The sequence below is a fragment of the Sporosarcina thermotolerans genome (assembly GCF_030067815.1).
GTDB classification, from domain to species: domain Bacteria; phylum Bacillota; class Bacilli; order Bacillales_A; family Planococcaceae; genus Sporosarcina; species Sporosarcina thermotolerans.
Genome location: NZ_CP125968.1, coordinates 288,358 through 343,718, shown reverse-complemented (window position 1 = coordinate 343,718; position 55,361 = coordinate 288,358). Strand labels below are relative to the sequence as shown.

General features: G+C 41.5%; 69 protein-coding genes, 5 pseudogenes and 1 other annotated feature (2 of these 75 only partly in view). Of the genes and pseudogenes, 33 read left to right on the top strand and 41 right to left on the bottom strand.

Translation table 11 applies throughout. The annotated features are described in order from the left end of the window. The 3 genes from QNH10_RS01970 to QNH10_RS01960 form a co-directional block, all read right to left on the bottom strand. Positions 1-78 carry the start of a response regulator gene (locus QNH10_RS01970; protein ID WP_283733335.1) on the bottom strand. Its footprint begins 813 nt before the window's first position, so the window shows 78 of its 891 coding nt (coding positions 1-78); its start codon is at positions 76-78; its stop codon lies off the left edge, out of view. Positions 79-192: 114 nt separating this feature from the next. Further along, complete coding sequence (locus QNH10_RS01965) at positions 193-1,353, bottom strand: ATP-binding protein (RefSeq protein WP_283733334.1); 1,161 nt, start codon at positions 1,351-1,353, stop codon at positions 193-195. Between the two features lie 51 nt (positions 1,354-1,404). Then, positions 1,405-1,668, bottom strand: a complete 264-nt coding sequence (locus tag QNH10_RS01960; RefSeq protein WP_283733333.1) for a hypothetical protein — start codon at positions 1,666-1,668, stop codon at positions 1,405-1,407. A gap of 106 nt (positions 1,669-1,774) precedes the next feature. Here QNH10_RS01960 and QNH10_RS01955 point away from each other — a divergent pair, with 106 nt between their 5' ends. Continuing rightward, entirely contained in the window at positions 1,775-2,539 is a 765-nt protein-coding gene (locus QNH10_RS01955; protein ID WP_283733332.1) for an IclR family transcriptional regulator, read from the top strand. A 35-nt stretch (positions 2,540-2,574) separates the two neighbouring features. After that, positions 2,575-3,717, top strand: a complete 1,143-nt coding sequence (locus QNH10_RS01950; RefSeq protein ID WP_283734544.1) for an NADH-dependent flavin oxidoreductase — start codon at positions 2,575-2,577, stop codon at positions 3,715-3,717. Positions 3,718-3,791: 74 nt separating this feature from the next. Here QNH10_RS01950 and QNH10_RS01945 read toward each other — a convergent pair whose 3' ends face one another. Beyond that, positions 3,792-4,100: a winged helix-turn-helix transcriptional regulator gene (locus QNH10_RS01945; protein WP_283733331.1), complete on the bottom strand. Its 309-nt coding sequence runs from the start codon at positions 4,098-4,100 to the stop codon at positions 3,792-3,794. Positions 4,101-4,300: 200 nt separating this feature from the next. Here QNH10_RS01945 and QNH10_RS01940 point away from each other — a divergent pair, with 200 nt between their 5' ends. Beyond that, complete coding sequence (locus tag QNH10_RS01940) at positions 4,301-5,308, top strand: LLM class flavin-dependent oxidoreductase (RefSeq protein WP_283734543.1); 1,008 nt, start codon at positions 4,301-4,303, stop codon at positions 5,306-5,308. A gap of 52 nt (positions 5,309-5,360) precedes the next feature. Further along, positions 5,361-5,777 (top strand): DoxX family protein, encoded by a 417-nt coding sequence (locus QNH10_RS01935; protein WP_283733330.1) that lies wholly within the window; start codon positions 5,361-5,363, stop codon positions 5,775-5,777. Positions 5,778-5,833: 56 nt separating this feature from the next. Here the strand turns inward: QNH10_RS01935 and QNH10_RS01930 are convergent, their stop codons facing one another. Then, entirely contained in the window at positions 5,834-6,712 is an 879-nt protein-coding gene (locus QNH10_RS01930; protein WP_283733329.1) for a LysR family transcriptional regulator, read from the bottom strand. Between the two features lie 135 nt (positions 6,713-6,847). On the opposite strand from QNH10_RS01930, the gene QNH10_RS01925 reads away from it, so the two are divergent. Next, positions 6,848-7,825: a DMT family transporter gene (locus tag QNH10_RS01925; RefSeq protein WP_283733328.1), complete on the top strand. Its 978-nt coding sequence runs from the start codon at positions 6,848-6,850 to the stop codon at positions 7,823-7,825. Between the two features lie 250 nt (positions 7,826-8,075). Next, entirely contained in the window at positions 8,076-8,369 is a 294-nt protein-coding gene (locus tag QNH10_RS01915) for an RNA polymerase alpha subunit C-terminal domain-containing protein (protein ID WP_283733327.1), read from the top strand. 66 nt (positions 8,370-8,435) lie between these two features. Here the strand turns inward: QNH10_RS01915 and yiaA are convergent. Further along, positions 8,436-8,905 (bottom strand): annotated as a pseudogene (gene yiaA, locus QNH10_RS01910) (inner membrane protein YiaA). A 222-nt stretch (positions 8,906-9,127) separates the two neighbouring features. Here yiaA and QNH10_RS01905 point away from each other — a divergent pair. After that, entirely contained in the window at positions 9,128-10,120 is a 993-nt protein-coding gene (locus QNH10_RS01905; RefSeq protein ID WP_283733326.1) for an LLM class flavin-dependent oxidoreductase, read from the top strand. Between the two features lie 84 nt (positions 10,121-10,204). Here QNH10_RS01905 and cdaS read toward each other — a convergent pair whose 3' ends face one another. Further along, positions 10,205-10,819, bottom strand: a complete 615-nt coding sequence (cdaS, locus tag QNH10_RS01900) for a sporulation-specific diadenylate cyclase CdaS (protein ID WP_283734542.1) — start codon at positions 10,817-10,819, stop codon at positions 10,205-10,207. A 160-nt stretch (positions 10,820-10,979) separates the two neighbouring features. Beyond that, positions 10,980-11,324 carry a RidA family protein gene (locus QNH10_RS01895; RefSeq protein ID WP_283734541.1) on the bottom strand — a complete coding sequence of 115 codons (345 nt, stop codon included), beginning with the start codon at positions 11,322-11,324 and terminating at the stop codon, positions 10,980-10,982. A gap of 382 nt (positions 11,325-11,706) precedes the next feature. Between QNH10_RS01895 and allB the strand changes: the two genes are divergently transcribed. The 6 genes from allB (at position 11,707) to QNH10_RS01865 (ending at position 16,454) form a co-directional block, all read left to right on the top strand. Continuing rightward, complete coding sequence (gene allB / locus QNH10_RS01890) at positions 11,707-12,738, top strand: allantoinase AllB (protein ID WP_347177961.1); 1,032 nt, start codon at positions 11,707-11,709, stop codon at positions 12,736-12,738. A gap of 41 nt (positions 12,739-12,779) precedes the next feature. Beyond that, positions 12,780-13,034 carry an amidohydrolase family protein gene (locus QNH10_RS20365; RefSeq protein WP_347177960.1) on the top strand — a complete coding sequence of 85 codons (255 nt, stop codon included), beginning with the start codon at positions 12,780-12,782 and terminating at the stop codon, positions 13,032-13,034. 410 nt (positions 13,035-13,444) lie between these two features. Then, positions 13,445-13,774 carry a PadR family transcriptional regulator gene (locus QNH10_RS01885; protein ID WP_283733325.1) on the top strand — a complete coding sequence of 110 codons (330 nt, stop codon included), beginning with the start codon at positions 13,445-13,447 and terminating at the stop codon, positions 13,772-13,774. A 75-nt stretch (positions 13,775-13,849) separates the two neighbouring features. Then, positions 13,850-14,302, top strand: coding sequence for a DUF2812 domain-containing protein (locus QNH10_RS01875; RefSeq protein ID WP_488199564.1), 453 nt, complete (start codon positions 13,850-13,852; stop codon positions 14,300-14,302). 96 nt (positions 14,303-14,398) lie between these two features. After that, positions 14,399-15,235 carry an ABC transporter ATP-binding protein gene (locus QNH10_RS01870; protein WP_347177959.1) on the top strand — a complete coding sequence of 279 codons (837 nt, stop codon included), beginning with the start codon at positions 14,399-14,401 and terminating at the stop codon, positions 15,233-15,235. Then, complete coding sequence (locus tag QNH10_RS01865; protein ID WP_283733322.1) at positions 15,228-16,454, top strand: ABC transporter permease; 1,227 nt, start codon at positions 15,228-15,230, stop codon at positions 16,452-16,454. Before QNH10_RS01870 ends, QNH10_RS01865 begins: the two co-directional genes overlap by 8 nt. 254 nt (positions 16,455-16,708) lie before the next feature. Here the strand turns inward: QNH10_RS01865 and QNH10_RS01860 are convergent, their stop codons facing one another. From QNH10_RS01860 to QNH10_RS01850, 3 genes are read right to left on the bottom strand one after another with little or no spacing between them, the layout of a single operon-like run. Then, on the bottom strand, positions 16,709-17,446 hold the full coding sequence (locus QNH10_RS01860) for a pirin family protein (RefSeq protein WP_283733321.1): 738 nt from the start codon (positions 17,444-17,446) through the stop codon (positions 16,709-16,711). A gap of 15 nt (positions 17,447-17,461) precedes the next feature. Beyond that, positions 17,462-17,992, bottom strand: coding sequence for a methylated-DNA--[protein]-cysteine S-methyltransferase (locus QNH10_RS01855; protein ID WP_381426446.1), 531 nt, complete (start codon positions 17,990-17,992; stop codon positions 17,462-17,464). 22 nt (positions 17,993-18,014) lie between these two features. Next, on the bottom strand, positions 18,015-18,368 hold the full coding sequence (locus QNH10_RS01850; RefSeq protein ID WP_283733320.1) for a glyoxalase superfamily protein: 354 nt from the start codon (positions 18,366-18,368) through the stop codon (positions 18,015-18,017). Between the two features lie 309 nt (positions 18,369-18,677). Here QNH10_RS01850 and wrbA point away from each other — a divergent pair, with 309 nt between their 5' ends. Continuing rightward, a complete protein-coding gene (gene wrbA, locus QNH10_RS01845) occupies positions 18,678-19,289 on the top strand; it encodes an NAD(P)H:quinone oxidoreductase (RefSeq protein WP_283733319.1) in 612 nt (203 codons plus the stop codon). A 57-nt stretch (positions 19,290-19,346) separates the two neighbouring features. Here wrbA and QNH10_RS01840 read toward each other — a convergent pair whose 3' ends face one another. Then, the gene (locus QNH10_RS01840) at positions 19,347-20,285 is read right to left on the bottom strand and encodes a ring-cleaving dioxygenase (RefSeq protein WP_283733318.1); all 939 of its coding nucleotides are present in this window, start codon (positions 20,283-20,285) and stop codon (positions 19,347-19,349) included. 316 nt (positions 20,286-20,601) lie between these two features. Continuing rightward, positions 20,602-20,841 (top strand) — a binding site (T-box leader). 66 nt (positions 20,842-20,907) lie between these two features. Here QNH10_RS01840 and ileS point away from each other — a divergent pair. Further along, complete coding sequence (ileS, locus tag QNH10_RS01835) at positions 20,908-23,985, top strand: isoleucine--tRNA ligase (RefSeq protein ID WP_430541107.1); 3,078 nt, start codon at positions 20,908-20,910, stop codon at positions 23,983-23,985. Positions 23,986-24,112: 127 nt separating this feature from the next. On the opposite strand, the gene QNH10_RS01830 is transcribed toward ileS, so the two are convergent. The 5 genes from QNH10_RS01830 to QNH10_RS01810 all read right to left on the bottom strand — a co-directional run bounded on the left by QNH10_RS01830 (position 24,113) and on the right by QNH10_RS01810 (position 27,030). After that, a complete protein-coding gene (locus tag QNH10_RS01830) occupies positions 24,113-25,384 on the bottom strand; it encodes an alpha/beta hydrolase family protein (protein ID WP_283733316.1) in 1,272 nt (423 codons plus the stop codon). 144 nt (positions 25,385-25,528) lie between these two features. After that, positions 25,529-25,954 carry a GatB/YqeY domain-containing protein gene (locus tag QNH10_RS01825; protein ID WP_283733315.1) on the bottom strand — a complete coding sequence of 142 codons (426 nt, stop codon included), beginning with the start codon at positions 25,952-25,954 and terminating at the stop codon, positions 25,529-25,531. A gap of 172 nt (positions 25,955-26,126) precedes the next feature. After that, positions 26,127-26,396 (bottom strand): GyrI-like domain-containing protein, encoded by a 270-nt coding sequence (locus QNH10_RS01820; RefSeq protein ID WP_283733314.1) that lies wholly within the window; start codon positions 26,394-26,396, stop codon positions 26,127-26,129. Beyond that, entirely contained in the window at positions 26,387-26,623 is a 237-nt protein-coding gene (locus tag QNH10_RS01815; protein ID WP_283733313.1) for a hypothetical protein, read from the bottom strand. Before QNH10_RS01815 ends, QNH10_RS01820 begins: the two co-directional genes overlap by 10 nt. Positions 26,624-26,643: 20 nt before the next feature. Next, on the bottom strand, positions 26,644-27,030 hold the full coding sequence (locus tag QNH10_RS01810) for a VOC family protein (protein ID WP_283733312.1): 387 nt from the start codon (positions 27,028-27,030) through the stop codon (positions 26,644-26,646). Between the two features lie 131 nt (positions 27,031-27,161). On the opposite strand from QNH10_RS01810, the gene QNH10_RS01805 reads away from it, so the two are divergent. Then, positions 27,162-27,704: a hypothetical protein gene (locus QNH10_RS01805; RefSeq protein ID WP_283733311.1), complete on the top strand. Its 543-nt coding sequence runs from the start codon at positions 27,162-27,164 to the stop codon at positions 27,702-27,704. Between the two features lie 42 nt (positions 27,705-27,746). Here QNH10_RS01805 and QNH10_RS01800 read toward each other — a convergent pair whose 3' ends face one another. Further along, on the bottom strand, positions 27,747-28,085 hold the full coding sequence (locus QNH10_RS01800; protein WP_283733310.1) for a zinc ribbon domain-containing protein YjdM: 339 nt from the start codon (positions 28,083-28,085) through the stop codon (positions 27,747-27,749). Between the two features lie 394 nt (positions 28,086-28,479). On the opposite strand from QNH10_RS01800, the pseudogene proS reads away from it, so the two are divergent. After that, positions 28,480-29,914: pseudogene (gene proS / locus QNH10_RS01795) on the top strand (proline--tRNA ligase). Positions 29,915-30,189: 275 nt separating this feature from the next. Here the strand turns inward: proS and QNH10_RS20360 are convergent. The 5 genes from QNH10_RS20360 to QNH10_RS01775 all read right to left on the bottom strand — a co-directional run bounded on the left by QNH10_RS20360 (position 30,190) and on the right by QNH10_RS01775 (position 33,198). Then, positions 30,190-30,459, bottom strand: a complete 270-nt coding sequence (locus tag QNH10_RS20360; RefSeq protein WP_347177958.1) for a DHHA1 domain-containing protein — start codon at positions 30,457-30,459, stop codon at positions 30,190-30,192. After that, positions 30,360-31,382: an alanyl-tRNA editing protein gene (locus QNH10_RS01790; RefSeq protein WP_347177957.1), complete on the bottom strand. Its 1,023-nt coding sequence runs from the start codon at positions 31,380-31,382 to the stop codon at positions 30,360-30,362. Before QNH10_RS01790 ends, QNH10_RS20360 begins: the two co-directional genes overlap by 100 nt. 65 nt (positions 31,383-31,447) lie before the next feature. Next, a complete protein-coding gene (locus QNH10_RS01785) occupies positions 31,448-31,807 on the bottom strand; it encodes a hypothetical protein (RefSeq protein ID WP_283733309.1) in 360 nt (119 codons plus the stop codon). Between the two features lie 129 nt (positions 31,808-31,936). Then, positions 31,937-32,671 (bottom strand): hypothetical protein, encoded by a 735-nt coding sequence (locus QNH10_RS01780; RefSeq protein ID WP_283733308.1) that lies wholly within the window; start codon positions 32,669-32,671, stop codon positions 31,937-31,939. After that, complete coding sequence (locus tag QNH10_RS01775) at positions 32,668-33,198, bottom strand: RNA polymerase sigma factor (RefSeq protein ID WP_283733307.1); 531 nt, start codon at positions 33,196-33,198, stop codon at positions 32,668-32,670. The genes QNH10_RS01780 and QNH10_RS01775 overlap by 4 nt, the downstream gene beginning before the upstream one ends. Positions 33,199-33,522: 324 nt before the next feature. Between QNH10_RS01775 and QNH10_RS01770 the strand changes: the two genes are divergently transcribed. The 4 genes and pseudogenes from QNH10_RS01770 (at position 33,523) to QNH10_RS01760 (ending at position 35,400) form a co-directional block, all read left to right on the top strand. After that, positions 33,523-33,723: a PLD nuclease N-terminal domain-containing protein gene (locus tag QNH10_RS01770; protein WP_283733306.1), complete on the top strand. Its 201-nt coding sequence runs from the start codon at positions 33,523-33,525 to the stop codon at positions 33,721-33,723. Further along, positions 33,720-34,135 (top strand): annotated as a pseudogene (locus QNH10_RS20975) (ATP-binding cassette domain-containing protein); the annotation flags it as partial. The gene QNH10_RS01770 and the pseudogene QNH10_RS20975, both read left to right, overlap by 4 nt. Beyond that, positions 34,124-34,621, top strand: coding sequence for an ATP-binding protein DrrA1-3 family domain-containing protein (locus QNH10_RS01765; protein WP_430541106.1), 498 nt, complete (start codon positions 34,124-34,126; stop codon positions 34,619-34,621). The pseudogene QNH10_RS20975 and the gene QNH10_RS01765, both read left to right, overlap by 12 nt. After that, positions 34,618-35,400, top strand: a complete 783-nt coding sequence (locus QNH10_RS01760; protein ID WP_283733305.1) for an ABC transporter permease subunit — start codon at positions 34,618-34,620, stop codon at positions 35,398-35,400. The genes QNH10_RS01765 and QNH10_RS01760 overlap by 4 nt, the downstream gene beginning before the upstream one ends. A gap of 89 nt (positions 35,401-35,489) precedes the next feature. Here QNH10_RS01760 and QNH10_RS01755 read toward each other — a convergent pair whose 3' ends face one another. The 3 genes from QNH10_RS01755 to QNH10_RS01745 form a co-directional block, all read right to left on the bottom strand. Beyond that, the gene (locus QNH10_RS01755) at positions 35,490-35,717 is read right to left on the bottom strand and encodes a hypothetical protein (protein ID WP_283733304.1); all 228 of its coding nucleotides are present in this window, start codon (positions 35,715-35,717) and stop codon (positions 35,490-35,492) included. Positions 35,718-35,923: 206 nt separating this feature from the next. After that, positions 35,924-36,073, bottom strand: a complete 150-nt coding sequence (locus tag QNH10_RS01750) for a hypothetical protein (RefSeq protein WP_283733303.1) — start codon at positions 36,071-36,073, stop codon at positions 35,924-35,926. A gap of 369 nt (positions 36,074-36,442) precedes the next feature. Continuing rightward, the gene (locus tag QNH10_RS01745) at positions 36,443-36,577 is read right to left on the bottom strand and encodes a hypothetical protein (protein WP_283733302.1); all 135 of its coding nucleotides are present in this window, start codon (positions 36,575-36,577) and stop codon (positions 36,443-36,445) included. Positions 36,578-36,776: 199 nt separating this feature from the next. On the opposite strand from QNH10_RS01745, the gene QNH10_RS01740 reads away from it, so the two are divergent. The 3 genes from QNH10_RS01740 to QNH10_RS01730 all read left to right on the top strand — a co-directional run bounded on the left by QNH10_RS01740 (position 36,777) and on the right by QNH10_RS01730 (position 39,007). Next, entirely contained in the window at positions 36,777-37,826 is a 1,050-nt protein-coding gene (locus QNH10_RS01740; RefSeq protein ID WP_283733301.1) for an ATP synthase beta subunit C-terminal domain-containing protein, read from the top strand. A gap of 90 nt (positions 37,827-37,916) precedes the next feature. Continuing rightward, positions 37,917-38,498: a nucleotidyltransferase domain-containing protein gene (locus tag QNH10_RS01735; RefSeq protein WP_283733300.1), complete on the top strand. Its 582-nt coding sequence runs from the start codon at positions 37,917-37,919 to the stop codon at positions 38,496-38,498. Beyond that, positions 38,495-39,007 (top strand): P-loop NTPase family protein, encoded by a 513-nt coding sequence (locus QNH10_RS01730; RefSeq protein WP_283733299.1) that lies wholly within the window; start codon positions 38,495-38,497, stop codon positions 39,005-39,007. The genes QNH10_RS01735 and QNH10_RS01730 overlap by 4 nt, the downstream gene beginning before the upstream one ends. Positions 39,008-39,147: 140 nt before the next feature. Here QNH10_RS01730 and QNH10_RS01725 read toward each other — a convergent pair whose 3' ends face one another. The 9 genes from QNH10_RS01725 to QNH10_RS01685 form a co-directional block, all read right to left on the bottom strand. Then, positions 39,148-39,492, bottom strand: a complete 345-nt coding sequence (locus QNH10_RS01725) for a hypothetical protein (RefSeq protein ID WP_283733298.1) — start codon at positions 39,490-39,492, stop codon at positions 39,148-39,150. Next, complete coding sequence (locus QNH10_RS01720) at positions 39,489-39,896, bottom strand: hypothetical protein (RefSeq protein WP_283733297.1); 408 nt, start codon at positions 39,894-39,896, stop codon at positions 39,489-39,491. Before QNH10_RS01720 ends, QNH10_RS01725 begins: the two co-directional genes overlap by 4 nt. Continuing rightward, on the bottom strand, positions 39,868-40,101 hold the full coding sequence (locus tag QNH10_RS01715; protein WP_283733296.1) for a hypothetical protein: 234 nt from the start codon (positions 40,099-40,101) through the stop codon (positions 39,868-39,870). Before QNH10_RS01715 ends, QNH10_RS01720 begins: the two co-directional genes overlap by 29 nt. Positions 40,102-40,193: 92 nt before the next feature. Then, positions 40,194-40,766, bottom strand: coding sequence for an ATP-binding cassette domain-containing protein (locus tag QNH10_RS01710; protein WP_283733295.1), 573 nt, complete (start codon positions 40,764-40,766; stop codon positions 40,194-40,196). Positions 40,767-40,769: 3 nt separating this feature from the next. Continuing rightward, the gene (locus QNH10_RS01705; protein ID WP_283733294.1) at positions 40,770-41,198 is read right to left on the bottom strand and encodes a hypothetical protein; all 429 of its coding nucleotides are present in this window, start codon (positions 41,196-41,198) and stop codon (positions 40,770-40,772) included. Between the two features lie 13 nt (positions 41,199-41,211). Further along, the gene (locus QNH10_RS01700) at positions 41,212-41,940 is read right to left on the bottom strand and encodes a hypothetical protein (protein WP_283733293.1); all 729 of its coding nucleotides are present in this window, start codon (positions 41,938-41,940) and stop codon (positions 41,212-41,214) included. Positions 41,941-41,961: 21 nt separating this feature from the next. Then, positions 41,962-42,162, bottom strand: a complete 201-nt coding sequence (locus QNH10_RS01695) for a hypothetical protein (RefSeq protein WP_283733292.1) — start codon at positions 42,160-42,162, stop codon at positions 41,962-41,964. Further along, on the bottom strand, positions 42,152-42,661 hold the full coding sequence (locus QNH10_RS01690; RefSeq protein ID WP_283733291.1) for a hypothetical protein: 510 nt from the start codon (positions 42,659-42,661) through the stop codon (positions 42,152-42,154). Before QNH10_RS01690 ends, QNH10_RS01695 begins: the two co-directional genes overlap by 11 nt. A 57-nt stretch (positions 42,662-42,718) precedes the next feature. Beyond that, positions 42,719-43,171, bottom strand: a complete 453-nt coding sequence (locus tag QNH10_RS01685) for a hypothetical protein (protein ID WP_283733290.1) — start codon at positions 43,169-43,171, stop codon at positions 42,719-42,721. Positions 43,172-43,406: 235 nt separating this feature from the next. Between QNH10_RS01685 and QNH10_RS01680 the strand changes: the two genes are divergently transcribed. After that, the gene (locus QNH10_RS01680; RefSeq protein WP_283733289.1) at positions 43,407-43,739 is read left to right on the top strand and encodes a L,D-transpeptidase; all 333 of its coding nucleotides are present in this window, start codon (positions 43,407-43,409) and stop codon (positions 43,737-43,739) included. Between the two features lie 29 nt (positions 43,740-43,768). On the opposite strand, the gene QNH10_RS01675 is transcribed toward QNH10_RS01680, so the two are convergent. Beyond that, the gene (locus QNH10_RS01675) at positions 43,769-44,101 is read right to left on the bottom strand and encodes a winged helix-turn-helix transcriptional regulator (protein ID WP_283733288.1); all 333 of its coding nucleotides are present in this window, start codon (positions 44,099-44,101) and stop codon (positions 43,769-43,771) included. Between the two features lie 102 nt (positions 44,102-44,203). Between QNH10_RS01675 and QNH10_RS01670 the strand changes: the two are divergent. The 3 genes and pseudogenes from QNH10_RS01670 to QNH10_RS01660 all read left to right on the top strand — a co-directional run bounded on the left by QNH10_RS01670 (position 44,204) and on the right by QNH10_RS01660 (position 46,771). Next, positions 44,204-45,051, top strand: a pseudogene (locus QNH10_RS01670) (VOC family protein). 142 nt (positions 45,052-45,193) lie between these two features. Continuing rightward, on the top strand, positions 45,194-46,273 hold the full coding sequence (locus QNH10_RS01665; protein ID WP_283733287.1) for an AI-2E family transporter: 1,080 nt from the start codon (positions 45,194-45,196) through the stop codon (positions 46,271-46,273). Between the two features lie 126 nt (positions 46,274-46,399). Further along, positions 46,400-46,771: a VOC family protein gene (locus QNH10_RS01660; protein ID WP_283733286.1), complete on the top strand. Its 372-nt coding sequence runs from the start codon at positions 46,400-46,402 to the stop codon at positions 46,769-46,771. 161 nt (positions 46,772-46,932) lie between these two features. On the opposite strand, the gene QNH10_RS01655 is transcribed toward QNH10_RS01660, so the two are convergent. After that, positions 46,933-47,265, bottom strand: a complete 333-nt coding sequence (locus tag QNH10_RS01655) for a CHY zinc finger protein (protein WP_283733285.1) — start codon at positions 47,263-47,265, stop codon at positions 46,933-46,935. Between the two features lie 73 nt (positions 47,266-47,338). On the opposite strand from QNH10_RS01655, the gene QNH10_RS01650 reads away from it, so the two are divergent. Beyond that, the gene (locus QNH10_RS01650; protein ID WP_283733284.1) at positions 47,339-47,617 is read left to right on the top strand and encodes a hypothetical protein; all 279 of its coding nucleotides are present in this window, start codon (positions 47,339-47,341) and stop codon (positions 47,615-47,617) included. Here QNH10_RS01650 and QNH10_RS01645 read toward each other — a convergent pair. Next, a complete protein-coding gene (locus QNH10_RS01645) occupies positions 47,614-48,192 on the bottom strand; it encodes a hypothetical protein (RefSeq protein ID WP_283733283.1) in 579 nt (192 codons plus the stop codon). The two genes, QNH10_RS01650 and QNH10_RS01645, sit on opposite strands and share 4 nt — an antisense overlap. 233 nt (positions 48,193-48,425) lie before the next feature. Between QNH10_RS01645 and QNH10_RS01640 the strand changes: the two genes are divergently transcribed. The 4 genes and pseudogenes from QNH10_RS01640 to QNH10_RS01625 all read left to right on the top strand — a co-directional run bounded on the left by QNH10_RS01640 (position 48,426) and on the right by QNH10_RS01625 (position 52,937). After that, positions 48,426-49,697 (top strand): acetyl-CoA hydrolase/transferase family protein, encoded by a 1,272-nt coding sequence (locus QNH10_RS01640; protein ID WP_283733282.1) that lies wholly within the window; start codon positions 48,426-48,428, stop codon positions 49,695-49,697. 523 nt (positions 49,698-50,220) lie between these two features. Then, positions 50,221-51,026: pseudogene (locus QNH10_RS01635) on the top strand (ABC transporter permease). A 4-nt stretch (positions 51,027-51,030) separates the two neighbouring features. Further along, positions 51,031-51,819, top strand: coding sequence for an ABC transporter ATP-binding protein (locus tag QNH10_RS01630; protein ID WP_283733281.1), 789 nt, complete (start codon positions 51,031-51,033; stop codon positions 51,817-51,819). 11 nt (positions 51,820-51,830) lie between these two features. Beyond that, positions 51,831-52,937, top strand: coding sequence for an ABC transporter substrate-binding protein (locus QNH10_RS01625; protein ID WP_283733280.1), 1,107 nt, complete (start codon positions 51,831-51,833; stop codon positions 52,935-52,937). Between the two features lie 362 nt (positions 52,938-53,299). Here QNH10_RS01625 and QNH10_RS01620 read toward each other — a convergent pair whose 3' ends face one another. The 3 genes in view from QNH10_RS01620 to pepT are tightly spaced (at most 27 nt apart) and all read right to left on the bottom strand, a layout consistent with a single transcriptional unit that may run on beyond the window. After that, positions 53,300-53,761: a hypothetical protein gene (locus QNH10_RS01620; protein ID WP_283733279.1), complete on the bottom strand. Its 462-nt coding sequence runs from the start codon at positions 53,759-53,761 to the stop codon at positions 53,300-53,302. A gap of 27 nt (positions 53,762-53,788) precedes the next feature. Continuing rightward, positions 53,789-54,775 (bottom strand): DMT family transporter, encoded by a 987-nt coding sequence (locus QNH10_RS01615; RefSeq protein WP_283733278.1) that lies wholly within the window; start codon positions 54,773-54,775, stop codon positions 53,789-53,791. A gap of 12 nt (positions 54,776-54,787) precedes the next feature. Next, positions 54,788-55,361, bottom strand: the final stretch of a protein-coding gene (pepT, locus tag QNH10_RS01610; protein ID WP_283733277.1) for a peptidase T. The gene runs 653 nt beyond the window's last position; only the last 574 of its 1,227 coding nucleotides appear in the window; the start codon falls outside the window, past its right edge; the stop codon is at positions 54,788-54,790.

Here is a 55,361-nt window from a genome sequence, read left to right as displayed (position 1 = left end):
TCCCAGCCGCTGTTCAACGATAATAGATTTCAACATGGAACGGGATACCTTATCGTCATCAATTATGAAATACCTCATTACATCACACACCTCATTTTTGTAGCCTTTCAAGGGGGATCTTAACTTTGAAATGAGTTCCCTTTTCCGATGCAATTACCTCAACGCTTCCTCCGAGCGACTCGGTAATTGCTTTCACATGGACAAACCAATTCCAGTGGCCTGTGCACCATGATCGCCATATTTTGTCGTGAATCCGGGTTCGAAAATTAACATCTCGTGATCGGCTGAAATTCCTTTTCCATCATCTATGATCTGAAAACAGACTTGTCCCTCTGTTTGACTCACTATCATGCGGACAGTCCCTGTACGCTCAATTGCTTCCACGGCATTCGCCACAAGGTTATTTAATATTGCCAGTAGCAGGATTTGCTGTTCGGTCTGGAAGTCCGAAGTTTGTCTAATGTGAAAAGTCACCTGCTTGCCAAGCATTTTACTGTATTTATGATTCGCCGATTGCACCATTTCCATCACTGTGGATAAAGAAAAAACCGACATTTCCTCCCGTTTCGTCAATTGCGAGAGTCCTGCTAATATTCGTTGTGAATCTTTTTTCACTTCGTGGATCTCTTGTGCAATTTGCAATGCCTGGATGCCTAACGGGCGCTGGTGTTCTTGCTGCAACTTGCGGTACAAGTCATAGCTTGATGCAGTAATACGCTCCATATGATCCATAGATTTCTGCAAATATAACGTTTCTGCATACAGTTCAGAACCGATTCCTAATATTTCCCGGACACGTTGCTTTTCTTTCGACAGAGCGACGGAACTATAAAGTCCAACAGTAAAGAAGCTGCGGAGCAATGCCACACCAACTAAAATCGACCACTCCTTCAGATCGAGCAAGTAATGTGCCGTCCACCAATTACGTACTGCGTGTTCCGCAGTATTGCCTACAATTTCAAACAAAAACGCAAGTGCACCAAGTTGAAGGGGATGCGATTTAAACTTCTCCAAACCTACAAAATGCCAGCCCATTGCAAACAAGATATAAAATAAAAAAACAGGCAAATGCATTTGAACACTTTCCGCCAAATCAGCACCGAGCCAGAGTTGCTCGATAATACGGAACAAGACGACCACCACTGAAGTGACAAATCCCGTCCGTAAAACTGATTTAGGTGGATAAATTAAAATCAGCAAAAAAAATACAATTCCGCCGAGCGCAAAACGAAATGTTTCGCCCGCAAACGGAATCACTTTCAATTCGCCGGTAATCGCTGTCAACAGGGCGATAAATATGATCCGTGCAGCTTCCGATTGGTACATATGATGCCATGTTAGTTTTGATTTCATACGTTTGCTCCTTGCAGCCATCGTAAATTCATGTCTTATAGAGTCTCCGGGCTAATTATCTACATTATACAAGACTTTATCTTGAGTGACTTCTCGTAGAGGTGCTGCGACTTCCCGTAGAAGTGCCTCGACTTCCCATAGAACACGTTGGACTTCCCATAGAAGTGCCTCGACTTCCCATAGAACACGTTGGACTTCCCATAGAAGTGCCTCGACTTCCCATAGAACACGTCGGACTTCCCGTAGAATTTCCGCAACATCCCATAGATCGAATCGGGCATCCCGTAAACCGCGGTATGAATTAATTTCACACATATATCCATAATATAAATTTCGAGTTTCAAATAGTGAAACAAAATGCTGAGTAGTTGTATCTGAATAGAAGGTATCTTAAGCTGACTTCAGGGACGAGGTGAAACCGATGAGTAAATATGAAGTTTCGACATTAAAAAAGGGGCTTCAAATATTAGATATACTACAGGAGAGAAAATTTCTGACACTGACGGAAATTTCAAAGGCCTTGGATTTAAATAAAACAACGGTTTTTCGGTTGCTTAGTACCTTGGAAAGTATGAACTATGTTATAAAAAATGACAATTATTTTGTACGGAATGATAAAAAGTTTCAAGTGAATGGATGTGAAAGCTCCATTAACTGGACTGAGTTGCAGGCACCTTACCAATTGGGCGTAAATGAAGCTGAAGGAGTATATATCGGGGTGCTGGAAGGAACTGACGTGGTGATGAAGCAAATGATTAAACCACCCTTTACAGAACCGTACCATCCCGAGATTGGGAACCGTTCCCCATCCCATATCAGTGCACTTGGTAAAGTCATATTGGAAAACTTGATACCGACTGAACAACAAGAAACATTTTCACAGCTTCCATTTCATCAAGCCACTGACAATACATTTGTAGATATAGAAATGTTTTCACACCACTTGGATGTGATAAAACAACAAGGGTTTGCCATTGATGATGAAGAACGATTTATTGGGGTTCGTTGCATTGCCGCACCGGTATTCCATGAAAATCGTGTAGTTGCAGCAGTTGCTATAGCTGGGCCCATAGACAAAATGAAAAAGACGCTCCTAAGAGGATTGACGAATAAGGTACTAACAGTCAGTAAAGAGATATCAAAGGAACTTGGCATGCGACAGATAATGAATTGCAAAGATAGATAGTGTTTTTCACTAAAGGAAGGAGAATGAAATCAATGATGAAAGAGATATACAAACCATTATTTGAACCATTTACTCTCAAAAATGGTGTTCAATTAAAAAACCGAATAGTCATGGCACCAATGACTACGTTTTCAGCAAATCCAGATGATACCGCCTCTGATGCAGAACTGACCTACTATGCGGCCCGTTCGAATGGACCCGCCATGGTCATTACGGCTTGTGCATACATACAAGCAAATGGGAAAGGTTTCGAAGGACAGTTCGCAGCAGATCGGGATACGATGATTCCGAGCTTGAGACGTGTTGCTTCTTCGATAAAGGAAAAAGGCTCAAAAGCTGTATTGCAACTTTATCATGGGGGAAGGTTGGCAGTACCACACTTAATTCCGAATGGGGAAACGGTCAGTGCAAGTAGTGTGGCACCTCGTCTTGATCGTGGTTTTTACAGTATCGATAAGACACCGCGCAGTTTGAGTGATGAAGAAGTTGTTGAATTGATTAAGGATTTTGGGGAAGCAACTCGCCGTGCGATTGAGGCTGGATTTGATGGTGTCGAATTGCACGGTGCAACCGGGTATATACTTCAACAGTTCTTCTCGCCTCATTCCAATACACGGACAGATCGTTGGGGAGGAAGCCTTGAAAGACTTACTTTTCCACTCGCAGTAATAGAAGAAACGAAAAGAGTCATTGCAGAGTGTGCTTTACAACCTTTTATCATAGGTTACAGACTTACTCCAGAAGAACCGGAAACGCCAGGAATTACAATGAATGAGACGTTCGCTCTTCTTGATACGTTAGTTGAGGCAGAATTAGATTATATTCATATGGGAATCACTGATTTTTGGTCCAAACCTCGCCGTGGAGTTGATAGCAAACAATCACGAATGGAACTTATTGCAGAGTATGTTGGAAATCGAGTTCCGATTATCGGAGTAGGCTCCATCCATACACCGGACGAAGCAGTACAAGCACTCGAGCAAACAGGCATTCCTCTTATTGCTTTAGGCAGAGAGCTCATCGTTGAACCTGAATGGGTTGAAAAAGTGGAGCAGGGTAATGAAAAAGACATCAAAACGACGGTTAATCCAAATGATCAAGCACTTCTACAAGTGCCGGAGCCACTTTGGGAGCTTATGATGAACGTAAAAGGTTGGTTCCCTGTGGAAAATGTGTAATGACCTCAAAAACGTCCTCAGTTGTATAAGTTCAACTGAGGACATTTTTATTCGCATATCAAATACTTACCGAGCTACACTTGTAGCCAATTTTGTGACCATGTTTCTATTTCTTTCATAAGAGGCGCGAGGGATCTACCTTTTTCAGTTAACGTATATTCGATTCGAACAGGCGTCTCTGGAAAAACCTCACGTTTCACAATACCTTCGTTCTCCAGATCCTTTAACCTCTCCGATAGAACCCTACCACTTACACCAATCGATGTTTCGATATTACAAAATCGCTGCGGACCGGACAATAGCTGGTAAATTATTAAACCTGTCCACCTTTGGCTTAATAAACCCATGGCCTTTTCAAACCTCGGACATATCGACTTCTCCAATTTTGATCAGCTCCCTACTAGTAGTATAACGAGGAATAATAAATAATTGAATTATTATTTATAAAATAGTTACTTGACTATCCTATATATTGATTGTATAGTAACTTACATAAAGTAAGCAACTAACAATTAGTTAATTGAATTGATAATAGGAGGTGGATAAATTGATTGAAATCGGACTCTTTACACTTGCAGATATAATGGTGGATCCAATTTCAGGTAAAAGTATTAGCGCTGGGCAGAGAATGAAGGAGATTATGGAGGCAGCAAAACTGGCTGATGAGGCTGGTCTGGATATTTTCGGTGTGGGCGAACATCATCGATTAGACTATGCAGTCTCTTCACCACCTGTAGTATTAGCCTCCATAGCCCAAATAACTAAACGAATCAAACTGACAAGTGCGACTACCGTATTAAGTACGGTTGACCCAGTTCGTCTGTTTGAAGACTTTGCAACATTGGATTTGCTATCGGATGGGCGAGCAGAAATAATAGCAGGTCGAGGAGCGTTTATTGAATCATTTCCATTATTCGGATATGACACAAATGATTATGACGCTTTGTTCTCGGAGAACATCGAATTGTTTTTAAAGCTTAACAAAAACGAGAGAATGACATGGGACGGCCGTTTCCGTTCGCCACTGAGGAATGCGGAAATTGCACCCCGCCCCTTGCAAAAAGAATTGCCAACATGGGTTGGTGTTGGTGGAACCCCAAGTAGTGCGGTCCGTGCCGGTAAATTAGGCGTTGGGATGGCGTTGGCAATCTTAGGGGGAGACCCTGCACGATTCAAGCCATTGGTGGATCTTTACCATGAGGCGGGAATAGCAGCTGGGCATCGTCTTGAAGATCTCAAAGTCGGTGTTACAGGCCATGGGTATCTTGCGGATACGACTCAACAAGCGAAAGAAGAATTCTATCCGTATTATTCAAATTATTGGTCGGCTGTACACAGTCAACGAGGAATGTTTTCTGGTAGAATGTCAATTGCAGAATTTGAGCAACTAACGGCACCTGATACCGCATTGTTCGTAGGAAGCCCAGAGCAAATTGTGGAGAAGATCCTACGCCAGTACGAGCTATTTGGTCATAAACGGTTCATGGCGCAAGTCGATATTGGCGGTTTACCGTTTGAAAAAGTAGTGAAGAGTATTGAATTATTGGCTACCAAGGTAGCTCCAGTAGTAAGGAAAGCAACAAGTAAATAAAGTTTTAGCAAGTTTCTTATGAAATTAATAAAAGATAGAGGAGAATAAAAAAATGAATAAAAAATATGAGTTGAGTTTGTTGATCCTTCGAGTAGTGTTGGGGCTAACATTCCTATTACATGGTATTGCAAAGTTTCAAATGGGTCTTGGAAATGTAGCAGGTTGGTTTGAAAGCATTGGTATTTTAGGTTTCCTTGGTTATGTAGTTGCTGTTATTGAGTTGCTTGGAGGAATTGCGTTAATCTTAGGCGTGGGAACGCGTATCGTCTCTGCATTAATTGGTATCGTGCTGGTTGGTGCTATTTTTACCGCAAAATTGTCTGTAGGATTTGTGGGTGCTGAAGCAGCAGGCTATGAATTAGATGTAGCTTTATTGGCAATGGCAGTTGTATTAGTGATAAGCGGAAGCCAATTATTCTCTTTGGATAACAAACTTTTCGGATCAGATAAAGATAAGGTTAGTGCATAACACTGTTACAAAGCCTAATTTCTCATGCGCAATCGAGAAATTAGGCTTTTACTATGTCAGTAAGCAAGCGGATAAGGCATTACGCCTTCAACCTGTTCGAACGTTTCGATAAACCTCTCTAATGTTGACGTTAAATAGGCGTCTTTTCGTCTGACGAATATGGTATTTACCTTACTATACTTTTCAGGTAGATAGTGACAATGGACAAGTCCTCGCTCTTCCAGATGACCAACAGCTGATTTTGGAACAAAAGTAATCCCAAGCCCCATTGAAACGCTTCCTAATATTGTTTCTAACGTCCCGAACTCCATTACTTTCTGAGGCGTTATGTTTTGATCTTTAAACCATTTTGCAAGTCTCGCCCGGTAGCCACAGCCCTTGCTGAAGCAAAGAATCGGTTCCTCTAAAAGCTGTTCTATCGATGTATTAGAACAGTCCGATAGTAAGACGAGTTCTTCCTCGAAGACGTTATGGGAAACAAGTTCGGGATGTTGATCGATTTCGGTCACAAAAGCACCGTCCAAACGGTGATGCAAGACATCGTTTCGAAGTTGTTCAGTTACACCTGTATGTAATGATAAGTCGACGTTTTTATATTTCTTACTATATGAAGATAAAATAACTGGTAATTTAATGACTGTCTCAACCGTTCCGATTTCGAGTTTACCTGCTGGTTCAGTTTTACTTTGAACGACTTTTTTCATTTCATTTGTCAGCGATAGAATTTTCTCGGTATAGACAAGTAATTTTTTTCCTTCGGGTGTTAGCGTCATTCCCCGATTATGGCGGTTAAAAAGGGCTGTATTCATTTCCGCCTCAAGTTTTTTTATTCTTGAAGTGATGTTGGACTGGACGTAACTTAATTCTTTTGCAGCATCGGTAATTGTGCCTTTGATAGCAACCATTTGAAAAATCTCTAAATCTTTGAACTCCATTTGATGACCCCCCAACTTGCTTTACTATATGGTATCACCATTTGAGATGGATAACATCAATATTGTTCATTTCGAGAGATATCATGAATGTGCTTTAATGAGGATATAGAAGGTAATTGAAGGAGACATCTTAGATTGAAGAACAGAATATTGGTTGCCGCTATTTTATGTTTGATTTCTGCAGTATCCTGGGGTGCGATGTTTCCAGTTGCGAACCATGCGTTTCATCATTTAGACCCGTTTTACTTCACTCTTTTTCGCTATGGTTTCGTAACAATCATTTTACTCGTTTGGCTATTATGGAAGGAAGGTAAACAAGCTTTTCGCTTTGAAGGAAAAGGTTGGTCCCTTTGGTTTTTCGGAACGATGGCCTTTACGGTTTATAATCTGCTCATTTTCTGGGGTCAAGACCTGTTGGGTAATCCCGGCACGATGATAGCCTCCATTATGGAATCGTTGATGCCTATGATTTCCATCATCATCGCTTGGCTGTTCATTAAGCAACGACCTCATGCATTTACGATGTTTTGTGTGTTCATTGGGTTTGTAGGAGCTTCATTAGTCGTAACGAAGGGTGATTTTGGTGCCTTCTTTACAGCGTCAAATGACATCATCCCGTCTTTATTGATTCTTATCGCGGTCATTGGGTGGGTTGTTTATACGATGGGTGGTAGCAGATTCAGTAGTGATGGCTGGTCAGCCTTACGTTATTCTACTCTAAGCTGCTTGCTCGGAACTGTGACTGCTGGAATTGTAGTTTTCGTCGTAACGTTGACTGGTTATGTCACTGTACCAACCGCAGAAGCAATAATCATTACAAGCCCTCATATTGCATTCATGGTGATTTTCCCGGGCGTTATTGCCTTGGTCGGATGGAATTATGGTGTCAGTGTTATCAAGCCTTTAAATGGATTACTATTCCTTAACTTCGTACCCGTTACGACATTGGTCATTCAAATTTTTCAAGGTGCAAGCGTCACTGCCTATGACTATGTTGGTACCATTTTCATTATCCTCTCGTTGGTTTCAAATAATATTTATCTTAGATGGCAGCAGGGGAGATTGGAACCGAAAGAGAAATATAAAGGAAGACTTCAAGAAACAGAAGCATGATAAAAAACGACTTCGGCGACGAAGTCGTTTTTTATATACTATCGCCATTCAATTTATTAACTTCCTCAGCTACCCGGATTTCCGATTCGATTGCCCCCTGAATACAAACATGAAGAGTGAACGCATCTTCACCGACAAAATGGACATCGGGAAAAAGTTGTCGCTCGTGGTTCGTTTGTGATAAATTCGGAAGAGAAGATTATACAGAGATTATAGAGAGGGTAAATTTGAGTGAAGGGGATTAGTACAAATGACAACTTCAAAGAAAACCCTTAGGACTTGTAGCAAAGGACATAACTACTATAAAAGCAGCGACTGCCCGACCTGTCCGATATGTGAGCAAGAACGCAAACCTGACACTGGATTTCTTTCAGGACTATCAGCACCGGCAAGACGGGCGTTGGAAAATAACGGTATTACCTCTTTGCAACAGCTTTCGACATTTAATGAAAAAGAGATTTTGCAATTTCACGGTATGGGGCCAGCTTCTATACCGAAGCTTAGAGATGCTTTGAAGACAAATGGGTTATCATTTAAAAAGTAGGCAAACAAAATCCGACTGAGTGGGTCACACTCAGTCGGATTTTGCAAAAAAAACATCGAAAGCTGCTCAATCCATCCCTCTTACTTTCTGTGTATCCCTAATGTTTTTCTGAACAGTGATGGCTGCAAAGATACTTAGAACAAACGCCATGCCATAAAATCCTTTTTCACTTAAAACGATGCTTCCTGCATTGTACAAGCCGATGCCCATCAATAAAATGGCTATGAGAAGTGCAAGCCAGCTAATGCCATAGTAAATATTCGTGACTGGTATTCCTTCCTGTTTATCTCGTACTGCTTTTTGCAAGGATACGGAAGATAGAGTCCGAATATCAATATCGCAAAGTAGTATCCTTTTTCGTTCAACTCCATGGTTGCGTTAAACAATCCAATCAGATAAGCTGACGCCCCAATTAACAGCGCTGCCCAGGAAGCCCCTTTGAACGCAGCGGTCGGTTCTCCATCTTTTCTTTCCACTTTCATCTTCGGTTCATTTTGTTTTTCCCTTTCAAATAAATCTTCAATATCATTTTTCATTGAAAATTCACCTACCCCTTAAGATTATCATATCCAATGGGATTTACATCGGTAACCTATTTTTCTGTTTCACATCTATCTTACTAATCATATGTTCGTTCATAGGTTTAAATAACTGGAAAGAAGTTTAAATAGGAGAGATTGAAAGGAAGTTTGCTGTAAGCTGTTTTGTTGTTAATAACTGATGAGGCCAATTAGACTAAAAGAAAGGAGCGGATACATATGAGACTAAGTATATTGGATCAAGCACCGATCACAAAAGGGAATAGTGCGCCTGACGCTTTGAAAAATGCGGAAGAGTTGGCGGTTTTAGGCGATGAGTTAGGCTATCATCGCATGTGGATGGCGGAACACCATGGAACCAACGACTTCGCGAGCTCAGCTCCGGAAGTAGTGGCGGCTCATTTGGCTGCGAAAACGAAAAACATTCGGATCGGGACCGGCGGAGTAATGATGATGCATTACTCACCGTTGAAATTGGCAGAGGTATTCAAAACGTTAAGTGCCTTTTCTCCAGGTCGGATCGATTTCGGCGTCGGTCGGGCACCGGGTGGGGATCAGCGCGCCATCTATGCATTGTCCGAGGGACGTCAGCCCTTATTGCATAATATGTACGAGAAGTTTGATACAGCATTGCAGTTGATCAATGACGAGGTACCGACGGATAAACTATATGATCAGACAATCGCTACACCATCTTATGTCGTTTTACCGGAAGCATGGCTATTGGGTTCGACGGGCAACAGTGCTATCCAAGCAGGAATTAGAGGTGTCGGCTATTCATTCGCACAGTTTTTCAACGGGCAAATGTCGAAGTATATCTTAGATGCGTATAAAGAGAACTTTAAACCTTCCGCTTTTATGGAGAAACCGGAAATCAATGTTTCCTATATGGTGACAACGGCTGAAACAAAAGAAGAGGCGGAATTCGAAGCGAAGCCTCAGGACATTTGGCGTTTGCTATTTATGCAAGGTAGGCTGACATCATTTTTAACGCCTGAAGAGGCAAGTGATTATCCATTAACGGAAATGGACCGTATGACAATAGAAGAGAATCGTAAAGTCCATTTAGTCGGAGATGCAAAAGAAATTGCAGCGAAACTCCAACAAGAGCAGGAGCAATACGGTTTTGATGAAGCGATGATTGTCAGCATCCCTCATTCCCAAGAACAGCGTTTGAATGTGTATCGATTATTAGCAAGGGAATTATTATAGGATTGAATGTTAGATAAAAGCCGGTACGATGTGAAAACTTACATCATATCGGCTATTTTCATTACGTAGGTTTACTTATCCCCTTTACCCGACCAATGTCGTAATCGGATACAGTTCCCCTTTGAAAGCAAATGACACCCGTCCTGTTTCCTCCGACACGACAAGAACAAGCGCATCACTGCGTTCTGTTAAGCCCAAAGCAGCGCGATGCCTTGTTCCTAATTTTTTATCCCCTGTAAATCTGCCGGATAAAGGAAGGACATTTGCGGCGGATACGATTTGGTTTTGATTCACTAACACGGCACCGTCATGGAGTGGACTTCCGGGATAGAAAATGGATTCAATCAATGTATGCGTCAAATCGGCCCCAACTGAAATGCCGGACGTCAACAAAGATTCAAGGGGATCTTCCCGTTGGATTACTATTAATCCACCATGTTTCAATCGTGACATGTTTTGTACACTCGTCGACAATTCGGGATATTTATCGGTAAACGGAGAAAGATAGCAGTTTAAATAGAAAGTGGCGGCTTTCATTTCAATGGATAAAAAATCACCTTTTATTTTTTCGAAATCACCAAGGAGACAGGTCTCCTCATCAAAGATGGCTTCTATATTATTTTGTAAGGCTCTGATAAGCCGACGAATGTCATCTCTAAGTACTTCCTTCATCGGTGAAAAATCGCAATTAATTTTCATTTGATCCACTAAATTCATCTCCCTCATCTTCAAAATACCGTATTCGAAGTTTGTCCATATGGGGATGAATTAATCAAATTCCTTCACAGTTTAGGTGCTCTATAATCGGAAAAACCCACTGAAGCTATAGGCTCAGTGGGTTTCTGTCTGTGCATTTAATTTATTTAGATTTTTTAGCAATCAATTCAATTTCAACCTCTGCCCCAAGTGGCAGTCCCACAACAGCGACACATGTTCTTGCAGGGTAAGGTTTAGAAAATTTTGTTGCATATACTTCGTTCATTGCGGAAAAATTATTCATATCCGTCAAGTAAACATTAGCCTTAACAACATCATCAGGTGTAAGGCTGGCTGCTTCAAGTGCCTCGAATAAGTGATTAAAGCAGAGCTCCGTTTGCCCGGCAATGTCACCCGTCAAATCCTTTGCCCCGACAGAGTTCATTGCAGTTTGACCGGATAAGTAAACTAAATCGCCTGCGTCTACCGCAGCTGAATATGGACCGATGCAGTTGCACCTTTAACTTCATAAGCTATTCTTGCCATAATGATTCCTCCTTCATTCATTGACCGTCGATTGGACGATTCAACAATCCAATCGTAGTATTGGTAACCGGAAATATCAAATTTTCCGGTTTGGAACAACGGAAATTTGGGGATTTATATTACTTGAGATACCAAAATTATTCGGAATGAATAATAAGGGGAGTTTAGTAAAACATACAGGTCGACAGGAATGAACAAATCATGTTTATGATAATCGAGAGATTTGTTCAAAGTGAACAATGCAGTTGTAGAATCAGGCATATCCCTCATTGTTTACATTATTTGTCTGGTATAATATTTACGAGATAGGTGAAAGAAAAATTCACATCTGGAGGAGTTCAATTATGACTACTTATGATTTACTTATTAAAAATGGAACAATTGTAACAGCAGATACTACGGTTCAAGGTGATATTGCAGTTAAAGACGGAAAAATTGTGGAAGTGTCTACGGGCAAATCATTGGAAGGAACGGCAAATCGTGAAATTAACGCAGAAGGGCTACATATCTTCCCTGGTATGATCGACTCTCATGTTCACTTTAACGAACCTGGAAGAACTGAGTGGGAAGGACTTGAAACAGGAAGCAGAAGCTTGGCAGCTGGCGGGGCAACGTCATTCTTTGACATGCCACTAAATAGCACGCCTCCGACTATCAATAAAGAAAACTTGGAGCTCAAGCGTTCACTTGCAGCTGAAAAATCTATCGTAAATCCATATTTCTGGGGCGGACTTGTACCTGAAAATATTGCTGACTTAAAAGATCTTCATGAAAATGGCGTAATTGGATTCAAGGCTTTCATGTCACCAAGTGGAATTGCTGATTTCAACAATGTAGACGATGAAACGATCTATAAAGGGATGAAAGAGATTGCATCTTTAGGATCCATTTTGGCTGTACACGCAGAGAGTACAGTTATGTGTGATCAACTTGCAAAAGAAAAAATTGAAGCTGGTAAGGTGACGGCAAGGGATTATGTCGAATCACGACCAATCATTTCGGAAATTGAAGCTGTAAGAAGAATTATCTCGTATGCTGAACTGACTGGATGTAAGCTTCATATCGTGCATGCAAGTAGCCGAAAAGTCGTGGAAGTGATCAAAGCAGCGCAACAACGTGGCGTTGACGTTACAGTTGAAACATGCCCACATTACTTGTCATTGACAGTGAAAGACATTGAAGAACAAGGCGTAATTGCAAAATGTGCGCCACCTCTACGAGACGAAGACGAAGTGGAAGATTTGTGGAGAGCAGTTGCTGAAGGTGAAATCACTACAATCGGATCTGACCACTCTCCAGCACCAGCATCCATGAAAGTGATTAAAGACAATATCTTCGACGGCTGGGCGGTATATCAGGAGCACAGTCCAGCTTAAACATTTTAATTACTGAAGGGCATTTCAAACGTAATGTTCCGTTGGAAAAAATCGTTGAGTTGACAGCAACAAACCCAGCAAAACTGTTCGGTTTAGAAAATAAGGGAACAATCGCAGCTAATTATGATGCTGATTTGACACTTATTGACTTGAACGAAAGCTTCGAGCTGAAAAAGGAAGATCTATTCTACCGTCACCAACACTCTCCTTACATTGGCAAAACCTATAAAGGGGCAGTGAAAACGACTATTGTCGGCGGTGAAGTAGTGTTCGAAAATGGGCAACTAACGAAGTAATAAAATAAACCCCGTTCCAGTTTACTGGAACGGGGTTATTGTTATTTAATACGCATAAAATCGGCGAATGACGCATAAATCTGTACAAATACGCATAAATAATTTTTATGCGTATTTCGCGGAGTTTATGCGTGATTCAGCGTTGTTTATGCATTTTTTTCTCGATTTATGCGTCATTACGGGAATTTATCCTTCAGCTCAAGCCGTTTATGCGTTTCTCCAAGCATTTATGCTTCTTTGTCATTATAAATGATTATTCTCCCTCGATTAATGAGTGTCGCCTTATAGATCCTCCAAAGAACTTTTCGATTAATTCTAAACAAGTAAATAATATGCATTGCCAATATATATCACTTTGTGATATAACATAATTAGATATATCGGAAAGTGATATAGAGGAGGTTTTTTAGTTGGAATCATTTGAGCCGTTAACAGATTCTGTTTTTTATATTATGGCTTCACTTTCGGAACCACGGCACGGGTATGCTGTAATGAGTCTAGTGGAGGAAACGACTAAAGGGTCATTTGTAATTGGCCCTGCGTCGTTATATACGATCATTAAAAAATTGCTCAAGGAACAGTTCATCGTATTACAAGATGAATCTGATTCGCGACGGAAGGTATATGTGTTGACTGAAATAGGAAGACAAGCACTAAAAGCGGATATCGCGCGACGAAAAGTGATGATTGAGATGGCAGAAAAAGGGCTCGAGAGGGGAGTATTTAATGAGCAAGACTAAGTATGTGGCGTCAAATGGCCTCGCTTTTTCCGAAAAGGCCGATATGAAAATGTTAAGACGTAATGCATTGATGGGTTGGCAATTAAAACGGTTCCGCTTTGCGGGGTACGAGTTGGAAAAGGCGAAAGTGAAGATGTCATTTTTAGCATTGATTATCGTCAGTTGGAGTTAGATGAGAAAGATGAGTATTTCGAGATGTTTGCTTATGCAGGTTGGACGCATGTTTGTTCAGACTACAATATGCATATTTTTAAGGCGAATAAGGGAACTACACCGATTTATAGTGATACGGAGTCGTCTAAAGAAAAAATTGTTCGTTCGGCTATTCCCGTTCAAACGATTGTCATTTATAGTGTTGCAGTGACATTTGCTTTGTGGCTAACGAAGACATTCACTTACGGAATTGTTCACACAATTAGCACATGGGCTTTTGCCCTTTCGTTTGCAATCACAATTCCTTCCATTATGACATTAGTGGCGACCTATTATCATCGTTTGAAAAAAATAAATAAAAGGAGTTGGGAGTAAAGTGGAAGTCGTTCTATCAGTTGAAGGCTTGGAGAAGTCATTCAAGAATAGGAAAATCATCGAAGGTATTTCCTTTGAAGTGAGAAAGGGGAAATCATGGCAATATTAGGGCCAAACGGTGCTGGGAAGTCAACAACGATCCGAAGTATCATGGGGATCCTTTATCCGGACGAAGGAGTTGTAAAGTTTCATAATCACAAAGAAGGACAAATACCACGCAATAAAATCGGCTATTTGCCGGAGGAGCGTGGACTTTATCGGAATGTTAAAGTAATGGATATGATTTTATATTTGGCGGAGCTGAAAGACTATCCAGTTAAAAAGGCCAAAGAGCGTACACTTCATTATTTAAAAAAGCTCGGCCTTGAAGGTAAAGAGAAAGTTTCAGTTGAGGAATTATCAAAGGGGATGGCGCAAAAAGTACAGTTTATTGGATCTATCATCCATGAGCCGGAATTACTTATTTTAGACGAACCTTTTTCCGGATTGGATCCTGTCAGTCAGGAAGTTTTTAAGAATGAAATTAAGGAACTTGCTAGAAATGGCACAGCGATTTTATTATCCTCCCACCAAATGAATATGGTTGAAGAAATATGCGATCGATTATTTATGATTCATCGGGGGCAAAAAGTGATTGATGGGACACTAACGGATGTGAAAAATGAGTATGCAAACTTTAAATGCACGATTCGTGGAGAGAATGAATTGGCATTATTAAAGCAACTTCCGCGTGTAAGCCGGGTAGAGCAAAAAGATGGTTTGGCAATCATTCATTTGGCGCAAGACGTCATCATACCAAATTGGCTAAGGCAGTTGCCTGAGTCTTTATCAATTCAAGAGCTATCCATCGACCGGATTTCATTGCATGAAATATTTATCGATATAGCAACGGACCAACATACCGTTAAAGAGGGGGCTGCTATTAATGCGTAATAGTTTTAAGGTAGCTAAATGGGAGATTAAAAGAAATATGACGAATAAGTCTTTCGTTATTTCATTATTTTTAACGCCTATTGCTTTTTTGTTGTTCATGCTCATTCCTCAGTTACTCAATGGAAATGAATCCAAAGAAGTGGTAGACGTTTTCATTCTTGATGAGTTAGGCGTTGCAAATGAAATCGACCGACTTGTGAAATCTGAACAGTTAAATTGGATTGTCCAAATAACTAACATAAATGAGTCAGATATGGGGCAGCAAGTGATTCGCGAAGAAAATGTTGTGTATATTCCTTTTACCGAGAAAGCATTGGATGAAGGGGCCATTCAAGTATATAAAAGCAAAGATGTAAGTGATAGCTTTCTTTATGAAGCAATCGTTCTGGAAGGCCCTTTACGTCAACTTCAATTGGCTCGGCTCGACTTATCCGAAGATCAGAAAAGTGTAATTGCGAAGGGGATTTCTGTTCAGAAGGCTGAATGGCAGGATAATGGAAGAGAAATGGGGGTGGTAGAGGGAGGCGATAATTCGCTGAAGCGGGCTATACCTGGTTTGTTCGCAGCAATTATATTACTTTCGAGTGTGATTACTGGAATGATGATTTTCACTTCTGCCTCACAGGAAAAGAAAGAGAAAGTGGCAGAAGTCATTTTATTTTCCGTAACACCGGGAGAGTTAATGCAAGGGAAAATTATTGGCTATTTTGTGTTAGGAATGACGCAAGTTGCTGTTTGGCTGGCGATTGGATTACCAGTTTTCGTGTGGAAGAGCGAATTGCCAATCATTGAGTACTTATTCGTCCCGCAATTGCTGCTATTGGTTTTATTTGCGATTGCTGGCTATCTATTATTCGCGGCAATTTTCGTTGCAATTGGAGCGACCGTGGAAGATATGACAACGACGGGTAATTTCCAAGGAATTGTTATGATGCTCCCGTTTCTTCCGTTAGTTTTTATCGGTCCGATTTTCGGAGATCCAAGTGGTATCATTGCAAAGGTCGGCTCATTTATTCCATTTACGTCGCCAGCCGTTTGGATTATGCGTTTGTCGTTAGTGGAAGAATGGCCATGGATGGAAATTAGCATTAGCGTAGTCATCCTCCTCGCGACGGTTTGGCTAATGATGAAAGCGGCAGGGAAAGTGTTTGAAATTGGAATGTTGATGCACGGGAAGAACGCTACACCGAAAGAGATCTGGAAGTGGTTATGGATATAGGAGGGTTGCGCATAAAACCGTTGATCAAAAATGTCGGTGAATGTGAGCATATTTCATAAGAATCGCCCAAAAAGCCTACAAATCACGCATAAATCTGTACAAATACGCATAAATAATTTTTATGCGTATTTCGCGGCGTTTATGCGTGATTCAGCGTTGTTTATGCGTTTTTTTCTCGATTTATGCGTCATTACAGGAATTTATCCTTCATCCCAAGCCGTTTATGCGTTTCTCCAAGCATTTATGCTTCTTTATTATTCCTTCAACCCACTAATTGTCCCATCCATAGACATTTCTGCATTCATATCGACAAAGAATAATACAAGTGTCGTGTCTTCATTCGCGACTATAGGTGGAAGCGGAACTTCTAAATCCGTTACCGCCTCTTTTTTACCTACAGTAAGATTTTGAACCGTTATTTCGCCATTCATCACATATAGAAATGGTGTAAGGCCTAAATATACTGGGATTTCCAACTCTTCGCCAGCTTTCGGGTGTGCGTCTAAAATGTAGACGTTTTGCCTGACGTAAAGAGGTGCATCGCTTCCTTCAGGCCCCACCATGACATACCAATCGTGATTGTCTGTTGGTTTGTTATGGAACTGAATTTTGGGTGGAAGATTTGTTGCATTCGGTCGAACGAAGATTTGAAGCATTTCCACTTCATCTTCTTTTACTTTTTCCTCATGCCAAAAGCTTACCCCTGCATTCATCATCATTAATTGCCCACGTGCAATCGGTGCTTCAAAATTAGCTGAATCCTTGTGATGCGTGACACCTGTGCTTATATAACTCAGTATTTCATCATTGACGTGTTCATGCATTTTAACCGTTAAGCCCTTTTTCATAACCGCATGATCAATGATAGCTAACGGTCCAAATGCAGTATCCGAAGTTTTGTTCCTTAAAATATCACCTGGTTGGACACGTGTAATTGTGAATGGACCTCTGAACGGCTGTGCATGATTTTTCGCCTCGAGTTTTTGTATCAATTTGAACTCCTTTGTTTACTTACTAATTTTGTGTTGTGTTTCCAAGTCTAATAACTGCTTCTTCATTTCTAAACCGCCTCGAAACCCTGTCAATTTACCGTTCTTTCCGATAACGCGATGGCATGGAACGGTAATCAGGATTGGATTCGCGCCGATGGCAGTACCTACCGCGCGGACTGATTTTGGTTTTTGGATGCTTTCCGCTATATCAGAATAAGTGACTGTCTCACCATAGGGAATTTCCATTAGAGCCTTCCAAACTGATTGTTGGAATGAAGTTCCATGGAGGTCCAGTGGCAACGTAAAATCCTTCAGTTTTCCCTCTATATAGCCGATTAATTCCAAAGCATAAGGTTCAAGTGCAGCCTTATCTTTTACAAGAAGGTGATCCGGAAGCCGTTTCTTCACCCACTCCTCAAGTTCATCGAATGGGGCATTGTGTGGGCCAAGATAACAAAGTCCTCCTGATGTCGCCCCCATATATATATTCCATTGCCTATGATCCAACAAAGTCCAGTGAACAATATTTACATTGTTCTTCTCCAATTCAATCACCTCCGAAAACTTCTTACTTACATTCCTCGTAAAATATAATTTTATTTGAAAATGGGTCGGTAACATAAAACTCTATCGTATTCCAAGCCGTTTTTTCGATACCGGGGTTAGCGTAGCGATATCCTTTTTTCGATAGATAGTCATGATAGTCCTTTACATTTTGTATCTTAATGCGGATTGAACCACCGGGAGATGCATCACCATGATGTTCGGAAAGATGCAGAACAATTTTATTCTTTGAAATTTGAAGGTAAAGGGGCATGTTGTCCCCAAACTGATGCTGCCAATCCAATTGAAAATCCAAATAATCTAAATAAAACTCCTGCGCTTTTTCGACATCAAAAATCCGAAATATAGGTGTAATCATCTTTGATTTGCCCTCCGCTTCAGAATACAGTCAACTTTTGCAAAACCACTCTTTGTAGTTAAGTATACTTAACAATTTCAGTGAAGAGAAGGGTAAATCGAAGACTTTGAATGACTCCCAACTTTAACTTTCCAAGATGTAAAACCGATAGGTGGAATAAAACTTTTTCTGTTGGGTAATTATATAGACAGTACTGTGCTGAAAAAATATTTTCACAAGTAATTCTGTTGATGAAAAAATAATAAGGATGCAGGTGTGAAAATGGGTTTTTTATCTAGACTATTTGGAAAAACAAAGGAGCCAGAAAAAATGACAAATGTAAAACTAGCAGTAGTATTTTATAGTATGGGCGGTACGAACTATCAATTGGCAAAATGGGCAGCGGATGGTGCAAAAGAGGCCGGCGCTGAAGTTAAAATAGTAAAAGTACAGGAGTTAGCTCCACAGTCAGTAATCGATAGCAACGAAGCTTGGAAAGCAACTGTTAACGCTACAAAGGATGTTCCAGTTGCAACATCAGAGGATCTTGAATGGGCAGATGCAATCATCTTCAGCGTACCTACACGATTTGGGAATATGCCATCCCAGATGAAGCAATTCCTCGATATCCAAGGCGGTTTATGGGCGAGTGGAAAGACGATTAATAAAGTAGTAAGTGCTATGACTTCTGCACAAAATCCACATGGTGGACAGGAAGCTACATTGCTATCCCTTTACACTTCAATGATGCACTGGGGTGCTATTATCGCAACGCCAGGTTATACTGACCCGATCATTTTCGGAGCAGGCGGAAATCCTTACGGGACAAGTGTAACAGTCGGCCAAGATGGAAAAATGATTGAGGATGTGCAGGGTGCTGTGAAGCATCAGGCTAAACGTACAGTTACAGTCTCAGAATGGGTTAAAAAAGGAAACCAGTAAATCATAAATAGAGGCAATCGAATCCAATTCGATTGCCTTTTTTAGTTTACTGTTATGTTAATCTAAAGGACGTACTTCAATCGGAATGAGTGAGTGCTCCAATCTATCACGGAACTGTTCGTATTGAGCAGGAAGCTTCAATTCTTTGCCCATTGTTTCGATTGATTCATCATGTGCGAAACCTGGTGGATCTGTCGCAATTTCGAATAGAATCTCACCTGATTCACGGAAATAAATTGCATTAAAGTAATTGCGGTCTTTTACTTCTGTCACAAGTTGCCCGTTTTCTTGGGCATATTTTTGCCACTCCAAATGATCTTGGTCATCAATAGCACGCCATGCAATATGGTGAACTGTGCCAACGCCCATTGTACCGCGAGCGTCTGTGACCATTTTCAAATCGATGATGTTGCCAATTTCGGAGCTTGCTTTAAAGCGTGTATAATCGCCTTCTGTACCGATTTCCTCCAACCCCATGACGTTTAGTAAAGTCGCTTTAGTTTCTTCAGGACGGCTTGAGTACAATGTTGCTCCGGCAAATCCTTTAATCGCTACATCAGGTGTTACATCACCGAATGTCCAATCATTCGTCGGACCTTTAGCACGTTCCACCAATTCCAAGTGAAGGCCATGTGGATCGTCGAATTGTACAACCTTTTCCCCGAATCGTTCCACTTCTGTGAAAGAAATGTCGAATTTTCTAAGACGATTCACCCAGAAGTCTATGGATCCTTCAGGAATGGCGTATGCCGTTACACCGACTTGACCGTCACCGATACGACCTTGGTATGCGTTTGCCCAAGGGAAGAATGTGATGATTGTTCCAGGATTTCCACCTCCGTCACCAAAATACAAATGATACGTACCTGGATCATCAAAGTTAACTGTTTGCTTTACAAGGCGTAAGCCAAGCACGCCCGCGTAGAAGTCAATATTTTCCTGAGGATGTCCTACAATTGCAGTAATGTGATGAATGCCGGTAGTTTGTTTTTTCATTATTCTTTACTCCTTTTTGTTAGTGTGTGGTATGACTTATTAATAAATACAAAGGAAAATGCCCTTAATATATATAGTTGTTCATTACATAGTTATTAGCAAAGTATTTTATCTCGAATTAAAGTATCTCGAATTCAAGATAAATATATCACAGACCCTTACGAGCGTCAATAAAACAAATTCCAAAATAGCCAGAGGTTTCATGCGAAGTTGACTATCCACAAAAAAGGAGACCCACTTGTCTAATACAATTGAATACAAAGATAAGTTTGACAATTTTTATTTATTCTGTTACAATCAATTCCAATAAAAGCATACAAATTCGTTGATGAGAAAAAGTAGCGTTTCCCCTTGATCTACAGAGAGCTGACATTTTGGTGCAAGTCAGTGTTCAAGTGTTACGTGAATATCCTCTCTGAGAAGTTAGACTGAATTCGTTCACTAAGTCTAATCGGAAGTCCACCGTTAACAGGAACACGTATGATTGTACGTTGCTAAGTGCTATTGATCGGATCAATAGAATTAGGGTGGTATCGCGGTTAACCCCGTCCCTTTCTTGGGACGGGGTTTTTGTGTGCTGTTTATAAAAAAGTTAGGAGCGATATCAATGAACAATCAACGAATGAAAGAAACAGTTGTTCAGCGTGAGGAACGTATTCGAAACTATTGGTCCAAGGAAAGCATTTTTAGTCAATCTGTTACATTCCGAGAGGGGAAGACGCCATTTGTGTTTTATGAAGGACCGCCAACAGCTAATGGTTTGCCCCATGTAGGTCATGCCTTGGGACGGACGATAAAAGATGTAGTGGCAAGATACAAAACGATGCAAGGATTCCAGGTCGAAAGAAAAGCGGGTTGGGATACGCATGGTCTTCCTGTTGAATTAGGAGTTGAAAAACAGCTTGGAATTTCAGGGAAACAGGAGATCGAACGCTATGGCGTGGAGCCTTTTATCAACAAATGCAAAGAAAGTGTATTCACATATGAGAAGAAATGGCGTTCTTTCACGGAGGAATTAGGCTATTGGGTCGACATGGATGACCCTTATATGACGTTAAGCAACGAGTACATTGAAAGTGTATGGAACATTTTAAGTAAAGTTCATAAAGATGGACGATTGTACAAAGGTCATCGTGTATCCCCGTATTGCCCAAGCTGTCAAACTTCTTTAAGTTCACATGAGGTGGCACAAGGCTATAAAAATGTTAAGGACTTATCAGCGACTGTAAAGTTTAAGCGTCTTGATGCAGAGGAATATTTTCTTGGCTGGACGACAACACCGTGGACATTGCCTGCAAATGTGGCACTTGCCATGAACCCCACACTAACATACGTGCGTGCTATAAAGAATGGGGTAATTTATATTGTTGCCAAATCACTTGTTGAAAAAGTGCTTGGTGACGATGCGCTTCTGTTAAGTGAACATCGAGGTGCGGAATTTGAAGGCGTACATTACGCGCCGCCATTTAATTATGTATCTGTCGAGAAAGGCCATCAAGTTGTCGTAGCTGATTATGTAACAGAAGAAAGTGGTACAGGTGTTGTCCACGTCGCCCCAGCTTACGGGGAAGAAGATTATAAAACCGTTCAACAAAATGGATTGTCGTTTATCAATGTTGTAGATCAGGAAGGGCGTTATACAGAAGACGTTGTAGAGCTTGCGGGAAGGTTTGTAAAGGACTGTGATATCGACATCATTAAGATGCTTTCGGAACAAGGAAAACTGTATCATAAGGAAAAATATGAGCACAGCTACCCGCATTGCTGGAGATGTGATTCTCCGTTGCTTTACTATGCAACAGATAGTTGGTTTATCAATATGTCATCTTTAAAGGAGAAAATGCTTGAGAACAATGAAACTGTAACTTGGTATCCAGAGCATATTAAGGATGGCCGGTTCGGTAATTTCCTTGAAAACCTTGTTGATTGGAATATTAGTAGAAACCGCTACTGGGGTACACCTTTAAACGTTTGGGTATGTTCTGATTGCGAGCATGAAGAAGCACCAAGCAATATTGGAGCTCTACAAAAAATAGCCAAATCACGGGTTTCCAACAATATCGAATTGCATAAGCCGTATATCGACGAAGTGGAGTGCACCTGTCCGAAATGTAAAGGTGTCATGCTAAGGACACCTGAAGTCATTGACGTTTGGTTTGATAGTGGTTCGATGCCATTTGCGCAGTACCATTATCCTTTTGGAGATAAGGAAAAGTTCGAATCACAATTCCCTGCAGATGTAGTAATTGAAGGAATAGATCAGACGAGAGGATTTTTCTATAGTCTACTAGCTGTTTCAACCTTATTTACTGGGAAAGCCCCTTATAAGAATGTCTTGTCACTCGGGCATGTGCTGGATGAACATGGGCAGAAAATGTCTAAAAGTAAAGGAAATGCCTTAGATCCGATGGAGCTTCTTGAAGAATATGGGGCAGATGCACTGCGATGGGCTTTCTTGGTTGATAGTTCGCCATGGAATCCAAAACGCTTCTCTAAAAAGATTGTGCAAGATGCAAAATCGAAGTTGGTTGATACATTGGATAATATCTACAAGTTTTTTGAGCTATATTCGAATATAGATGGGTATGTCTATCATAAAGAACAGGTTGGGAAGAGGACGATATTGGATGAATGGATCCTCTCACGACTTCATAGTACGACGAAGCTCGTCACTGTCAATATGGAACGATACCAATTCACCCACGCGACACGTGAAATTGCTACATTAGTCGAAGAGTTGAGTAATTGGTATATACGAAGATCAAGAAATCGTTTTTGGGCTGCTGGTCTTTCAGAGGATAAGCTAGCTGCTTATTCAACACTGTTTGAGGCTTTAAGCACAATTAGCAGGTTGTTGGCACCGTTTGTACCTTATGTTGCAGAGGATCTTTATGTGAAGCTACATCAAAATAGTGTTCATTTACAAGACTATCCTTCGAGTGATGACTCGATGATTAACAACGAATTAGAGGATGATATGAGGACTATCCTGAAGATAGTCGAACTTGGCCGAAGTATCCGGAATACAAATAATATAAAGGTTAGGCAGCCATTACAGAAAATGATTGTCTATTGTAGGGAAGGGGAACGTCTTTCTCAGGCCTACACGAATATAATCAAAGATGAGTTGAATGTGAAAGAGGTTGTCTATACAGAGGATTTGTCGCAATATGAATCCACTCATTTTAAGCTTAATTTCAAAACAGCAGGCGTGACATTCGGAAATTTGGTAAATGCTATTAAATCATATTTGGAACATATTTCTCGAGAGGAGGAGAAGATATCGTTAATTAATAATGGTCAGCTGCAAATCGATGTAAATGGTCAAAACATAACATTGCAAAAAGAACATATCAATATCGAATATGCAATTACCGAGGGCTTCGATTTGGCAGGTGATCAGCATGTAAAAGTTTTGGTGGATACACAGCTTACAGAGGAATTGTTAGAAGAAGGCCGAGTCAGGGAATTAATAAGGGCGGTTCAAGATACCCGCAAGAAAATCAATTTGCCTGTTGAGAAATATATATCGATTCACCTTTCGGCAACAGAAGCTACCAATGAAGTTATTTTGCGTTTCATGGGTTTAATTAAAGATAGTGTACTTGTTCATAGTGTAAATTTGAAAAAAATTGCTGACTCCGATCAGTACTTTGAAGTGAAGTTTGGAGAAGAGATAGTAAAGGTAGCACTTAAGTAGTGGTTTGTATTGATGATGGGACAAAATAGAATTTGAGGACAAGAACAAATAAAGTTTTACAGTACCATTCATTATAAAAGCGAGCCTTTCGCCGATCATTCAGGGAAGGCTCGCATTTTACTTGTATTTATTTTAAAAAATCTATGATTTCATCCATTAAACCTTTAGCCAAAGGAAGATTAGGGTCCATATAAGTTGCCATGTTCCCTTCCTGATCTTCAGGTGCCTCTTTCAGAATATGGTTCATGTTTTTGATAATGGCAAGCCTTGAATCCTTTTTACCTTCATGAAGTCGTTCTGCGTCACCGACCGGAACTTGAAAGTCTCTTGTTCCGTTAATAATAAGAACAGGCGATGAAAGTTTTTGAAGTTCTTTCACAGGATCGTATTTCAACCAAGATATCATATAGGGTTGAACGGATGGACGGAACAGACTTTGGAGCTCAGCGCTGAATTTTTCCACCTGTTCGCCTTGCTTCAGCTTTTGCAAAATATCATCCGATTCTTTGAGTAAGTTAACAGGAAGCTGTGGTCCAAGCTGCTCCAGAAGGACTTGATCAATTGATCTTCCGGCTCCGGCGATGGAGATGAATGCATCCGCATCTGTTTTTTCTGCGGCTACCATACCGAGTAGTGAACCTTCACTATGGCCAATGATACCGACCTTTGAAAAACGACTGTCGTTTTTGGCGAATTCAACCCACGCAGCTGCGTCATTGATAAAGTCATCAAACAGGAGATCCTCTTCATTGCCGACTAAACTTTGGTTCACACCAACTCCCCGTTTGTCGTAACGAATACTCGCAACGCCCTCATCCGCAAGCTGTTCTGCGAGCATCTTCAGGCTATTATTTTTACCCGGGATTAAAGGTGAATTGCCGTTATGATCTGTAGGTCCGGAGCCAGCAATAATGACCATTAGTGGGAAAGGTCCATCGCCTTTCGGTACTTCCAGAACGCCGGTCATCTTACCTTCATTTAAATCGATTTGTACAGCTTCTCCCGTATCCGGAGTCTCTTCTGAACTGCCTTTTGTCAGTTCGAACGGGAAGGATTGGCCTTGTTGGGTAAAGGTTCCTGATATCTTATTCTTCTCAACACTGCCGTCAAACGTAATCTGTTGTCCTGGAAGCGTCATTTGAATGACTAATTCTGACCCGTTTAATGTAACACCCGCCAAAGGAAAGTTTTGCAGTCCTTGTGAGGGAATGCTGATTGTTCCGTTCTCCTTTGTGAAAGTGAGCGATACTAACAATGGTTGATTCGGAATATTGATGGTGCCGTTCCATACCCCTTCAATTGCCCCCAATGAATCCAGCTCCTTTTCTTTTTTACTGCATCCGGTAACTAGTAAAATGGCGCTTATAAGTAAACAAAAAGTTAGTGAAATTCTTTTCATTTGGTCCTCCTTCAAAGCATTCTGTTATACTATCATTATAACAAGGTGTTTGGATAAGTAAAGTATTATGTATTCGCGTCATACCGCCTTTTAAAAGTAGAAAAGCCCATCCACTATATTTTCCGGATGGGCTGTTTATATATACTATATAAGGCTTTTTACTACCTTTGACATCGTTCCGCCGTCAGTTTTTCCGGCAAGTAATGGTTTAGCGATTTTCATGGCGTCGCCCATATTCATTCCCTTTGTAACTCCTGCTTCTGTGAGTAGGGCGGTTACTTCTTCCTCACTTAATTGTTTCGGCAAGAATGATTTTAGCAATACCAACTTCGCTTTTTCCTGTTCGATCAAATCTTCACGCTGTGCCTTTTCAGCCCCTTCTAATGCTTGATTTGTTTGTTTGATTTCGCGGTTTACAATAGCGACTTCCTCTTCTTTAGTCAACGCGGAACCTTTTTCTTTCTCAGCGAGGTCAAGTGCGGACTTTAAAAGTGTCAGTACACCTTTGGATAGAACATCTTTTTCTCTCATGGCTTGTTTCAGTTGTTCGAATACAGTTGTTTTTAACATTTTTTAGCCTCTCCTTCCGTAATTGGATGGATACATCTGTCCAATTGCTTTATTGAAAAAATTATAGAGGAGGCTACTCTGAAATGCAACCAATGGCTATGGAACATAGGATGGTTTGTGAAGTTAGTTATGTGGAGATCATGAAAAAAGTCTTTCGTTTGGAATACAAATGTTAGTTTTCTTGAACTCTCTTTTCTATTGGAAGGCAAAGCTCCATCCTAATCTGGTTAGGGTCCAACTTCTGAATGTCGTCAGAATATACTTCCACTCCATAATCCCCTGCAATCTGATATTCCGAGTTTCTTACCCAGTTATAAAGTGCACCATACAGATTGCCCGCCTCTCCTTTCGGTCCTTCATAAGTTGTTATTACATACAGCTGTTCAGGAAATGCAAAGCCTTTCATCTCCTCCGGTGGGTTGGTAACGTCATCTACCTCCACTCCCGCAATCCATGTAAAGGGATCGGTTTCTGGATTGTAATTGGGTGGTCGATAAAAATCCCATAACCTATTGAAGGATTGACCCGATTTTTTACTTCATGAACCCGTTTATTGAAGTCATCATGCAAGGTAGTGATCAACTTCTTCTTTCGCTCCTCACGCAATAAAACGGATAAAGTCATACCAACAACTTTGAATGCATCTATTCTTTCTGTTCGAATGTCCATATTCCATTTCCTTTCACTAGTTACTGTGACGGCCAGCCACTCCAAATATCAAGTTTATTTCCATCCGGATCATAAGCATAAAAATTAAGACCGCAGCTGCCATTATCCTCAATATCCGAAACATTCGCTCCATTGTCTTTCATTCGGAGATATAGGATATGAAAGTCATTCACTTCAAGTGTTAGTGCGCTTTGCACTGTACCGCTTATTTCTAAATAGTTGAGGGTTGTTGGCCTGGAAGTTTTTATTAGAAAAATAGAGGTACCTGAAGGAATTCGAAGTTGTGCTTGATTTTCAGTAATGGGCGCTGTTAATTCCAACCCAAGATTATTTATATACCAGTGGGCCGTTTTTTCCGTATTTGTTGTAGGTATATAAATGCAGTTAATTTCTTTTACACTCCCCAAAATTTCATGCCTCCTTACAATTATTCTTTCATATAATTGTAATCTATGATAGAATTTTTGCAATACTTTAAAACTAATAGTGGTAAATAGTTGAGGACTTTTCATGAAGAGGAACTGGGGGTGGGGAAAGAATGTATAACTATGGGGCGCGGCATATCTTCATGGTCATTGCCATTGTTATCCTAATCATGTCGCCGATCTTATTGCTACCAATGCCGACGTTTATTGCTTCAAATATGCACGGATTGCAAGGGTGGGTCGTCTATGTACCAGGCAAGGCATATCTGTTATATGGGTTTGGTTTCCTGTTTTTATTCGGATCAGCGTTTATCCTATCCATATTGGATCTTAGCAAAGTTGCGAAAATCATTAGCATTTCAATTTTGCTCATAAGCGTAGCATTTTTTGCAAGCGCCGCTCAGAACTATACGTTGTTTGCGAATGATTCAATTGCATTCAGGGAGTCGATTTGGACGGATCGGCAATCATACACTTGGGATGAGCTGGAGATAGTAAAGTTCGACCTCTCGGCAGGCTTGCCAAAGTATGAATTCAGGTTTAAAGATGGCAAAGAAATAGCGCTTCCCGAAAATGGATACATAAGAGTATTTCGTTCTGGGATAGAAGGTAAATTGAAGGAACATCGTGTAGAATTTGTGAAGAGGTACTACTGAAACAATAAAGACCGCTGATTCAAAGTTTCAGCGGTCTCTAAATTAGATTTTTTTCACAAACTCTGATTTCAATTTCATTGCACCAAAACCGTCAATTTTGCAATCAATGTCATGATCACCTTCAACCAGTTTGATGTTTTTCACTTTTGTCCCCTGTTTGACGACACTTGAGCTGCCTTTTACTTTGAGATCTTTGATGACAGTGATTGTGTCGCCGTCATTTAGGACATTGCCGTTTGCATCTTTGATAACAGCCTCTTCAGCATTAGCCTCCTGTGATTCCAACGTCCATTCGTGCGCACATTCGGGGCAAACAAATAGGTTACCGTCTTCATACGTATATTCAGAGTTACATTTTGGGCAATTTGGTAGATTTTCCATAACTTAATTTCCTCCATCCAGTAGTTATACATATACTATAGCAGACATTCAGATTAATCCAAGGTAGCTGGATGAAACGTGGGTTTCCGAATGCATTTGTATATCCATGAGCTATTTGGTATATTATAAGCAATATGGAATCTAAGAAGTGGCCAAGTAAGTGGAAATTGTGAAACAGAAAGTATAGCAACCTGCTGAGAGCTATACCACCGCTTTTCATTGAACCCTACCACAGAGATGTCATGAAAACATGACCGAGTCGTTTTCGTTAACAAACGTTCGAGGGCCTACTTTTTCAGGCCAAATGAAGGTGGTACCACGTCTATCCAGCGCAAAGACGTCCTTATTTTTAGGGACAGCTTTGCGCTTTTTATTATTCAAGGAGGGAAATTAGATGAGCAATCAGAAAAACGATTTTTCAAAATGGTACATCGACACAATTCAAAAAGCAGATTTAATGGACTATACACCAGTCCGGGGATGTATCGCTTTTAAACCAGACGGCTACGAAATTTGGGAGCATATCCAAGCTGAAATGGACAGACGATTTAAGGAAACGGGACACCGTAATGCGTATTTCCCGATGTTGATTCCTGAGTCATTCTTCCAAAAAGAGAAAGATCATATTGAAGGATTTTCTCCAGAGCTTCCATGGGTGACAGAGGCAGCAGGCGAGAAGTTGGAAGAGCGTCTTGCACTACGTCCAACATCCGAAACAATGATTGGTCATTTGTATTCAGATTGGGTGAAAAGCTACCGTGATCTCCCAGTTTTGATTAACCAATGGGCGAACGTTTTCCGTTGGGAGAAGAAGACATTACCATTCATCCGCACATCTGAGTTTTTATGGCAAGAAGGGCATACTGCGCATGTTGATGAGGAAGAAGCGCGCGAAGAAACGATGCAAATGTTGAATATTTATAAGGAAGTCGTTGAAGAATTGCTTGCTATTCCTGTTTACGACGGCCAAAAAACACCTTCAGAACGTTTCGCGGGTGCGGTTGACACGTATTCAATCGAGGCGATGATGAAGGACGGGAAAGCTGTACAAGCAGGAACTTCCCACTACTTGGGCACAAAATTTGCGGAAGCGTTCGACATCAAGTATTTGACGAAGGAAAACCGTCAAATTCGTCCACACTACTTCATGGGGAACTTCAACGCGTCTAATCGGTTCCGTCATCATGGTGCACGGTGATGAACAAGGTCTCGTATTGCCACCTCGTATCGCACCTACACAAGTTGTGTTGATACCGGTTGGTCCTTGGAAGAAGAACCCTGCCATCATGGAAAAATTGGACGAAGTGTTTGCTCAATTGAAAGCGAAGGGTATCCGTGTCCGTCTTGACGATTCCGACCAATCGCCTGGATATAAATTCAACGAGTGGGAGTTAAAAGGTGTACCTGTTCGTGTTGAATTAGGACCACGTGATTTAGAGAATAATCAAGCCCTTATGAAGGCACGTGATGAGGGTGAAAAAGTTGCTGTCGATTTGGCAAATCTTGTTGCAAGTATTGAACAGGAATTGCAAACGATGCAAACACGTCTACTTGAAAAAGCGCGTGCATTCCGTGCAGAGCATTCCCATACGCATATCGACGATCTTGAAGGGTTGAAGAAGCACATCACGGATTCTACGGAAAAAGAAGAAATCCCTGGATGGATTCTTGCTGGTTGGTGCGGCGATGATGCGTGTGAGGACAACGTGAAAGAAGAAACGAAGTTCACAACGCGAAACATTCCATTCAATCCACCAGCTGAGAAGTCAACTTGCATCAATTGTGGAAATGAAGCGAAGCATACGGTCTGGTTTGCAAGAGCGTATTGATTATTGAATGAAAAGCTGCCATCCGAAAGGACGGCAGCTTTTTTATGTCGAATTGTGTCCATTAAACGGCTAAGTGGTGATAAAGTGCTTCTAAGCGGTGATAAAGTTCTCACAACCGGTGATAAAGTGACTTTAAGCGGTGATAAACCGCTGGTAAACGGTGGTAAACCCCCGAGTCGGTGATAAACTGCCGAGAGTCGGTGATAAACTGCCGCGAGTCGGTGATAAACCCTCGAGAGTCGGTGATAACCCCTCCAGGTCACCATCTACCCACGTCACTCCCCAACAACTTCCCTCATTCTGTCTAAAAACTCTTCTCCCGACATGATCCGCTCACCGCCGCCTTGCACGAATGCATCATTTCCGCCGCCTTTTCCGTTGATGAGGGGCAACACGGCTGAGGATACCTCCTTCATACTAACCTCGACAGTTGCACCGCGAGCGGCTACAAATTGTAGCTTCTCTTCATTATCTCCAACAAGAAGGGCAATGATTGAGTCATCGCTGGCAACAAGTAAACGCGCCAATTTTTGAAGTTCCTGCACTGTTTTAGCGGAAAAAGAAGCTCCACGATCCTTCCACTTCGACTAACAAGCAGTTCACTCGCTTCAAACTCCAACAAAGCAACTTTCGTGTCTTCCAAGGATTTCTCCAAAACCTGATTTGTCACCAATAGCTTTTCAATGGCATGGCCAACCCCATCTTCAGGTGCACTCAGCAATCTTGAAGCAATTGCCAACTCTTCGTGTTTGCGACCCAATTGTTGCAACACTCTTCCGCCGCATACAAAATGGACACGGACTTGTCGTTTTTGCTTTTCAGTCGATAATATTTTGATCAGCCCGACTTGTCCAGTTGAATTTGGATGCGTGCCGCCGCATCCGTTGTAATCGAACCCCGGTATGATTACAAGCCTGATTTCATCAGTGACCGCAAGCTGTTTCCTCAGTGAAAATTGGGTGAGTTCATCCTCAGTAGGATCCCATTTCGTTTCAATCGGACGATTTTCCAAAATGATCCCATTCGCAAGCTTTTCTACAGCCGCCAACTGATCTGCCGAAACGTCCTCGACGTCCAAATCGATGGAAACAACCCCATTTCCCAGGTGGAAACTGACTGTCTGAAACCCGAAATATTCAACAAACGCGGCAGTCAAAATATGCTGGCCCGCATGTTGTTGCATATGATCGAAGCGTCGCTCCCAATCGATAACGCCCTTTACCTCCTCGCCGGAAGGGAGATCCTCTTCAAGAAAATGGCGAATTTCACCGTCCAATTCCTCCACATCGATTACACGAACGCCATTAATCGTCCCCGTATCATGCGGTTGCCCGCCGCCAGTCGGGTAGAAAGCGGTGTTATCGAGCACGACGTATGGGCGTCCATTCGCATCTTCACTTCTATGTATAACCCAAGCTGTAAATGTCTTCAAATAAGCATCTTGATAATAAATCCGGTCTTTTAACATTCCACCGTCTCCTTGGCATTAATTTGTCTAAAAATATTGTACACCATAACGAAAAGGCTTCTCACTTATTTAAGTGAGAAGCTTCGGTCATTTTTTGAGTATAGGGAAAGGATCCATTCTATGATAGCGTCATACTTTTCCTTCCACAAATTTCTTATCGCAACTGTCAGCAAGAGTAGAACCGTTAGGCCAATCACTGAAATCCAGAATACCACTCTGAAGAACAACAGCTCCTGAAGCCCCCCAATTGCAATGGAAATTGTAAAACTACTTAATAAAATGATAGAAAAGATAGGAATCAATTGGATGAAAATATCATAATTCCTTTTCTTTAGATACCCCATGATGAATGGTGTGGTGAATGCTATTAGGACACTATACGATAGAATAATTAACGTATCGAAAACTCTTATAAAAGTATCCAATTTTCAAACCTCCTCGCTATCTACTTTTTAGCTATACCCCTTTTTGCTATAGAATATGCACTAAATTCATCAATCTTCATTTCTTCGACAAAAAAAGAGAGTGAATATACTTCACCCTCTCCATGCTATTTATTCCACAATTTCAAAGCTCTTTAACATATGCCAAAACCTTGCACCGTGTCCCTCAGCGGCTTCAAGGAAATACTTCTCGGTAATAACAAAGCTTCCGTTTTTACCGTTACTTATAACGTAAACATCGATAACTTTACCGTCCCATTTCGATTCAGTAAGCCCGTGTAGCCAGAAGCCTTCGACAGGTTCCGTTACTGATTCGACAGGTCGCAACTCAGGGAAGTCATTCTTCAGTTCAGCCTCAATTTGCTTAATGAGCTCATCCGGTTTATTCTCGGGATATTGTTTGATTTCCATGCTTACTTCCGGGTACTTTTCAGGAAGTGGTTCAATGGTTGTAATGATATCGGACTCATTCCCTTTGACCATTTTATAGTTCGTTTCATCAATATAAATGATGTACTCAGAATCCTTTCCTTCATTCAAATGGACGTTTGTCGGCTCGTCTTGTCCCTCAATACTTTGGATTATCTCTTTTTCAGGTGCGAACATATCCTTAATATTTTTTATCAGTGCAAGTCCCGAGTCTGTTTGTAAAGTGAATGCAAGTATAATGGCGGCTGCCGTAATGATAACTGCAGGGACCCATCGTTTTTTTCGTTTCACCGTAGTTCTCCTCCGTTCAAATAATTCTTGATTGATGCCATTCCAAATCTCATCCTTCATATCACTAACGTCTTTATCTGTCCGCTTAGCCAAGTCGTTCTTTATACGTTCGTCGAATTTGCTCATTGGAATTCTTCCTCCTCTTCACCAGGCTGCAATTGTTCAAGTAATTTCTTTCTTCCTTTGAATAATCGCGACTTGACAGTGTTTTGATTCAACCCTAAGATTTCCGCAATCTCTTTTTCGGAAAACCCTTTGACATACTTTAATATGATGGGAATCCTATGGATGTCGTCCAAGGACTGAATCACGTCATAAAGATCCGATAATTGATCGAATGACTCCTCCGCAAGGGATGGATTGTCTCCTATATCAACTAACTCCAACTTGGCAACCTCTTTTTTCATTAACCGAAGGCATTCATTCGTCAATATGCGATAAAACCATGGGTCAAATGGAAGTTCGGGATTATAACTTTCAATTTGTCGAAAGACGCGGATGAATGTTTCCTGTACAGCATCCTTTGCCACTTCCCGATTGCGTGTGATGGCGGAGGCTGTTCGGATTGCCGCACCGGCATACGCATCGTAAAATTGCCGGAAGGAAGCTTGGTCGCCCGCACGTATTTGCTGTATCCATTTTTGATCTTGCACGCGGCACACTCCTTTCAAACAACTAATTTGTTGCTCTTACTATATATACCCTAATTTCACCGAAAAGTTTTCAGGACAACAGAAAAAATCCACATCATGTGTTTAGTTGTATATACAATGATGTGAATGATAGCAGTTAAGAAAATCGTACACGTTCATCATAAAAAAAATATAGAGGAGTTGCTGTGATATTTATCACATTAATTGGAGGGATATTCGTATGCGAAGAAGTAAAACAGATAAAATAAAATGAAATTTGTTATATACAGGTTAGAACAAGGGTGTTATACTGTATATATAACAAGGGAAAGGGTAGTGACTTGTATGGCGGAGTTAGCAAATATACCTTGGAATCTTATATTACCGATTCTTGTACTTCAACTTATCCTTATGGCGGTTGCGCTTATCGATGTCATCCGGCGTAAGCAGACGAATGGGCCATTCATCATGTGGATTTTCATCATCTTGCTAGGAAATCTTTTAGGTTCGATTCTTTACTTCATCATTGGGAGGCGGCAAGAATGACACAGTTGCTCCAAGTGAAAACCTTAACAAAATCGTACGGGAGTCATAAAGTTGCTGATTCAATTTCTTTCGAGCTTGAAAAGGGGACAGTAACGGCTTTGATCGGCCCGAATGGGGCAGGGAAGACGACGACATTGTCGATGCTTGCAGGTCTGGTCACGCCAACTGAAGGAGAAATTTTATTTCAAAATAAACCGAAGGCAGATATCCGGGCATCCATCGGTTTTCTTCCACAGTATCCAAAATTCTTCCGTGGCTGACGGCACTTGAGTTCACGGAGATGGCGGCGCGATTGAGCGGCGTCGATACGAGGAAATCACTGGATGAAGCCAAAAAAACACTGGAATTTGTCGGTCTTGGAGACGCGATGAAAAAGAGGACGGGGACATTTTCCGGGGGTATGAAGCAGCGCCTTGGTTTGGCGCAGGCAATTGTCCATAAACCGGAATTGCTTTTATTGGATGAACCCGTATCAGCACTTGATCCGATGGGTCGCAGGCAAGTGATGAATTTATTGAAGGAATTGCAACAGGAGACGACAATCCTATATTCCACTCATATTTTGAATGATGCTGAGGAAATGACAAATCAGCTATTGTTTTTAAGAAAAGGCGCTCTTGTGGAGAACGGATCTTTGGATTCCGTCAGAGAAAAATACGCAAATCCTCGTATTCTCATTGAGTTCGAGTCAAATGATGAAGCCGATAGATTCGGCGCAGTTTCTTCATGGGCGTTCAATAAGGAAAGAAGACTATTGGTTATCGATGCTACAAAAGAAAAGGTCGGTATTTCGGAAGTTCTTGCATTGCTTAACTCTGAAAACTTCTTAATCCGTAAATTGGAATTGCAGACTGCAAGCTTGGAAGAAATCTTCATGAAAGTGGTGATGGAGGAATGAAAGGATTAGGCGTTTTAATACGTAAGGAATGGCGTGAGAACGCACGTAATTTTAAACTGTATTGGATTCCAATCGTATTTATCATCTTCGGAATCCTTGAGCCAATCACGAATCACTTTCTACCCGAGATCATGAAAAGTGTCGGGAATTTGCCGGAAGGTACGGAGTTCACATGGCCGCAACTTCGGGGGGAGGATATTTTCATTTCATTGATGGGTCAATACCAGTTAATTGGAATCTTAATCATCATCCTTGCGTTCATGGGTTCTATTTCAAGTGAACGTAAAAGCGGAACAGCAACGCTTTTATATGTGCGTCCAATGTCTTTTGTGAGCTACTTTTTAAGCAAATGGATTGTCATCAATGGAATCGTTTTAGGTAGCGTATGGTTAGGATTCCTTGCGGCATGGTATTACATTAATATCCTTTTCAACCCAGTGGCGGCGGGGGATGTTTTTGCATTCTTAGTGACATATAGCTTGTGGATCATTCTCGCAGTAACGGTCGTTCTTTCACTAAGCGCATGGTTGTCAACGGGAGCGACAGCAGGATTGTCCATATTGGTGTTGTTAGTTTTACAAGTGATTGATAGTGTTATTGGCGCCTTTTGGACTGTTTCTCCGTGGAAGGTCGGAATGTATGCCTCAATGATGTTCTCATCCGTTTCAAATCAGTCGGGCTTTTGGATGAGTATAGGTCTAACTGTTGCTCTTATTCTCTTATTAATTACTTTTGGTATTAACATGGCCAAACGAAATGCGGCAAAAACTACGGTGTAAAATCCGCTTTTTTTCGACTTTTCCCGGGAATATCGACAGGGAGCGATGATGTTAAAAGCAATGCCTCACACTCGGTGAGGCATTGCTTTTTATTTGTACTTTTCTTCGCTGGACGAATTGCTTTTCGTTTCATGATGGTGTTGCTCTTCACGTTCCTCCATTTTCAAATCCTCCAATGGAATCGGGTCGACCGTTTGCATGTCCTCGTGCATATCATAGATGCTTTCCTTTTCAGTACGTAAATTTTCAGGGTTGTCCATGAAACGTCCTTCGGCATCTTTCCGGTTCTCTAAAGTTAAAGGCTTTTTTTTATTCAACAGAAAGCACTTCCTTTTTTCATAGTTTCCTATACTATTCACGTTATAAAAGAAGCTAAACATATGTGTTTTCTGATTAAAGAAAGGGTAAAGTAAGGAAAATAGGTGAAAAAGGGAGTGTTTTGACAAATGGAAAAGAGATACGTCGGTACGCAAAATAAAATTGACTCAGCATTGTACAAGATTACGGAATTGACATCTCTTGGCTATTCGGAAGGGGAACCTGTATCCCTTCTTAACGGAGTGGATCCAAATGTCTCGAATTGCTTCGACAATTTATCCCGAGCATCCTTGTTTCTCATCAAATATGCAGCACCCAAACCAAGAGCAGCCAAAGCCATTTTCTTCTTCATCATCGAAACCTCCTATTATTCTATTTAAAAAATACTTTCCCGATTTGGAGGACTCTAAGCTACTTAAGCGATAGGCGTCTATTTTAGAAAGGCCCATTCTTTTGCGTAAGGGCTCATTCTTTCCGTTCCAAGGTCCATTCTTTTGCGTAAGGGCTGATTCTTTCCGCTCCAAGGCTCATTCTTTTGCATAAGGGCCCATTCTTTCCGTTCCAAGGTCCATTCTTTTGCGTAAGGGCCCATTCTTTCCGTTCCAAGGTCCATTCTTTTGCGTAAGGGTCCATTCTTTCCGCCTAAAGCCCATTCTTTTCTCCATAAAAAAACGGCACCCATAATGGATGCCGAGTTTTCCGTGAGTCCGTTGACTTTTATGAATCAAGATGATCCATTTTTTGAGGTGAATGGTCCTGCGAGCGATTCAAACTGTTTCATCAGCTTTTCTCGGGCATTTTTATTTCGCATCAGAAATGCTGCTCCAATGCCTAATGCCGCTACCGCCATTTTCTTCATAAAAACGCCACCTTTCTCACGTGAATTTGAATCAAAGTTAAGATGCCCTACTTCTTAAAAGTTATCCGGATTAACTATTAAATTTATTAGGGATAAATCAGAGAGTTTACAGTGTCGAAAAATAAATTACGCTTAAGAGTAACTTTTTCTTGCGTTTACGAGTAATATAAATTACTATCAAAAGTAAGGGGGTGTGAAAATGGAAAGAGACAATCTTAGACTAAATGTAGCTTTATTAAGAAGAAGAGTACCCAATTTGACAAGTGCGGCTAAAGCAGTAGGTCTGCGGCCTGCGACGGTTTCGAATTTGTGTACAGGGAAAATTTCAGTTGGTAAATCAGAAGTGCGGACACTAGTTGCGTTGGCGGATTTGGCAGAATGCAGTTTGGATGAATTGATAATCCGGGGGGAGAAAATTGAAATGATCGAAACGAAAATTAAAACGTTGGATTTATTTGCACCGTTGGCAAAAGGGGGCACGGTCGGATTGGTCGCGCGGAAAAATATGGGGCAGCTTGTAGTATTAAGTGAATTGTTTTTCCGTTTGAAGTCTGAAGGGTATACTACAATCTTGTTAATGCCAGAGGGAGATTTTCCGGAATTGCAAGATGTATTAGGGAATGTAGATATCACGACTCAATCTATCGATGAGGCGTACGAGAAAATTGCTGCACTTGGAACGGAAAAGGAAATAGTATTCGCGGCAAATAAAAGCCATGTTGTCACTGGGGGAATTTATGAACTACAAGGACGGTTACAGCAAATTGGAATGGAATCGGTGACGACATTCCTCTTGGATTTGACTGGGGAAGTGATGGATGAGGAGATGCCATACGGGCCGCTTGAAACACTTTGGCAGTTTGATGCAGACTTATCAGCGCGGCACCGTTTTCCTGCTGTAAATCCTGTATCCTCGACTTCTTCGGTATTAGAAGGCGCACATATGGATCAAAATCATTTCTTTATACAACAAAGGGCGCAAAAGTTGCTACGCCGATATCGTGAATTGCGATCGCTTGTTTATGTACGTGGTGAAGAAAATCTGCCTGCATCCGAACAGCAAACCTTTAAACGCGGTGAACGTTTAGAGGCCTATTTGACACAACCGTTTTACGTGGCGGAAGATTACACCGGCCAAAAAGGTGAATCAGTTAACCTACAAGATACATTAAAGGATGTCCAGGCAATATTAGACGGATCATATGACTCACAAGACTTGGATCGACTCAATTATATTGGGAAGCTATAATCTGTTTGAAATGGTATTAACATTCAGATAAAATGATAAGATAGACTTTAGGGAGTGACGCGGTCACTCCTTTTTTCGTGTTAAGGGGGAATGAATGTGGAGATTTGTCGAAAAGTGGCGGATTGGATGGAGGAGTATAAAAAACCATGGGGAATTGCCGGAGGTTGGGCAATTGATCTTTTCATTGAGAATCAATCACGGAAGCATTCAGATATTGAGATTGCCATATCACGTGAGGATCAACATAGTATGAGAAATCATCTAACAGGTTGGAAATTCGACAAAGTAGTAAGTGGTGAGTTGACTAACTGGGGGCACGAAACTTTGGAGTTGCCGATACACGAATTACACGGAAAAAATCTCAACAGTGGAGATGCCTTGGAAGTACTGTTTAATGAATTTGAAGAAGGTAAATGGGTGTTTAGAAGAGAGCCTCAAATAACGTATCCAGCCTCTTCGACGTTTTTGATTTCCAACGCAGGGATTCCATTCCTAAATCCGATAATCGTTCTTTTATACAAAGCCAAGAATACCCGGGAAAAAGATTATGCGGATTTTAAGGTTGTTAAGGATTCTTTGAAAGTCCAAGACAAGAAATGGCTTTGTCATGCACTTGAAATTCATGTCCCCGGCCATCCGTGGATTTCTGAATTGCGAGGTGGAATGGAGTGAAAAGAGTTATGGTGATTGGTGTTTCTGCGGGTGCAGGGAAATCGACATTTGCACGAAGACTTGGCGAAATATCGGGAATCGAAGTCACCCATCTGGATCGACTTTATTGGCGGCCAGGATGGGTGGAAGCACCGGCGGAAGAATTTTCATCAGCCCAGCAGAAAATTGTCGAAAGGGACCGATGGATAATAGAAGGCAACTATACATCTACAATCGACATCCGAGAACCTCATGCCGATACGGTCATCTACATCGAGCTACCACTGCGCGTTTGTTTGTATCGCGTCATGAAAAGGCGTATTCAGTATCACGGGAAAACACGTGAAGATTTGGCGGAAGGCTGTCCAGAGAAAATTGATTGGGCGTTCATCAAATTCATCGTGACAACCTATAAGGGACGGAAAGTGAAGATGCATGAACGGATGGAGCGATATGCGAATGAAGGGAAGACCGTTCACTACTTGAAAACAGCGGAGCAAATTGAAGGATTTTTAACGACGATTAAATAAGGATTGGAAATTTGGATATAAAATGGTTATGACTATTCATTAAGTGAGGAAACATCAACATAAATTGACGGCATGAAAATAAGCAATAACTAAAAGAACGCCCAGGATTCTGAGCGTCTCTTTGTCGATATCATTTTTGGTTAAATTGTGATTGTCGTCAAGAACCTCTTGGCGTAAACTTGAGCATCGATGTCTTCGTCACCCGGCATCTGCCCCTCCTTCAACTTCACATGCCCGTCTGTCTTTCCAACCGTGCCGCCGATCAGTTCATACACAATCGGCTCCTTGCCTTCCTCAAACACATGCAAATACGCATATCCGTGCTCGATTGTGATATCGTAATCACCAGACTCGATATCTTGTCCGACATTCCACAATCCAGCCGATAAATCAGTTGAAAGAGAAGTTGAAATCGGGGTTATCTGCACGGAATCATATCCCCCGTCAGCTCTAACTGTATAGGAAGCGTCAATATCGACGGTCAAACTGCTGACCCGGCATAACTTCCGACAAGCTCAGTCAAGAGCAGATTCCTGTTTTCATCATAAATAAAAATATTGCCGGCCGGATAACCCGTAATGATATACCGCCCTGTCTTCAGCGAAACCTCTTTGCCCTCTATCGGAACGACGGGAATGGTTACAGGTTCAACTCCTTTATTCTCCCTATTAACGGTCCTGTAAATGGCGTGATTATTGGAGTCTAATAAAGCGTCCTTCTCGAGGCCAACAATTTCGTAATTCTTTTCATATGGTGCAACTATTTCTGAAGCTACTTCTGGAAACTCATTGCAGCCAGCTAAGATCCCAACCGTCAAGCCTACTGTTACGATCAACCGCCATCGTGAATTGCCGCACACGTTATTTGTTAATCGAATAATACTTTTCATAATGCTCCACCGTCCCCAATGGTCCTACATTTATTGTTTTCTCGTTCCAATCAAGCATGCGGTCAAACCACGCCGTTTGTTCAACTCGATCCATGCCTGTGAGCGGGATGCACAGTAGGTAATCCGCGATATATAAATGTCCAGCAGGTAACTTCACCGAACTGGCAAGTGCCCCATAGTTGGAGGGGCTGATTTCCACTTTCAAGTAAGCTTCCAGTTCGCCGGCAAATACTTGTTCATGGACGATGCCGCCGTTTTTGAGAAAGATGACACGGTCCGCATATAAGTCGAGATTCTCTAATAAATGTGAAGCAACAAATATGAGCTTGTTCTGTTTTTCATGTCAATCAAACAATCTGATATGAGCGCAACGTTCGAAATATCCAATCCATTCATCACTTCATCCATCAGCATGATCGGTGTATCGGCCGCCATCATCATCGCAAAGCAAAGACGTTGGCGCATCCCTAATGAATAGGTCTTCACCTTTCTCTTCACGTAATGCCCCATCTGCAGCCGCTCAATAATTTCAGGAACTTTTTTCGAAGAACCGTTCCATATATCCGCGTATAGTTTTAAGTGATCAACGCCGGATAGCTCCTCGAATAAATCTTTCTGTTCGGGAAATATAACGAGCTGCTTATGGATGAGCAACTCTTCTTTCTCATTCCGATATTCGTACTGATCATCAAAAATGACCTTCCCTGAATCCGGTTTTACAAAGTTTGCAATGATATTGAACATCGTCGTCTTCCCTGTGCCGTTAGGGGCTGCGACACCGATGATTTCGCCTTTATTTGCACTGAAGTTCAGATTCTCAAGTACAACTTTGTCTTTATAGGCGATTGATACATTCATCAATTTAAGCATTTATCATTCCCCACCTTTTCCAGCTTCAAATGCAGGAGTCGCATTTCTTTGCCTGTACTTTACTTTATTGCCAACGAAAAGTGCCCCCAGTATGCCCGCATTCATAACGAGCAGCCAAAATGCCGCCAACTTATAATCTAACGCATCATTTCCGTATAATGACGCGGCATCTCCATTTAGGATGGGTCCGATATCTATGATGGAAAGTGGCTGCAACAGGCCTATGTGTAATCCGGTAAAATTCAGGACTGTAGGAATCAGGAAAATTAGAACGATCATCAATACACTGGCATACAAGTTTTTAGTCAAAGTATTCACTAGAATGAATGCAAGCAAAAGCAAACTGGCGAACAAAGCCATCGCAATGAGCATGTATAGAATGTAGCGTGTCGTGGAGATGGCGATAACCCCCCCTTGTTGGTATAAAAGCATCGGGGAGTTGAAATTACCCCATGCAGCTTCCCTGGAGGCTGCTACTCCTCCTAACGCAACTCCTAAAAACTAAAAAAACCATGATTTGACCAAGATGAATCCCGGTTTTCACGATTGCTTTTTGTACGAAAGAAATAGGGAAAATGCTCATTACAGTGCGTTTTTGGTGATCGTGTGTGAGCATTGTGCTTCCGATGAATAAAACAAATAACATAAACATTAAGCCATTCACATATTCAAGAGAGGCAGGCATATAATGACTCGCCGTAATTAGATCTGGCTCGACAGGCAATTTGTGCTTTTTATAGTAGTGGAGTAGTGCATCCTCTTTTTGGATTTCCTCTTTTGGCACAATATAGTCGGGATGCACCCCCTCGTTATCGAGTTCATATAGACGGAGTCGTAATTCATTCAGTTTTAAACCGCTCTCAATATATACGTCAAAATTGTCTCGCTTCCAAAGGGAATAGCGTTGTTTATTAATTAAAGAGGCCTGTTCTATTAGGTTGTTGTAGATTTCCTCCCCTTTGGTTGTTTCACGCAATTCTTCAGGAAAAACATTAAAGATTGATATGTAATGACCTGATTCTGCGTTTTTAATCGACTGTATACTTTCCATATCACTATCCGCGTAATGAGGGAAATAGAGCGGGAAAAACAATATGAATGCCAAGCCGAGAAGCCAGTTAAATTTATTGCGAATTAAAAGCTTCAACTCAAATCGAAAATACTTCCAGAGCATACGTCTATCCTTCCCGTCCTTTTAACCATTTTGGTAAAAGCGACATTTGTTAATGATGCGGGACATGATGAAAACAATCCCTTCGATGACTATAACCGTTGTGAGTAATACAGCAAAACCCTTCGCAACTGTAATAGTATCTATGTTCAATAAGAAATTCTTATCCCCTGTCACGGTCTTTCCAAAGTCAAAGTATGTCTGGGGGAATAAACTAATATCCAATCCGAACAACTCTCTCGTCGTTCTCGTCATGAAAAGCTTTTCTGAAAACAACTAAGCTGCTTATGAGAAGAACAAGCCATTCATTTTTAAAGAACAAGCTGAAAATGACATTCAAACGGATGAACAGAAAAACCAGTATCGGAATGACTAATGCTATTTTCCCTAAATAAGCAGCGATGGTCATGACGCCATATTCTTCGCGAGGATATGCATCATTTTGGATGAGAATCGTAGGTACATGCAAATCGAAATAGCCAAATCCATATTGCAAAGTGAGCAAAATGATGCCAATCACTAGAACGATAGTGAGCACAACAATCGTATAGAGAAAAGATGAAGCCGTCTTCAAATTCAACTGTCGATACCACGACAACGGCAACCCTTGCAAGACTGTCCGATTTTGTCGGTCGCGGGATAATAAGTCGCTGCTAAAATAAATGGCGCAGAACAGCACAAAAAACATGCCATACTGTCGGAAAAACTTTTGCAAAGCTTGCAATCCCGTCTTCTCGTAAATCAAGTCGAACGTTATCGGATGGTCTTTGACAAGTAATTTTTATACCGGAGCAACGTTTGATTGTAAAGATGTTGACGGTCCTTCCCTGGAATACGTAATTCTTTGAACATATTTTGGTCGGCTATGTATAATGACGGTCGCTCTCAAGATAATACGCCGGTAATGTAACCATCTTGTTGCGTTCCCGTCTTCATATGCCGAAAGCATTGCTGAAAATAACCCTTGCGAATAGGCGTTCATCGAAAACACCGGCGTTCCAAATCTTATAACAATCCCGGTATGACCGTTTGCGAGCCGGTACTGCTGTTCTGCATCAAGTGTAGATAAATTACTTTTAACTTCTCCGACATCGAATGTTTCTTTCGTTTTCTCGTTCGGCAAAAATAAAAAACAATAGGTGAGCAGCGCAATACCGATGAAAATAATAAATGGAACGTTCTTTTTACTACGGTGCGACAGTAATAATTGCTGTTTTAAAAAAGTCCAGTTCATGCCATGTATCCCTTCGAAAAATGTGGTTTTTGTCGAATCGTTGAATAGTTTTCGCATTTGATACTATTCTACCAATATACCTTACACGAATAGATTGAAATATTCAACAAATTATCTTGTTTTGATGAAAAGAGCTGAAAAGGCAAGCGATTGGTCGCTTCAAAACCAGCCCAGCCCATCAAAACCCTTCCACATATCCTATAAAAACAATCCTTTTTCAAGAAGGAGGGGAACGATGCGCTGGATTGACATCTCTCTTGGAACACGTGAATTGAAACTGTATGACGGCAAGCGACTACTAAAAAAATATCCGATAGCGGTTGGGAAGATGTTAACGGCGACGCCTGCGGGGACATATAAGATTATCAATAAACAACTGAATCCTGGTGGGCCGTTCGGTGCATTTTGGATGGGGCTATCCAGACCGCATTACGGAATTCATGGAACAAATAATCCTTCATCTATAGGGAAAAGTGTGTCCCACGGATGCATCCGAATGCATAACAATGATGTGCTCGAACTATCCTCGTTGGTGCTGTTAGGAACAATAGTTAAAATTCATAAATGAAAAGCCGATTGCTCAATTCGCAATCGGCTTTACTTATTCGAAGAACTATAATCAGGTTCAATCCATTCCTGCGACCAATTTTCGATTTCCTTCATAATCGGAGTCAAAGACATTCCCTTTTTTGTCAATGAATATTCAATACGCACCGGCGTTTCCGGATAGACATTACGCACAACAAACCCGCGCTGCTCCAGATCCTTCAGCCGTTCTGTCAACGTTTTTCCGCTTACACCTAATTTCTCGGTCATCGTGCAGAAGCGCTGTGGGCCGGACATGAGTTGGTATAATATTAATGCGGTCCATCGCTGGCTCAATGTGGAAACGGCCTTTTCAAAGCGTGGACAAAGCTCGAATTCATTCATAAATAAATTCCTTTCTTTTAAAAACGTTTTATGTTGACAATACTTATCATAACATATAAAGTTAGTTACATAAAGTAAGTAACTTACTGGGAGGAATAAAATATGACATTTCATCAACCACCACATACGTATACCGGAGAAGTTTATTTGAAAGTGACTGATTTGGAAAAACTGACAGCTTTCTATACAGAAATCATTGGATTTAAGGTCTTGTCGAAGGAAACAAATCGAGTGTCTTTAACAGCAGACGGCAAACAGCCACTGATTGTATTAGAACAGCCTGAAAACATAAAGCCGAAGGAACCACGTCGCACAGGGCTTTATCACCTCGCACTTTTATTACCAACACGTGCGGATCTTGGAAAGGCGATTAAACATTTTTCAAGGAACCAAATACAGCTTGGAGCGTCAGATCACTTAGTGAGTGAAGCATTATATTTATCAGATCCAGACGGAAACGGCATTGAAATTTATCGTGACCGCAAACCGGAAGAATGGGAATGGCATAATGATTTCGTCGCAATGAGCACAGATCCCCTTGACGCTCAAGCGATTGTTGCGGAAAGTGGAAATGAAGAATGGGATGGCCTACCTGAAGGAACGGTAATGGGCATGTCCACCTACATGTTGCGAACCTACCTGAGACGCAAGCATTCTATGAAGCGTTAGGGTTCGAAGTGGTCACACCTTATCCACAAGCTTTGTTTATGTCGACTGGTAAATACCATCATCATATCGGACTTAACACATGGAACGGGGCAGGTGCGCCAAGTCCGTCCGAGGACAGCGCTGGGCTTAAGGCATATACACTTGTTTATCCTGAACAAAACACGTTGGGAGAAGCGATTAAGAACATTGAGGCTCTTGGTGGAAAAGTGGATAAAGAGGATGAAACATTTATCACAAAAGATCCAGCAGGAAATGGCATAGTCCTTCGGATTCATCAATAATCATTAATTGCAAATGGTCAAGGAGCGCAGGCATCTACCTGCTGCTCCTTTTTTCATTAAAATTGAAACTTCCTTTCGACACGGAGCGTATTAAACCGTATACTTAACTTTAATTACCATATACAGTAAGGGAAGTGAGAAATTGACGAAGAAATTATGGTTCCAGATGGGCGTCGGGATTTTGTTATCCATCTTGATCATTAAATACTTCATGGAAATCAGCTTTATATTCGCCCCGGTTGTCATCATTATTAAAGCAATCATCTTGCCTCTATTACTGGGCGGCGTGCTTTACTATATGACAGAACCGATACAGCGCTTCATGGAAAACCGGAAATTTCCGCGGTGGGCAAGTATTTTGACCATCTTTGCAGGGCTCGCAGTCGTGCTGTGGATTTTCATTGCCATCATTGGACCACCCATTACAAATCAGGTGAATAACCTTGTTGAAGACGCTCCAACCTTGGAGAAGAAATTTAACATAGTGAAGGATAGGTTGTTGGAACAAAAAGAAGACTTGCCGGAACAAATTCAGAACTCTATAGACAGTGCCGCGAATTCGGCGCAGTCGATTGCAGTGAAATTCGGGAAATGGGTCGTCCAATTCTTGCAATCCTTCTTCCAAGCGATGTTCCTTCTCATCTTAGTCCCGTTCTTCTTCATCTTCATGCTGAAGGATCACGAAAAATTTGCACCGAAAATTTACAACCTCTTCAGCGGCGAACGTCGCGAGTGGGTCAAAAAGACATTAAGCGACATTGACAATGTATTGCGCTCTTACATCCAAGGGCAGTTCTTGATCAGCGCCATACTTGCATCACTCATCTTAATTGGGTACTTGTTAATAGGTCTGAAATATTCGCTACTCTTGGCGCTCTTTGCATTGTTTATGAACTTAGTGCCATTTATCGGGCCATGGATTGCTGTCGCACCGGCAGTCATCATCGCATACCTACAAGAACCTAAACTCGTCATACTTGTAGCAATCGTCACCCTGGTCGCCCAACAAATCGACAGCAACCTCATTACACCAAACGTCATGGGCAAATCCCTCGACATCCACCCGCTAACCGTCATCACTATCATTCTGGCAGCAGGAAATATCGCTGGATTTGTGGGAATTATCGTTGGTGTGCCTGTATATGCAGTTGGTAAGGTGATTGTGAGCAATATTTACGATCAGCGAAGGAAGATTAAACATGCTGCAACGAAGGATGTCTGAATTAAACCATTGAAAGCCTCCATAATTGGGGGCTTTTTTATTTGAAAAGTATGGATATTCGCACCAATGTTTTAAAGTATTGTGTATACTTGATTTTAAGAATATCAAATTATTGGAGGGAGAACTATGGAACTGGGAGCATTTTCTATAAGTTTAAGTGTAAAAGACATTAACAAATCAAAGTTGTTTTACGAAAGCTTAGGGTTTCAAATCTTCGGGGGTGAAATTAAACAAAATTGGCTTATTATGAAGAATAATAATTGCATAATTGGACTCTTTCAGGGGATGTTTGAGAAGAATATATTGACCTTTAACCCGGGATGGGACGAAAATGCTAAAAATCTTGATTCATTTACTGATATTCGGGACTTGCAAAAACAGCTTAAAGCGAAAGGGATAAATATACTGTCTGAAGCAGACGAAACAAGCGAAGGCCCTGCAAGTTTCACACTTGAAGATCCAGATGGTAATCCCATTCTTATCCATCAACATAGATAATATACGTTAAATATTAGGAGAATGTTATGACGATAGTAGATAAATTATCAATCAATTAGTAACATTTTTGCAGGAAACATATCTGGACTAATAGAAAAGATGCCAATGACCAAACATGCGATGGTCATTGGTGTTTTTTATGTATAAGCTGAAATTTATTATTAATGATCTTCAAAGTACAATCGTTTATGCAAGCTGCATCCGGGATTGAACTTGGCCGTGCAGTATGGACATACTGAGTTACAGTTTTGGTATTCATTCACCGTTAATTCATTCCCACAACATCCGCAAAGTATTGCTTTTTCATCAAACTTTTCTGCCGGCCACACTTCCGGACTTCCACAACCTGCTTCCTCATGGCACTGGAAACAAGGAAAATATGTATTACAGCAATAAAACTTGATTGCAATAATATCAAGTATGGAATGATAATGTGTGCAACGTGTCTCATTATCAATGACACTACCCGCAACATGATGTTCTTGACAATTCACTTTTAATTCCTCCTAACCATTGTATAATTTAACTTCTATCGGAAATCCTTCTTAATAAAAAGGGTTGATTTCCATGTTTGCTGAATATCCAATCGTACACACCAATATATGGGATGCATTTTGGGCAGTGCCAGTTGTTTTATTAATTGTGTTGGCCGCAAAATGGCTATTTGGGGTAAGGTCGAGCTGGTTGTCAACGGTTGCAACGATAGCTGCCTTGCTTTTATCCATATTTGTTAGTCACCGCGGAAATTTGGCGGCCGGGATTTTTATGGGTTTCTTTTACTCAGGAGCAGCAATCGGCATCCTTTACTCAGTGAAACAATCTTACTTGGCATATCGGGCTGATTAATTTTTAAGCGGACAAAACCCGCATTGCATCAACCCAGGCACATCCTTGGAAAAGCAGCAAGTCGTTCGGACTGTTGTGTTTAGTATTTCGGACGGCTCGCGCCCATTTAAGTATTTAGCGAATAAAGATGTTGTTGAAATACCTGCCCACGTCATGTCATCCTTTAAGCAATTCAAATCCGCACGCGCTACATCGTTTGTGGCGGGATTTTCAAGCATGACATGATACTGCCATAATAAAAATCCGAAAATGTTCTCCCATAATGTCAGGGGGGAGATGGATGTAACTGTCCTGATTTGGCGGATCATTTTATTTGCCCATACTAAAATGTTTTTAATAGCGTCCGTGTGTTCGTTTTCATCCACGGATATCCAATCGTCTTCAGCAACAAATGTACTTACCGTTTTATTTCCGTACTCTTCAATTGCCCCAAAATACATCTTCGTTTCGTCGCCATCCCACATTTCATCATAAACCGCCAAGTTATACAGCTGCATATTAACAAACATCCCAACCCGTCGCATGAAAAAAGATGCTGCAACGGTCATGTTTGGACTGCCGCTTACGATTTGCACCGATTTAATACATTCCGCTGTTTTTCGTTATCCAATAAGTCATGCAGGGTAAATAGGGGATGAAGAGGTTGGTTTACGTAAACACTATAGTTATTCAATTGGTTGATTTGTTCAGCCGATAATTTTGTCATGTCTATATTATATGTATTCTCACATAATTCGACAAGTTGAGTGAGCGCTCAGTCTACAATATACTAATAGTAGAATAAAGCACAGCAGGAGGAGTATGGCAAATGACAAAGCTTTTACAACCCGAAGATTTCATAAGGTTAATTAATAAAGATGCTGATATTATCATCCCACTCTCAAATGGCGAACCCCATCGACTCCTTGACATCCTGGAGGAGCATCATAGGCAATTGGAAAATGTCACAGTCCATCAATTATTGGCTTTACGCGAACGTGATTATATTAACGGGAAGATGAAAGGGCATCTTTCACATACTTCCTACTTTTTAAGTGCGGCAACACGGAAGGCGTTTTGGGAAGGCCATGTGGAATTGATCCCGAATGTGTTTCAGGAAATGTACTATCTCTTAAGGAAGACGACCAAAAATCCTATGGTGATAGCAGTAGCGTCGCCAATGGATGAACATGGCTATTTTTCACTCGGCACAAATGCGGATTATACGGCTGACTTCATCGGTGAGGTTCCATTTGTTCTTGAAGTGAATAAGCATATGCCCCGGGCTTTCGGTAAGCATCAAATCCATATTAGCCAAATTGCAGGGTTTGTTGAAAATGATGAACCGCTGACGGAAGAAAAGTCCCCTGTCATTACCGACAAGGATCGGAAAATCGCTGAGTATATTGCAGCGGACATACAAGATGGAGATACGCTGCAAATTGGTATTGGCGCTATTCCGAATGCGGTTATGAAAATGCTGAAAGACCGAAAGCATTTAGGTATCCATACGGAAATGTTGACGGATGGAATTGTAGATCTTGTTGAAGCCGGTGCTGTCGATGGCATGAGAAAAATGACACATAAAGGGAAGATTGTAGCGTCATTCGCTTTCGGCTCCCAGAAGCTGTATGACTTTATCAATAATAATCCATCGGTGGAATTTTTACCGGTGCGCCTTGTTAATAGTGCATATGAGATTGCAAAAGAGGATCATATGGTGTCAATCAATGCGACAACCGAAGTCGATTTATACGGCCAATGCGCCTCCGAAACGGTTGCCGGAAGGTATTATTCATCAAGTGGCGGACAAGCCGATTTCGCAAGAGGTGTCCGTTTGTCGAAATATGGTAAAGGGTATGTTTGCATGCACTCAACGGTGAAAAACGATACCATTTCACGAATCAAACTGCATTTAGGTGAAGGATCCATCGTGACGACTTCGAAAAACTATGTCGACAATATCGTTACGGAGTATGGCATCGCACGATTGCATGGCAAGTCGATTTCAGAGCGGGCGAAGGCATTAATTGGGATTGCCCATCCGAAGTTTAGGGATGAGTTAACTCGGGAAGCGAAGGAATTTGGATTGTTCGATTAAGAAGGGAAGCCTCCGAGCGGGGCTTCTCTTTTTCAATTTTATGGGCATTTTTTCGCTTAAATGAGCTTAATGGAATTGGAAATTGCCGAGTCGGTGATAAAGCGCTGGGAGTCGGTGATAACAGGCAAAGAGTCGGTGATAAAGTCCCCCAAGTCGGTGATAAACATAAATAGTTGCGAATACCTCGCATGGCGCGGCATCCCCCCGTTGGAAAAACGCGGTAGGATGCTTTTTTTGTAGCAAGTTCTCCAAAACCCGTTGGGAGTTCTCATTCTCGGCAAGCAAGTTCTCCAAAACACGATGAAAGTTCTCATTCCCGATAAATTAGTTCTCCAAACAACCGCAAGAGTTCTCCTTCCCATCAAATAAGTTCTCCTTTCAACCAATAAACTTCTCAATCACCACCTCCACACTTCTCAAACCTCGCCCATTCAACAAAAATCGATCTGTTTTGCCCAAGCCAGCCCATAGGCAATCACATATTATTAAAATAAAGAGGTGGTGACCATTGAAAAAAGAGCAGGTGACTAGTAAACGCGATCCTTTTGAAATTGAACAGCGGGAATGGAGGCAAAGGCAATCGAAGGAACGGTATAAGCAGCTATTGACGATTGCTTCGCCAATCTTCATTTTACTGTTATGGGAATTGCTTTCGCGGACAGGAATAATGGATATTCGATTTTTCCCGCCACCATCCGCCATTTTACGCACTTTTGCCAAAATGATAGCAAGCGGCGTAATGGCAGACCATATTGGAGTTTCGCTGTATCGGATTTTTGCTGGGTTTCTAGCGGGTGTCATCCCCGGGTCGTTATCGGTTTGCTTATGGGGCTTTATTCACCGATTCGACATTTTGTGCAGCCGCTTGTCATGGCACTTATGCCAATTCCGACGCTTGCATTGCTACCGATTATCATCATCCTTTTTGGAATTGGTGATTTGTCGAAAGTTGTAACAATCGCAGGAAGTGTATTTTTCCCAGTCGTCATCAATACGGCGGCAGGTGTCTTGAATATTGATCGAATTTATTTGGACGTTGCTGATAATTATGGTGCCAGTAGAACGCAGTTCTTTTTTAAGATTGCACTACCGGGAGCAATGCCCGTCATGTTGGAAGGGATTCAGATGGGGCAGGCGATTGCGTTGCTGACTATTGTTGCTGCGGAAATGATGGGGGCAACTTCAGGGATTGGGTATTTGATCTGGACGTCATACAAGGCATTTCTGCTCGAGCAAATGTATGTCGGTCTCATCCTTATTTCATTTTTCGGCTATCTCTTCTCCTTGATGCTTCGCGGTCTACAGAAAAAGTTGTTACCTTGGAGGTGATTGGATGGGTAAGAAAGCGAAAATCGAAATTAGGAATCTAACAAAAGCATTTTACAAAAAACAATCGAGTGTAACAGCCCTCGACGATATTTCTCTCACAATCGAGGAGGGGGAATTTGTTTGCATCGTCGGACCGAGTGGTTGCGGGAAAACGACTTTACTCCGAATATTGGCAGGGCTCGAACAGCCAAGTATCGGAGAATTTGAAATCCGCAGGGAGCAGGAAGGGCGTCCTCTCCAATCGATGGTTTTCCAGGAGAGGGGCGTCATTCCTTGGTTGACGGTCAAGGAAAATGTTGCATTTGGGTTGAAAATGCGGAAAATGCCGAAGGATGTCGTGCAAGAAAGAACGAACTATTATTTAAAAAAGACAGGGCTTGACCGATTCGCTCATCTTTATCCAAAGGAATTATCCGGTGGAATGAAACAGCGAGTTAGCATTGCCCGCGCGTTCGCAAATGATCCAGAAATTCTGCTGATGGATGAACCGTTTGCGGCACTTGATGAACAGAATAAATTCATCTTGCAGGAAGAACTGCTCTCCATTTGGTCGGAAACGAAAAAAACGGTTGTTTTCATTACACATAGTATCGATGAAGCATTATTGTTAGCCGATCGAATCCTCCTTATGAGTGCGCAGCCCGGCAAGATCATACAGCAAGTCAAGATAGATACACCACGACCAAGGACGATAGAGGATATTCGAAAAGACCCGGTACTCGCGGAGCAATTTGTCGACATTTGGAAACATTTACAAGATGAAGTACAACAATCAAGGAAAGAGAATAAGTGAAAAGGGGAGAAATGGTGAGAAAAAGGTTCCTGTATAGATGGTTATTGATGTTGGCGGCGGTTCTTTTAATAGCAGGAGCTTGCGCCAAAAAAGAAACAACTCCTATAGAAAAATCAGAGCCGACGACTCCTGGGGATTCAGTCGTTGAAGCACCGTCCGGCGATCTATCGCCGTTAGACAAACGGGTGAAGATTTTAATAGCTGAAGATGGCGCGGCTTCCGGAGCAGGCTTCTATATCGCAAAGGAAAAAGGGTATTTTGAGGAGTACAATATCGAAGTTGCTTTTGCAGACTTTGCCAATAGCGATGATATGTTGCCGGCACTTGCGGCTGGGGAAGTGGATATTGCTGGGGGAGTCTCGACTGCATCATTTTTCAACGCAATTGCACAAGGTATCGACGTCAGAATCATTGCGGATAAAGGGCATAATATGCCAGGAAAATCGTATTTCACTTTCGTTATCGGTAACCATATGGTGGATGAAATAAAGGATTATTCCGATTTTAAGGGGAAAAAGATTGCTGTATCTTCCAGAAACTCAATTGATGGATATATTTACGAGGAAATGTTGAAACACGCGGGATTGACTGAAGAAGATGTCGAATACGTTAATATCGCAGATTTTGGTGCAATGCTTGGCGCGATTAACGCAGGAACAATCGATGCGGCGTTGAATATTGAGCCGCTTATCGCACAAGGGGTTGCGAAAGGCTTCCATGTCCGCTTCAAAGACGCGACGGATTATGCCCCTGAATCTCAAATCGCCATGGTTCTCGCTTCGCCGAAATTCATGGAAAATGACGAAGTATCTTTGCGATTCATGGCCGCCTATTTGAAGGGCGTCCGGGATTACAACGATGCATTCTTTAAGGATATCGGAAAGGAAGAAATCGTCGATATCATGGTAAAGCATACCGCTTTGAAAGATCATGAGTTGTGGGATAGAGTAAACGTCACTGGGCTTGATCCGAATGGAAAGATGTTCGTAGATGATATTAGGAAGCAGTATGAAACGTATAAGGCAAATGGAGCTATTCTTGGAGACATTGATTTCGATAAGGCGGTAGATACATCGTTGACGGAAGAGGCTGTGGAAGTTATTGGTGTGTACGAATAAAAGGTAAAATAATTATTAAAACAGCAGGGACTGTCCAGGAAGTCGGCGATGACTTCCTGTAACAGTCCTTTTTCCATGAAAATTGCAAGTCAAGAGGTGGATTTCCAATCGCGGAGTTGAAGTAGCGCATAAAGTCGGTGAATCACGCATAAATCGATACAAAAACTCATAAGTTTTACATTATGCGTTTTTGTATCGATTTATGCGTCTTTTGAAGGATTTATGCTTCATTCACCGCATTTATGCGTTTTTGTACTTCTAAAAAAATGCGGAAAGTTATTCATACCCGCCTTCAGCATCTGGAAGTTCTTTATAGGAGTTCTTCGACTGAATCAAATCAAAAATATAATCCCGTAATTCAATTAACTGTTTTGCGTCGTCAGTAGGCTTGCAATAGGCTTCTGAAACAGAATGCCTGATGATTTCCCCATTGACAAGAACTTCCCACTCGTCTTCGCCATATGGTTCGATTGCACAATCGATAACTGTTGGTATGAGATGCTTGGTCCCGCGAATTTAACATCTTTCATCATTTCGTAAATGGAAACCATCTCTTCTTCAGTTAATGTCAGATCGGTCGTAACGGTCCCAGCTGTAATTAAATCTTTCGTGAAAGTACCATTAAATGTATTGATTTCATTCTTTTTAGTGATGCCGAACTGCAAGGAAAAACCAAAATCGTCGGGGATGCTATTTGGCATAGGTTCGAAATTGGTTTCTGTAAGGCTTGAAGAATCAGGAATTTCCTCGTTTGTTATACTAACAGATTCATTGCATGCGCTTAATAGTAAAATTAGTAGTACAAAAGGTAAAAGTTTTTTCAAACAGCATTCTCCTTCCGAACTAATTTTTCACATCTCCCGATGCAGAAGCGCCATGCTAAATACTGCGCATATTCTTTTTGCTACAGCCGTCTGATAACTATGCAGCCCCATGCCAATAATAATCACCACAATCCCAATCAGTGAAAGCATTCCAGGCAATGCGATATGAAGAATCAACATTTCGCCAATCATTGCGAAAATGAGCTCCGTCGACTGGGTAGCTTCAACTGCAGCTAGTTTACCTTGATCATTTTGCACAAGGTCGGTTGCCATAAAGAAAAGTGAAGTTGCGATCACGCCGGAGCTGATTGCTACAATTAATGATTGAATGACTTGATTCCAAGAAGGCGGCCCGACAGTGAGTATCGCATAAACAGCAAAAACGACCCACACCGGAATCGTCATCAAGGTCATCGCCAGCACTCGTTGGAATGTATCAAGACTACCTTTCAATAAATCCATCATCTTCCTATTGCCTAAAGGATAAGCAAACGCAGCGATGATGACCGGAAGGATACCAAGTAACAACGTACGTGTATCGACATTATCCGCATTCGGAATTTGAATCAAAACAACACCCGCAAAAATGATCAACGTTATAAAGAGAGAGGCCAAGGGGATCCTCTGGCGAATCCTCTTTTCTCCTTCATTTGTATTCACGATAATGACAAACAACGGTGCCAATAGAATGCCCGCTACAATCGTCAATTGCCAGGTGCCCGCAAGCAGCCACCCAGGACTGTACGCTGCTGAAAAGGTTAAAGGGGCGTAGAAGAGCACAAACGCAACGACGCTCCATCCGAAAAAGGGAAGGGGAGTTGCAACCATTGCCTTGCCAGTATCCTGAAGCCCTTTACGATAGGCAACTATAGCAATCAAAAAAGGAACCATGAAAAAATAACGGAGAGAGGCGCTCCATAAATAACTGCCTCCCGAAATCTCCATTGATCTATTCAAAACAAATGTCACCGCGAAAAACAGAGATGACAGAATCCCAATCCAAATCGCCTTCATAAGGATGTCTCCTTATGCTCGTTCTTCGTACAGCTTTACAGCCTCAATAATGACATTCGTTGCTTTCTCCATATTGTCCACAGAAATATACTCATATTTACCGTGGTAGTTTTCACCGCCAGTGAAAATATTCGGTGTCGGCATGCCCATATAAGAAAGCTGTGAACCGTCCGTACCACCACGAACCGGAACGATATTAGGCTCGATTTCAAGCACTTTGAATGCATCCGAAATGATATCGACAATCTCCATAACCGGCTCGATTTTTTCACGCATATTGTAATACTGATCATTCAACTCAAGTTCCACGGCTCCATCACCATGTTCCTTTTTCAATTGTTCAACCGTATCGACCATCAATTGTTTACGTGCTTCAAATGTTTCGCGGTCGAAATAACGGATAATGTACTGTAACTCGGTTTTCTCGACAGAACCACTCACATCCATTAAGTGGACAAATCCTTCATAGCCGTCTGTCACTTGAGGAATTTCATTCGCAGGCATCGCCGCTTGGAATTGGTTTGCAATCAGAATGGAGTTCACCATTTTGTCCTTTGCGGATCCTGGATGCACATTTGTACCATGG

What these genes read in the sequence shown, in the direction of transcription:
- QNH10_RS01965 (WP_283733334.1), bottom strand. Translation starts at nt 1,353, where the DNA reads ATGAAATCAAAACTAACATGGCATCATATGTACCAATCGGAAGCTGCA.
- QNH10_RS01960 (WP_283733333.1), bottom strand. Translation starts at nt 1,668, where the DNA reads ATGTGTGAAATTAATTCATACCGCGGTTTACGGGATGCCCGATTCGAT.
- QNH10_RS01955 (WP_283733332.1), top strand. Translation starts at nt 1,775, where the DNA reads ATGAGTAAATATGAAGTTTCGACATTAAAAAAGGGGCTTCAAATATTA.
- QNH10_RS01950 (WP_283734544.1), top strand. Translation starts at nt 2,575, where the DNA reads ATGAAAGAGATATACAAACCATTATTTGAACCATTTACTCTCAAAAAT.
- QNH10_RS01940 (WP_283734543.1), top strand. Translation starts at nt 4,301, where the DNA reads ATGGTGGATCCAATTTCAGGTAAAAGTATTAGCGCTGGGCAGAGAATG.
- QNH10_RS01935 (WP_283733330.1), top strand. Translation starts at nt 5,361, where the DNA reads ATGAATAAAAAATATGAGTTGAGTTTGTTGATCCTTCGAGTAGTGTTG.
- QNH10_RS01930 (WP_283733329.1), bottom strand. Translation starts at nt 6,712, where the DNA reads ATGGAGTTCAAAGATTTAGAGATTTTTCAAATGGTTGCTATCAAAGGC.
- QNH10_RS01915 (WP_283733327.1), top strand. Translation starts at nt 8,076, where the DNA reads ATGACAACTTCAAAGAAAACCCTTAGGACTTGTAGCAAAGGACATAAC.
- QNH10_RS01905 (WP_283733326.1), top strand. Translation starts at nt 9,128, where the DNA reads ATGAGACTAAGTATATTGGATCAAGCACCGATCACAAAAGGGAATAGT.
- cdaS (WP_283734542.1), bottom strand. Translation starts at nt 10,819, where the DNA reads ATGAAAATTAATTGCGATTTTTCACCGATGAAGGAAGTACTTAGAGAT.
- allB (WP_347177961.1), top strand. Translation starts at nt 11,707, where the DNA reads ATGACTACTTATGATTTACTTATTAAAAATGGAACAATTGTAACAGCA.
- QNH10_RS01870 (WP_347177959.1), top strand. Translation starts at nt 14,399, where the DNA reads ATGGCAATATTAGGGCCAAACGGTGCTGGGAAGTCAACAACGATCCGA.
- QNH10_RS01865 (WP_283733322.1), top strand. Translation starts at nt 15,228, where the DNA reads ATGCGTAATAGTTTTAAGGTAGCTAAATGGGAGATTAAAAGAAATATG.
- QNH10_RS01850 (WP_283733320.1), bottom strand. Translation starts at nt 18,368, where the DNA reads ATGATTACACCTATATTTCGGATTTTTGATGTCGAAAAAGCGCAGGAG.
- wrbA (WP_283733319.1), top strand. Translation starts at nt 18,678, where the DNA reads ATGACAAATGTAAAACTAGCAGTAGTATTTTATAGTATGGGCGGTACG.
- QNH10_RS01840 (WP_283733318.1), bottom strand. Translation starts at nt 20,285, where the DNA reads ATGAAAAAACAAACTACCGGCATTCATCACATTACTGCAATTGTAGGA.
- ileS (WP_430541107.1), top strand. Translation starts at nt 20,908, where the DNA reads ATGAAAGAAACAGTTGTTCAGCGTGAGGAACGTATTCGAAACTATTGG.
- QNH10_RS01830 (WP_283733316.1), bottom strand. Translation starts at nt 25,384, where the DNA reads ATGAAAAGAATTTCACTAACTTTTTGTTTACTTATAAGCGCCATTTTA.
- QNH10_RS01825 (WP_283733315.1), bottom strand. Translation starts at nt 25,954, where the DNA reads ATGTTAAAAACAACTGTATTCGAACAACTGAAACAAGCCATGAGAGAA.
- QNH10_RS01815 (WP_283733313.1), bottom strand. Translation starts at nt 26,623, where the DNA reads ATGGACATTCGAACAGAAAGAATAGATGCATTCAAAGTTGTTGGTATG.
- QNH10_RS01805 (WP_283733311.1), top strand. Translation starts at nt 27,162, where the DNA reads ATGTATAACTATGGGGCGCGGCATATCTTCATGGTCATTGCCATTGTT.
- QNH10_RS01800 (WP_283733310.1), bottom strand. Translation starts at nt 28,085, where the DNA reads ATGGAAAATCTACCAAATTGCCCAAAATGTAACTCTGAATATACGTAT.
- QNH10_RS01790 (WP_347177957.1), bottom strand. Translation starts at nt 31,382, where the DNA reads ATGTTAAAAGACCGGATTTATTATCAAGATGCTTATTTGAAGACATTT.
- QNH10_RS01780 (WP_283733308.1), bottom strand. Translation starts at nt 32,671, where the DNA reads ATGAGCAAATTCGACGAACGTATAAAGAACGACTTGGCTAAGCGGACA.
- QNH10_RS01770 (WP_283733306.1), top strand. Translation starts at nt 33,523, where the DNA reads ATGGCGGAGTTAGCAAATATACCTTGGAATCTTATATTACCGATTCTT.
- QNH10_RS01765 (WP_430541106.1), top strand. Translation starts at nt 34,124, where the DNA reads ATGAAGCAGCGCCTTGGTTTGGCGCAGGCAATTGTCCATAAACCGGAA.
- QNH10_RS01760 (WP_283733305.1), top strand. Translation starts at nt 34,618, where the DNA reads ATGAAAGGATTAGGCGTTTTAATACGTAAGGAATGGCGTGAGAACGCA.
- QNH10_RS01750 (WP_283733303.1), bottom strand. Translation starts at nt 36,073, where the DNA reads ATGATGAAGAAGAAAATGGCTTTGGCTGCTCTTGGTTTGGGTGCTGCA.
- QNH10_RS01745 (WP_283733302.1), bottom strand. Translation starts at nt 36,577, where the DNA reads ATGAAGAAAATGGCGGTAGCGGCATTAGGCATTGGAGCAGCATTTCTG.
- QNH10_RS01740 (WP_283733301.1), top strand. Translation starts at nt 36,777, where the DNA reads ATGGAAAGAGACAATCTTAGACTAAATGTAGCTTTATTAAGAAGAAGA.
- QNH10_RS01735 (WP_283733300.1), top strand. Translation starts at nt 37,917, where the DNA reads ATGAATGTGGAGATTTGTCGAAAAGTGGCGGATTGGATGGAGGAGTAT.
- QNH10_RS01720 (WP_283733297.1), bottom strand. Translation starts at nt 39,896, where the DNA reads ATGAAAAGTATTATTCGATTAACAAATAACGTGTGCGGCAATTCACGA.
- QNH10_RS01710 (WP_283733295.1), bottom strand. Translation starts at nt 40,766, where the DNA reads ATGCTTAAATTGATGAATGTATCAATCGCCTATAAAGACAAAGTTGTA.
- QNH10_RS01705 (WP_283733294.1), bottom strand. Translation starts at nt 41,198, where the DNA reads ATGCTTTTATACCAACAAGGGGGGGTTATCGCCATCTCCACGACACGC.
- QNH10_RS01700 (WP_283733293.1), bottom strand. Translation starts at nt 41,940, where the DNA reads ATGCTCTGGAAGTATTTTCGATTTGAGTTGAAGCTTTTAATTCGCAAT.
- QNH10_RS01685 (WP_283733290.1), bottom strand. Translation starts at nt 43,171, where the DNA reads ATGAACTGGACTTTTTTAAAACAGCAATTATTACTGTCGCACCGTAGT.
- QNH10_RS01680 (WP_283733289.1), top strand. Translation starts at nt 43,407, where the DNA reads ATGCGCTGGATTGACATCTCTCTTGGAACACGTGAATTGAAACTGTAT.
- QNH10_RS01675 (WP_283733288.1), bottom strand. Translation starts at nt 44,101, where the DNA reads ATGAATGAATTCGAGCTTTGTCCACGCTTTGAAAAGGCCGTTTCCACA.
- QNH10_RS01660 (WP_283733286.1), top strand. Translation starts at nt 46,400, where the DNA reads ATGGAACTGGGAGCATTTTCTATAAGTTTAAGTGTAAAAGACATTAAC.
- QNH10_RS01650 (WP_283733284.1), top strand. Translation starts at nt 47,339, where the DNA reads ATGTTTGCTGAATATCCAATCGTACACACCAATATATGGGATGCATTT.
- QNH10_RS01640 (WP_283733282.1), top strand. Translation starts at nt 48,426, where the DNA reads ATGACAAAGCTTTTACAACCCGAAGATTTCATAAGGTTAATTAATAAA.
- QNH10_RS01630 (WP_283733281.1), top strand. Translation starts at nt 51,031, where the DNA reads ATGGGTAAGAAAGCGAAAATCGAAATTAGGAATCTAACAAAAGCATTT.
- QNH10_RS01625 (WP_283733280.1), top strand. Translation starts at nt 51,831, where the DNA reads ATGGTGAGAAAAAGGTTCCTGTATAGATGGTTATTGATGTTGGCGGCG.
- QNH10_RS01615 (WP_283733278.1), bottom strand. Translation starts at nt 54,775, where the DNA reads ATGAAGGCGATTTGGATTGGGATTCTGTCATCTCTGTTTTTCGCGGTG.